We start from the raw sequence: 55,883 nt of genomic DNA on the forward strand, positions 1-55,883 counted from the left end.
GTTCAGCACCCAGCTCGGCATCTTCGAGGCGATGGTCCGGGTCACCACCGACGCCTCGCACGCGAGCAGCTCCAGGCTGCGGGCCCGGATCGAAGGCGACCCGCGGAAGTTCTACTACCCGTTCATGATCGTGCTGCTGGTGGTGATCTCGGTCATCATCCACCTGGCGCTGCCGGTCGGCCTGGTCCAGTGGTCGGCGAACATGTCGAACCTGGGCGCGCTGATCTACCCGTTCCTGCTGATGTACCTGAACAGCAAGCTGCCGGTGCCGGCCCGGCCGCGGCCGTGGCACTACCTGATCCTGCTGCTGAACTTCCTGTTCTTCGGATTCTTCTTCGTCAACTTCATCGCCGACTTCATCGGGGATCCGCTGGTCACGTTCTAGCTGCTGTAGTCCCGGAAGCCGCGGCCGGTCTTGCGGCCGAGGTAGCCGGCGGTGACGAGGTGTTCCAGCAGGGGGGCCGGGGCGAACCCCGGCTCGCGGAACTCCAGGTAGAGGGTGCGCTGGATGGCCAGCGAGACGTCCAGGCCGACCACGTCGAGGAGCTCGAACGGGCCCATCGGGAGCCGGCAGCCGAGCTTCATCGCGGCGTCGATGTCGTCGACGTTGGAGTAGTGCGCCTCGAGCATCCGGACCGCGTCGTTCAGGTACGGGAACAGCAGCGCGTTCACGATGAACCCGGCCCGGTCGCCGCACCGCACCGGGTGCTTGCCAGCGGCAACTGCCAGCGCCGCGACCGTGTCGGCCACCTCGGCGGATGTGCTGACCGTGCTGACGACCTCGACCAGCTTCATCACCGGCGCCGGGTTGAAGAAGTGCAGACCCACCACGTCACTCGGCCGCTTGGTCGCCATCGCCAGGTCGATCACCGGCAGGCTGCTGGTGGTGGTGGCCAGGATCGCGCCCGGCTTGCAGATCTCGTCGAGGGTCTCGAACAGCGCCTGCTTGACGCTCAGCTCCTCGACCACGGCCTCCACGACCAGGTCGACTGTCGCCAGGTCGTCGAGCTTCGCCGTGCCGACGATCCGGCGCAGCGCCGCGTCGCGCTCGTCGGAGGACAGCTTGCCGCGCTGGACTCCCTTCTCCAGCGAGCGTTCCAGGGCGGCCCGGACCCGGTCGACCTTCTCGGTGCCGCGGGCAACGTAGAGGACGTCGTACCCGGCCTTGGCGCAGACCTCGATGATGCCGACCGCCATCGTGCCGGAGCCGACCACGCCGACCTGCTTGACCGCACGGACGGCCGGTGCGCCGGCCGACGTCGACGGGGTGTGCTCGTCGTCGACCACGACCGGGGAGTCCGGCGACTCGTAGGTGTAGAAGCCGCGGCCGGTCTTGCGGCCGAGCAGGCCCGCGGTGACCATCTGCTTGAGGATCGGGGCAGGCGCGTGCAGCCGGTTGCGGCCCTGCTTGTACATCGTGTCGAGGATCTCGTACGCCGTGTCCAGGCCGATCAGGTCGAGCAGCGCCAGCGGGCCCATCGGGTAGCCGCAGCCGAGCCGCATCGCCGCGTCGACGTCCTCGCGGGTGGCGTAGCGCGACTCGACCATGGAGACCGCGTGGTTCAGGTAGCCGAACAGCAGGGCGTTGGCGATGAAGCCGGCCCGGTCGGCCGCGACTACCGGGACCTTGTGCAGCCGGCGAGCCAGTTCCTGCACGTCCTCGACCACGTCGGGCTCGGTGACGACGGTCTTGATCACCTCGACGAACTCCTGCACCGGGGCGGGGTTGAAGAAGTGCATGCCGACCACCCGGCGCGGGCGCTCGGTGGCGACCGAGATCTCGGTGACGGACAGGCTGGAGGTGTTGGTGGCCAGGATGGCGTCCTCGCGGACGATCTTGTCCAGCGCGGAGAACACCTCGCGCTTGAGCTCGAGCCGCTCGACCACGGCCTCGATCACCAGGTCGCACTCGGACAGCGCCTCCAGCGCGGTGGCGAAGGTGACCCGGTCGAACAGCGCCTGCTGGTCCTCGACCGACAGCTTGCCGCGCTTCACCGCCCGGTCGGTCGAGTGCTGGATGTGCCCGCGGCCGCGCTCGGCCGCCGCCTCGTCCCGCTCGACGCCGACCACGGTCAGCCCGTTGCGCGCGAACACCTCGGCGATCCCGGCGCCCATCGTGCCGAGACCGACCACACCCACCGTCTTCAGTTCCCGAGCCATGCCCCGAACTATGCCAGTCCGCCCAGTGGTCCGCCCATGAGCTGAGTCACCCCCGAGGCCAACCTCACACCTCCTCGAATACCACCGGCGACTCCAGCCACCCGTCCAGCAGCCACTGCGGATCCGGCGCGTGGTCCAGCGCCGCCGCGATCGGCTTCGGCTTCAGATCCCGTACGGCGAGCTCGCGCACGGGCAGCCAGACCGCCCTGTAACTCCCCCGCTCCGACTCCGGCGAGCTAGCCATCTCCGGCCCGTCACCGGTCCCGAACTCACCACCGATCTGCTCGGCGACGTAGTACTGCTGCGTGCTCTGCCCGAAGTGCACCACCGCGACCAGCCCGCGGACCTTCACCAGGAGCCCCAGCTCCTCGTACGCCTCCCGCCGGGCCGCCTCCGGTGGGCTCTCGCCGTCCTCGACCTGACCGCCGGGCAGCACGTGGTACGTCGTGCCGTCGCGGACCCGCTCGATCGCTGCCAGACCTTCGGACGTCAGCAGCACGATCCCGGCCCGGATCACGAGCGCCTGGCCAGCACGTAGAACCACCAGCCGTTCCGCGTCTCACCGCGGCTGAGCTGCTCGACCGTCCAGCCGGTGGCGGTGAGCAATTCGCGCAGCGGCTCCTCCTGCCACAGGACGAAGTGCCGTGGCAGGTCGAGGTTCCGGTTCGACCACTCCTCGCCCTTGCCTTCCCGCGTGGTGAAGGCGAGAACCGGTGCGGCGCGGGCGGCCTTCCGGAGCACTCCGGTGAGCTGCGCCCGGTCGAAGTGCATGAACAAGGCGTCGGCGAACACCGCGTCGTACGGTCCGCCGAAGTCGTCCGTGATCGCGTTCAGCCGCTCGGCGTCGTACCCGTCCGCGCGCATCATCTCGACGAACGCCGCGGCGGCGTCGGTTCGCCGTACGACGAGACCCCGCCGCTCCAGCTCGATCGCGTCGCGGCCGGTCCCGCTGCCCAGCTCGAGCACGCGTGCGCCGGGTGAGAGCGCTCCGTCGAGCAGGTCGATGAGCAGCGTGTTGGGCTCGGCCGGGATCGACTCCCGGAACTTCTCGGCCGCCTGCTCGTACGTCGCCAGCGTCACCTCGTTGTTGGTCGGCACCCGCGTCCACCCGTCGCCCGTGTGCTCGACGATCGCGGGCAAGTGCAGCCCGAGGTCCACCCCGAGCACCACCACGGTCTCGCCCCGATGCAGGTCCGCAATCGCCTGCAGCTCCTCGTCGGGCCGCCGCACCAACTCCGGTACGACGGTCAGCCGCACGCCGAGCCGCTCCGCCAGCCGGGCCCCACCCGCCGCCTCGAACGGCCCGGCATACACCTGAGCGATCCGCTCATCGACCACCGCCTCCGCGACATCCCCGGGCCACAACAGGATCCGCGCGGGGCACATGAGATTCACGGCTGACAGTCTCACGCACCTTCGGCACCGGTGGAATGCCCGGGGAACACCTTCGCTCCGGGTTCGATCAGGCCCGCGGCGTTGTTGACAGCGGTCGCGGCCTCGCCGAACGCGACCGAGATCAGCTTGACCTTGCCGTCGTAGTCGACGATGTCACCCGCCGCGAAGACACGCCGCAGGTTCGTCCGCATCGCCGAATCGACCAGGATATGCCGCTTGCGCTGGTCGAGGCTCCAGCGTGTGAAGGGCCCGAGGTCGGCGGTGAAACCCAGCGCGGCGACCACGGTGTCCACCGGCAGCGTCCGCCGCTCGCCGGTCAGGTTGTCGAAGATCTCCACCGATTCGACCCGGGCGTTGCCGTTGATGCGGGCTACCTCGTACGGCGTCAGCACCTCGACGCTGCTCGACAGCACGGCGGCAACAGTGGCCTGGTGGGCCCGGAACGCCGGACGCCGATGGATCAGCGTGACCGACTCGGCGATCGGCTCCAGGCTCACCGCCCAGTCGAACGCCGAGTCGCCGCCGCCGACGATCAGGACCTTCTGTCCAGCCAGGTCGGCCAGCCGCTTCACGAAGTAACGCAGGCCACGGTCGGCGAAGTCGTCGGCGTCCGGCAACGGCCGCGGCGTGAACGTCCCGATCCCGCCGGTGATCAGCACAGCCTTCGCCTCGATGACGGCGCCGAGGTGCGTGGTGACCGTGACAACCTCGTCCTCCACCACAAGCTCCTCGGCCCGATGGCCCAGCAGGTACTGCGGTTTCGCGGTCGCGGCCTGATCGACCAATGCGTCGACCAGGTCCTGCCCCTTGATCGCGACGAATCCGGCGACGTCGTAGATCACCTTCTCCGGGTACAGTGCCGACACCTGGCCGCCGAGCTCGGGCAACGAGTCGATCAGCGTGACGGAGTACCGCCGGAAACCGGCATAGTACGCCGCGTACAGTCCGGCAGGCCCCGCTCCGATGACCAGCAGATCGGTCTCGGTCCTGCTCATGCTTTCAGCGTAGGCCGATCCGCCCAGCTGTCACTCGCGGACGAACTCCATCGCCTGCTCCGCGTATCTGGTCCAGCTAGCCGAGTGCTCCAGCGGAATCAGCACCCACTCCTTCATCGGCCGCCCCATCCCGGGATCGAAGGGCTCGGCACCCGGCAACGCCAGCGCCTCCGCCCGCGGCTCGGGTGGCAACTTGAAGTTCATCGCATCACCCCACAACCCGGCCAGCGTCTTGCGGCCGATCTTCAGGCATGGCATCCCGAACATGCTGCCCGGCACGACGCCCGACGACTCCAGAGCGAAGGCGACAGCGTCGTACTCCGATCGCGCCCGCGGGCTGGTCTCCGGTCTCATACCCGGCAGCTTCGCACCAACACCGGCACGGCGCCATGGAGTCGCGGTGAGGAGTCGACTACGGTGCTTTCTCGTGCGCTTGGTGATTGCTACCTGTTCCGTGGACTACTCCGGCCGGCTGACCGCTCATCTGCCGATGGCTCCCCGGTTGCTGATGGTGAAGGCGGACGGCTCCGTGCTGATCCACGCCGACGGCGGCTCGTACAAGCCGCTGAACTGGATGTCTCCGCCGTGCAAGCTGACCGAGGAGGAGGAGGTCTGGAGCGTCACCAACAAAGCCGGTGAGGAGCTCCGGATCACGCTCGAGGAGGTGCACAGCGACACCGCCTACGAGCTGGGCACCGACCCCGGCCTGATCAAGGACGGCGTCGAGGCGCACCTGCAGGAACTGCTAGCCGAGCACGTCCACACCTTCGGCGACGGCTGGACCCTGGTACGGCGCGAGTACCCGACCGCGATCGGCCCGGTCGACCTGCTCTGCCGCGACGCCGACGGCAGGCACGTCGCGGTCGAGATCAAGCGCCGCGGCGAGATCGACGGCGTCGAGCAGCTCACCCGGTACGTCGAGCTCCTGAACCGGGACCCGCTGCTGGCCCCGGTCAGGGGCATCTTCGCCGCTCAGCTGATCAAGCCCCAGGCCAAGGTCCTCGCCACCGACCGAGGCCTGGAGTGCCTGACCGTCGACTACGACGCGCTACGCGGCATGGAGTCGGACGTACTGCGGTTGTTCTAGTTCAGCAGGCGACCACCGCATCCACGATGAAGCCCTGGGCGACCACGCTGCCGTCCGTGGTCAGGCGGACGGAGCCGGTCGGGGTGTCGATACACGGCGAGGTCGCGCCGCGCCGGAACAGACCTGTGTAGCTGATCAGCTCGTTGCCGTTCCCGTCCAGCACAGTGACGAAGTCGAAGTCCTTCTCCGTGTCGAGCAGGCTGAAGTGGAACGCGAACCCGGCGGTCCCGTTGTCGTAGGTCCAGGTGCAGTCGCCGTTGTTGCCGTACGGGTGCGGTGACTCGAACGGGATCTCCGCGTCCGGATCGCTGACGCACGGCGGTGGCGGCGGCACACCCGGCGTACAGCCGGCGTGGATGCCGACGGCGTCCCAGGCAGCCGCGGCCGAGGCTCCGCCGACCGCTGCGACGGCGTTGCGCGCGTCGCACATGTTGGCGAACTCCGGCAGGCTGGTGAACGCGTCGAAGAACACCGACCTGGCCGTCGCCAGCCCAAGCGCCGGCACAACCACGTTGCAGTCCAGCGTGTGCTGATGACCGCCGGAGCCGACCGTGTCACAGCCGGCGTTCCGGCCGCCGTTGACGGCCAGGTAGTAAGCGTGGTTCGGAATACCGCTGTTGGAGTGCACGCCGCCGTTGTCCGCCTCGGTGACGATGAACTCGCTGTAGTGGTCCGGGTCGGCGTCCTCCTGCGGGTCGCCCATGTTCCGGAAGCCAGGCGCGGCGTCGGGCGTCAGGATGACGTCCTCACCGATCAGCCAGTCCGGAGTGGCGGCCGGGTCGAGTCCCCGCTGGGCGGCGTAGAACTCGATCGTGTTGCCCATCATGTCGCTGAAGGCCTCGTTCAGCGCCCCGGACTCGTCCTCGTAGATGAGGTTCGAGGTGAACTCGGTGACGCCGTGGGTGAGCTCGTGCCCGACCACGTCGAGACCGCCGGACAGCGGCAGGCAGGTCTTCATGTCGCCGTCGCCGTACGTCATCTGCTCGCCGTTCCAGAAGGCGTTGCAGAACCGGTTGGCGAAATGCACGGTCGAGACGATCGTCATGCCCTCGTCGTCGATGCTGTCGCGCCCGAAGACGTCGGCGTAGAAGTCGTCGGTGACGTTCGCGTAGTAGTGCGCGTCCACACCGGGCGCCTGGCTGGGCGACCGGAGGTTCGGCAGATTGGAGATCCAGTGGTTGTCTGCGTCGGTCATGATCGTGCCGGGCAGCACTGCCTTGTTCCCCGCGTCATAGGTCTCCTGGCGCCGGTCCGGCGATCGCAGGAAGAAGGTGCTGCCGATCCGGAGCGTGAGCCCCTCCAGCGACTTGGTGTCGCCCTTCACGCCGGTGCCGTGATTGTGCGCGACCGCGTCGTACTGCTTCTTGACCGCGCCGGTGGTGGCGTCGACCCACTGCACCCAGCGGTTCTCGGTGCGTTGACTGACGACCTCATGGAACAGTCGTCCGTCCTTCGGATCGATTCGCAGCGACGAGGACCACTTGCCCGCGGTACCGACGCGCTTGGCCGCGACACCGCGGGCGGAGGCCGCAGACATGGTGGCGCTGTTCTTCGCCTTCAGGCCGGGGAAGTAGGCCCCGATCACGGCAGTCGTCCGGCCGGACTTGTTCTTCAGCACGGTCAGCTGGCCGCCGAGCACCTTGGCTGCACCGACCATCTGCTGGTATCGGGTCTGGGTAGCGCCGTCGGCGCGCTTGGCCGACCACAGTTCCACCATCCCCGGTGGTACGGCGAAGGCGCGGGCGTCGGCTCCGGACAGGGCGATGGACCCGCCCCGGAGTTGTGTGGTGGCCGTCGGTCCGGCGGTCGCGGTGGCGCCGCCGGCGATGACCAGTGCGAGGGCCGCGAGCGCGGCCACGGCACGGGATCTGTGCATGACAGGGACCTCCCCAGTCGAGCGGAATTTCGCCGGGTCGGCCGAACCCCAGCCCCGAGAGCCGGCCCGTCCAACGCCAGTCCTACGCCCGGCCCGGCGTACCGGCAAGATCACACGCGCCGGTGTGGGGATTTCCCTCACGGTTGCGGACAGGAGTAAGGTCCACGCCCGGGCCGGGGTCTGACCGGCGCCCGCCGAAACAGCGAAATCTGCCCGATTTCGGGCAGGAGCTTGGCTTTGACCCCGGAAACGCTGCACAGTTGACGGGTGATCAGTGAGGCAGCGGCGGGTCCGGTCGACGAACTCGCCGAACAGGTCAGCCGCACCACCGGCCTGCCGCCGGACGACGCGCGCCGGGTGGTCGCCGACGTCCTGGCCTACTTCACCGAGACGACCGAGGAGTACGTCCGGCGCCGGCACCGTGAGCTGCAGACCTACGGCGCCCGCAACGACGAGATCTTCGCCCGGCTCGGCTCCGAGCTCCGGCACTGGCCGGTCCGCTCACCCGAACTCTCCGCCCGGCAGCTGCGACGGATCGTCTACGGCTGACGGGTCTCACCTCAGACAGCGACAACCTCCGAAAGGCATGAACACATGTGCGGAATCGTCGGGTACGTCGGCACCAAGCCGGCTGCGCCCATCCTGGTGGACGGACTGGCGCGGCTGGAGTACCGCGGCTACGACTCGGCGGGTGTCGCCGTCCTGGGGTCGAGTGAGCTGAAGGTGCACAAGGACGCCGGCCGGGTCCGCGAGCTGGAGGCGTCGCTGCCCAAGCGGTTCGGCGGCAAGCTCGGCATCGGCCACACCCGGTGGGCGACCCACGGCGGCCCGAGCAAGGACAACGCGCACCCGCACGTCAGCGGCAACGAGCGGATCGCGGTCGTGCACAACGGCATCTTCGACAACGCCGGCGCCCTGCGCGCCCAGCTCGAGGACGCCGGCGTCAAGCTGCGCTCGGAGACCGACACCGAGGTGCTCGCGCACCTGATCGAGCAGTCCGAGGGCAGCACGCTCGAGGAGAAGGTGATGGCCGCCCTGCGCCGGATCGAGGGCACCTACGGCATCGCCGTGATCGACCTGGAGTTCCCGGACCGGATCGTGGTCGCCCGCAACGGCAGCCCGCTGATCCTCGGCATCGGCGACGGCGAGATGCACGTCGCCTCCGACGCGGCCGCGCTGATCCGCTACACCCGCCAGGTCGTCTACCTGGACGACGGCGAGCTGGCCACCGTCCGCGCCGACGGCTACCGCACCTTCACCCAGGACGCCGCACCGACCACCAAGACCGCCAAGACGGTCGAGTGGGAGGCCGACGAGTACGAGCGCGGCCTGCACGAGCACTTCATGATGAAGGAGATCCACGAGCAGCCGGACGCGGTCGGCCGGGCCATCCGCGGCCGCCTGGACGAGCGCTTCCACACGGTCCACCTGGGCGGCCTGAACATGGACGCGCGGGAGGCCCGGGAGATCAAGCGGGTCAAGATCCTCGGCTGCGGCTCGGCGTACTACGCCGGCCAGATGGGCGCCCAGTTCATCGAGGAGGTGGCCCGGATCCCCGCCGACGCCGAGCCGGCCTCGGAGTTCCGCTACCGCAACCCGGTGGTCGAGCGCGACACCCTGTACATCGCGGTGAGCCAGTCCGGCGAGACGCTGGACACCCTGGTCGCGGTCCAGGAGCTGAAGCGCAAGGGCGGCCGGGTGATCGGCCTGGTCAACGCGGTCGGCTCCAGCATCGCCCGTGAGGTCGACGGCGGGGTCTATCTGCACGCCGGCCCGGAGGTCTCGGTCGCGTCCACCAAGGCGCTGACCAACATGGCGGTCGGGTTCGCGATGCTCGGCATCCACCTCGGCCGGATCCGCGACGTCTCCCCCGCCGACGGCCGGCGGCTGATCGAGGGCCTGAAGAAGCTGCCCGGGCACATCGCCGAGATCGTCGCCCAGGAGGAGGAGCTGGCCAAGATCGCCGGCCGGCTGTCCCAGCACGAGAGCCTGTTCTTCGTCGGCCGGACCCGCGGCTACCCGGTCGCCCGCGAGGGTGCGCAGAAGCTGAAGGAGATCTCCTACCGGCACGCCGAGGCGTACCAGACCTCGGAGCTGAAGCACGGCCCGCTGGCGCTGATCTCGCCGGACGTGCCGAGTGTCGCGATCGTGCCGGACGACGAGCTGCTGGACCGCAACATCGGCGCGCTGCACGAGATCGGCGCCCGGTCCGGCCCGCTGTACGTCGTGACGCACCCGGGCGTGGACGTGCCGGACGGGGTGGCGGCGCAGATCGTCGTACCGAAGAACGAGCCGGAGCTCGACCCGATCCTGCTCACCATCCCGCTGCAGATCATCGCGTACTACGCGGCCGTTGCCCTCGGCCACGACGTCGACAAGCCGCGCAACCTGGCGAAGTCCGTCACCGTGGAGTGACCGCCCGCTGAACGCCGCAGCCCCCGCTCTCCTCGACGGGGGCTGCGGCGGTTTTCAGAGCGTCTGGCCCCACTGGTTGCGGCCGGCGCCGCCGGCGCGGTGGGCGCCCGGGGTGGTTCCCTGGACGGCTGCGCCCTCGCGTCCCGGCGTCGGCATGCCGCCGAGGGCCCGGCGCACGGTGTCGGCGATGGCGGCCTGCTGATCGGCCTGCCGGCTGCGTTCGGCGCCCAGCGCCTTGTACGGGTGCAGGCCGAACTCGTTCACCAGCCGGCGGCACACCTCGACGCCGCGCACCGAGTTGCCGGCCTCGTCCAGCCGCGGCGAGAACGTCACCACCGCGAGCCGCTTGTCCGGCACCACCATCATCACGTTCCCGGAGACCCCGCTCTTGGACGGCAGCCCGACCTGGTCGGCGAACTTGCCGGAGTCGTTGTACATCCCGCTGTGCCCCATCACCGACAGCACCCGGCCGGTGGTCTCCCGGGAGAACACCCGCTCACCGCTGTACGGCGCGACGCCGCCGTTCGCCAGCGTGGCACCGGCAGCCGCGAGGCGGGACGCGTCCACCTCGAGCGAGCAGACCTGGAAGTAGAACTCAGCGGCCCGCTCGGCGCCCTCCCGGCCGTTCGCTCCCTTGAGCATCTGCTCGGCGGCCATCAGGCTGGCCAGGCCGCGGTTCCCGTCGCCGGTGTCCCGCTCGGCCAGGAAGGTCTCGACGTCGGAGCCCGGCGGCCGGCCCATCATCGCCGTCCAGGTCTCCTTGACCGTGCGCATCCGCGCCGACTCGTCGCTGCCCGAGTCGACCAGCGCGAGGGTGCCGATCGCGCCGGCGTTGATCATCGGGTTGAGCGGCCTGCGATGGGCGTCCAGCGAGAGCCTGTAGTCGTTGAAGGTGCCGCCGCTCTGCTCCTGGCCGACCCACTGGTGCACCTCGTCCGCGCCGAGCTCCTCGAGCGCCATCGCGTAGCTGAACGGCTTCGAGGTCGACTGCACGCTGAACGGGAGCTGGGTGTCGCCGACCTCGAACACCTGCCCGTCGGCGGTGCAGATCGCGATCCCGAACCGCTCCGGATCCGCGTCCTTCAGGGTCGGGATGTACTGCGCGACCTCGCCGTCCCGGTTCGGTTCGACCTCGGCGTAGATCCGTTGCAGGCCGCGGGCGAGCTCCGCGAACTCGGCCGGCGAGACCGCCAGGTCACCTTGCAGGGCACGCTGGACGATGCCGTCGCCGTGCTGCGCGATCGCGACGAACTGCTGGTAGTCGATCTGCACCGGCTGGCTGTCGATCCCGAGCGGCTTGCCGTCCGGGTCGCGCAGGTCCGCGAGCGCCGCCCGGACCCGCGGGTCGCCCGGCTGGATCCCGGCGCGGCCCAAGGGGCTGAGCAGCTCCCAGGCCCAGACCCGGCCGTCGCCGTCCTTGTCGAGCGCGTCGAACAACCGGCGGTGCGTCAACTCCGACACATCCATCGCTGACCCCTTCCCCAGAAGATGAGCTGCAGCTAATCCGGGTTGTGTTTCAGGGCCGGATCCGCGGTGTTACGCGGCGGTCAAACGGTCGAGTCGTCGTACAGGTATGTCACTTGTATGATGACCGGATGCCGAGTGATCAGATCCGTCACGTCCGTCTCTCGTCCGTCGTCCTCCCGCTCGACCAGCCGATCAGCGACGCCAAGGTGCTGACCGGCCGGCAGCGGCCGATGACCGAGATCGTGTTCCTGTTCGCCGAGCTCGCGACCGCGCAGGACCAGCACGGGATCGGGTTCAGCTACTCGAAGCGGGCCGGCGGGCCGGCGCAGTACGCGCATGCCAAGGAGGTCGCGGCGAACCTGATCGGCGAGGATCCGTCGGACATCGGGAAGGTGTACGACAAGCTGCTCTGGGCCGGCGCGTCGGTCGGGCGGTCCGGCGTGGCGACGCAGGCGATCGCGGCGATCGACATCGCGCTGTGGGACCTGAAGGCGAAGCGGGCGGACCTGCCGCTGGCGAAGCTGCTCGGCGCGCACCGGGACTCGGTCCGGGCGTACAACACCTCCGGCGGGTTCCTGCACGCGCCGATCGAGGAGGTCAAGGAGCGGGCGTCGAAGTCGCTGGCGGACGGGATCGGCGGGATCAAGATCAAGGTCGGGCAGCCGGACACCCGGATCGACCTGGACCGGGTTCGCGCCGTGCGTGAGCACCTGGGCGACGACGTACCGCTGATGGTCGACGCCAACCAGCAATGGGACCGGCCGACCGCGCTGCGGTTCGGGCGGGTGCTGGAGGAGTTCGGCCTGGTCTGGATCGAGGAGCCGCTCGACGCGTACGACGCCGAGGGGCACGCGCAACTGGCGGCCGCGCTGGACACGCCGATCGCGACCGGCGAGATGCTGTCGAGCGTCGGCGAGCACGTCCGACTGATCGAGGCACGGGCCGCCGACATCATCCAGCCCGACGCCCCGCGCATCGGCGGGATCACGCCGTTCCTGCGGCTGGCGGCGCTTGCCGACCACAACGGTCTGCAGCTGGCTCCGCATTTCGCGATGGAGATTCACCTGCACCTGGCTGCGGCGTACCCACGCGAGCCGTGGGTGGAGCACTTCGAGTGGCTGAACCCGTTGTTCAACGAGCGGTTGGAGACCCTCGACGGCCGCATGCTCGTCCCCGACCGTCCCGGCCTCGGCTTCACCACCAGCGACCAGTGCGCGGCGTGGACCGTCGACGCCTGCGAGTTCGGCACGCGATGAGCAAGCGCGGGCTGGCCCACGACGTGGTCGAGGAGCTCAAGCGGCGAATCCTCAGCGCGGAGATCTCACCCGGCGACAAGCTGCCCGCGGAGAACAGCTTGGTCGAGGAGTTCGGGGTCAGCCGGACGGTGGTGCGGGAGGCGGTTTCGCGGTTGCAGGCGGCCGGTCTGGTGGAGACGTTCCAAGGGCGTGGGTCGTTCGTGCTGGCGGTTCCCGAGCGGGCGGCCGGGTTGCGGCAGGTGCGCTCGCACCGGGATGTGCTGGAGCTGCTGGACTTTCGGATCGGGGTGGAGAGTGAGGCGGCCGGGCTGGCAGCGGTACGGCGTACCGAGCACCAGCTGAAGGCGATCGAGCGGGCACTGGACGACTTCCGGCGGATCGGGGCCGACCCGGGCCGGTCGGTCGAGGCGGACTTCGCGTTCCACCTCAAGGTCGCGGCCGCGTCCGGGAACCGCTTCTACACCGACCTGATCGACTCGCTCGGCCCGATGATGATCATGCTGCCGCGGACCCGCCTCGACCCGGCCTACGAGATGTCCGACGCGACCCACCTCACCCGCGTCGTCCTCGAGCACGAGAACATCTACGCCGCAATCGCCCGCCAGGATCCCGACGCGGCCCGCGCGGCGGCCCGGGTGCACCTGTCGAACACCCGGCACCGCCTCACCAGCGAGCGGTATTCGGACTGAAGTCAGGCTGCACGGTCCGCATGTACGACGTGTCGTCGCGCTTGCGGATGCCACACGCCAGGTACTGCTCGTGCAGCCGGCCGAGCTCGTCCACGTCCAACTCGACACCGAGCCCGGGACCGGACGGCACTCGCACGCTGCCGTCGACGAACGACAGGACGCCCGGCTTGATCAGGTCTTCGGTTTTCCACGGGTAGTGCGTGTCGCAGGCGTAGGTGAGATTCGGCGTCGCCGCGGCCAGGTGCGTCATCGCGGCCAAGCTGATCCCGAGGTGCGAGTTGCTGTGCATCGACAACCCCATCCCGAACGCGTCGCAGATCCCGGCCAGCAACTGCGACCGCCGCAACCCACCCCAGTAGTGGTGGTCCGACAGCACTACTTGTACGGCGTCCGCGAGGACGGACGGCTTCAGATGGGCGAACGCGATCACACACATGTTGGTCGCCAGCGGGATCTCGGTCTGCGCGGCGACCTGCGCCATACCGGGGATCCCGGGCGTCGGATCCTCCAGGTACTCGATGACGCCCTCGAGCTCCTTGGCGACGCGCACCGAGGTCTCGACCGTCCACGCGCAGTTCGGGTCGATCCGCAGCTTGTGCTCGGGGAAGGCCGCCGCCAGCGCCTGCACCGCCTCGACCTCGACGGCCGGCTCGAACACACCGCCCTTCAGCTTGATCGCGGTGAATCCATACTGATCAACCATTGATCGTGCTTGATCAACGATTCCATCCGGGTCAAGAGCCGCACCCCAGCTGTCCGCGTCACCGCCCGGATGCGCCGCCCACTTGTAGAACAGGTACGCACTGAACGGCACGCTCTCCCGCACCGCACCGCCCAGCAGGTCGACCACCGGCCGGCCGAGCACCTTGCCCTGGATGTCCAGCAACGCAACCTCGAACGGCGACAGCACCACGTCGACCGGATCCTGCAGGTTCAACCTGCCCGCGACACTCGCCCGGCCCTCGGACGCGAGGACGTCGCTCACCCACCGACGAAGCCCGTTAAGGTCGAAGACCTCGAGGCCGGGCAGCACACTGGCGACCGCCCCCAGCCGAGCGAGGTGCTTGTCGTCGGCATACGTCTCGCCGAGGCCGACGAGCCCGTCGTCGGTCCACACCTGGACGATCGCACGCAGCGCGAACGGCTGGTGCACGCCCACGACGTTGAGCAACGGTGGATCGGCGAACGCGACCGGCGTGATCTCGACCCTGGAAACCTTGCTCACACCAACTCCTTCTCCCGCGACGACTTTCTTCCGAACGACGGATCGGACCGACGGCAGCGCGAGGACGGCCGATTGCGTGAGCGTAGGGACGGCCGATAATGCCTGTCCAAGGCCGATAAGGCATCGAGTGATACCTTTTGGGAATCATGTTCTCGCTCGACCAGCTGAGCGCCTTCGTCGCCGTCGCCGAGGAGCTGCACTTCGGCCGCGCCGCCGAGCGGCTGAACATGACGCAGCCCCCGTTGAGCCGCCAGGTGCAGAAGCTGGAGCGGGCCGTCGGCGTCCAGTTGCTCGAGCGGGACAACCGCCGGGTGGTGCTGACCGAGGCAGGCCGGGCCTTCCTCGGTGAGGCCCGCCGCGTGCTGGCGCTCGTCGAGACCGCCGGCGATCTGGCCCGCCGCGTCGACCAGGGCGCCGCGGGCACGCTCCGCCTGGGGTTCACGGCGACGTCGGCGATCCGGACGCTCGGCCCACTGCTGCGGCGGCTCTCGGAAGAGTTGCCAGGGGTGGACGTGATCCTGCACGAGCGGGTGACGTCTGCGCAGATCGACGGTCTGCTGCGGGGAGAACTGGATCTCGGGCTGGGCCGGCCGCCGTTCGACGCGCGGGTGCTCGGGTCCCGGATCGTGTCCCGGGAGCCGTTGTGTGCCGTTGTCCCGAGCAACCATCGGCTGGCTTCCCTCGGCCGGCCGTTGTCGCCGGAGGACTTCGGCGGTGAGCAGGTGATCAGCTACTCGCCGACGCAGGCGCGCTACTTCCACGAGCTGACGGTCCGGTTCCTGGCCGACGCCCATCCGCGGATCGAGCAGCGGGTGCAGCAGATCCTCACCGTCATCCTGCTGGTCGCGGCCGGTCGCGGCGTCGCACTGGTCCCCGCATCGGCACGCAACCTCGCCGTCGAAGGCGTCACCTTCTGCGACCTAGGCGTCCCCGGCGAACCAGTCGAACTCCACGCAATCTGGAACCAAGCCTCCACCAACCCGGTCCTCCACCGCGTGCTCACGATGCTCCACCCCACCACCCCGCCGTAGGCGGGTGCTTTTCAGTTTTTTGATGCTCTCAGAGCATCAAAGGATCCAAAGATGATCTTGGACAAGCATCGGAGAGCACTTCTACCGTGACGGCGTGACCCACTACTCCCCCGCCGAACTGGCCGCTCGACTCAAGACCGGACTGCTCTCGTTCCCGGTGACGCACTTCCACGCCGACCTCAGCTTCAACGAGCCCGGCTACCGCGAGCACCTGTCCTGGCTGAGCCAGTACGACGTGGCCGGCCTGTTCGCCGCCGGCGGGACCGGCGAGGGGTTCTCGCTCACCGCGGCCGAGATCGACACGGTCGTCCGGGCGGCGGTGTCCGAGGTCGACGGCAAGGTCCCGGTGATCGCCCCCGCCACCGGCGGTACGGCGTCCGCGATCGAGCAGGCCCGGGCCGCGGAGGCCGCCGGAGCCGATGGGATCCTGCTGCTGCCGCCGTACCTGACCGAGGCGGGGCAGCGTGGTTTGATCGAGCACGTGTCCGCCGTCTGCCGCAGTACGGCGCTCGGCGTCACCGTCTACAGCCGGGCGAACGCGATCCTCACCGACTTCTCGGTCGCGGAGCTCGCGGACCGCAACGCGAACCTGGTCGGCCTGAAGGACGGGGTCGGGAACATCGAGATGATGACCCGCACCTACGCGCGGGTCGGCGACCGGCTCACGTACATCGGCGGCCTGCCGACCGCGGAGACGTTCGCGCTCCCGCTGCTGCAGCTCGGCGTCAGCACCTACTCGTCGGCGATCTTCAACTTCGTCCCCGAGTTCGCCCTCGGCTTCTACGCCGACGTGCTGGCCCAGGACCGCGCGTCGGTCTACCGCAAGCTGAACGAGTTCGTCATCCCCTACCTCGACATCCGCGACCGCACCAAGGGGTACGCCGTCTCGATCGTCAAGGCCGGCGTCACCGCAATCGGCCGCTCCGCCGGCCCGGTCCGCCCACCCCTGCAGAACCTGGCCGACGACGAGCTCGCCCAACTCACCGACCTGATCGGAAAGATCAAGTGACTCCGGCCGTCGCGTCCGTCGAGGTCGTGCCCGTGGCCGGGTACGACAGCATGCTGCTGAACCTCAGCGGGGCGCACGGGCCGTTCTTCACCCGGAACGTGGTCGTCGTGACGGACAGCTCGGGGAACACCGGAGTCGGTGAGGTGCCGGGCGGCGAGAAGATCGCCGCGACGATCACGGACGCGGCGGAGTTCCTGCTGGGCAAGGAGATCTCGCGCTACCGGCAACTGCTGCGGACCATCTCGCAGACCTTCGCCGGTCGCGACGCCGGCGGGCGCGGGGTGCAGACCTTCGACCTGCGGACGACGGTTCATGCCGTGACCGGGCTCGAGTCGGCGCTGCTCGATCTGTTCGGGCAGCATCTCGGCGTACCGGTGGCTGAGCTGCTGGGTGACGGGCAGCAGCGCTCGTCGGTGCCGGTGCTCGGCTACCTGTTCTACGTTGGTGATCCGGCGCGGACCGATCTGCCCTACCTGACCGGTGACGGGTTCGGCGATCGGTGGTCGGCGTTGCGCCGGCAGCCGGCCCTGGATGCGGCTGCGGTGGTCGCGCTGGCCGAGGCGGCGCAGGAGCGGTACGGGTTCGCCGACTTCAAGCTGAAGGGTGGCGTGTTCGAGGGCGCCGCCGAGATCGAGGCGGTGACCGCGCTGGCGCGGCGGTTCCCGTCGGCGCGGATCACGGTCGATCCGAACGGCGCGTGGCCGGTGCACGAGGCGATCGCGTTGTGCTCGGGGCTGGACGACGTACTGGCGTACGTCGAGGATCCGTGTGGCGCGGAGGCAGGACTCTCCGGCCGGGAGACGATGGCGGAGTTCCGGCGGGCGACGGGCCTGCGGACGGCGACCAACATGATCGCCACGGACTGGCGCGAGCTCGCGCACGCGATCCGGATGGACGCGGTCGACATCCCGCTCGCGGATCCGCACTTCTGGACGATGGCCGGGTCGGTCCGGGTCGCCCAGCTGTGCAACGACTTCGGGCTGACCTGGGGATCGCACTCGAACAACCACTTCGACATCTCGCTGGCGATGTTCACCCACGTGGGTGCGGCGGCGCCGGGTGAGATCACCGCGCTCGACACGCACTGGATCTGGCAGGACGGGCAGGCGCTGACCAAGGAGCCACTGCGGATCGTCGACGGCGCGATCGCCGTACCGAGTGCGCCGGGGTTGGGCGTCGTACTGGATCGGGATGCGTTGCAGGCCGCGCATGAGCTCTACCTCGAACACGGTCTGGGAGCCCGGGACGACGCGGTGGCAATGCAGTACCTGGTGAAGGGCTGGGCCTTCGACCCGAAGCGGCCCTGTCTGGAGCGCTGATGTTCACCTGGTGTTGCCCGGGGTAGGTTTCGATCGGTCTGTCGTCCCGATCAAGGAGCCTTGAATGCGCTGGCAGAAGCCGCTCGCCGCTGCTGTTGTCCTGACTGCTCTCACCACCACCCTCACTGCTTCGGCACACCCCGCTGTGGGTGGTGCGTGCTCGCCGGACGCGCAGCTCCTGGGCTTCAGCGACGCGCTCGACAAGACCACGTTCGAGGGGCAGCCGGTGGCCGGGCTGTCCGCGCTGAACGTGACCGGCCACAACAGCGCGGTGACGCTGGTGGACAACGTGGGGACCACGCCGGCCCGGGTGTTCGACCTGAAGATCAGCAGCAAACCGACGGTCAGTGTGGACGGGATGACGATCCTGCGCCGGCCGGACGGGACGCCGTACACGGGCGCCGACTTCGACGGTGAAGGACTGGTCGTCGAGCACGGCGACCGGACCATCCTCGCGACGTCCGAGCGGGAGCCGTCGATCCGCCGGTTCCGGTTGTCGGACGGGGTGCAGATCGGCTCGCTGCCGGTGCCCGCGCGCTTCCAGGTCGCGCCCGCCGGTGAGGCGACGGCCAACGCGACCTTCGAGTCGCTCGCGGTCAGCAAGGACGGACTGTCGCTGTACGCCGGGATGGAAGGACCGCTCGCCCCCGACGGCCCCGGCCGCAACCGCATCATCCGGTACGCCGGGTGGCCGGGCCACGACTACCGTCCGGTCGCGCAGTACGCCTACAAGACCGACCCGGGCCTCTCGCTGGTCGAGCTGGCCGTGGTCGATCGGGACACGTTGGTGTCGATGGAGCGCACGTTCGTCGCGGGGGTAGGCAACACGATCCGTGTGTTCACGGTGCCGCTGCGGCGGGCTGAGGACGTGACTGCGCGCGCGTCGCTGGCGGACGCGCCGGACAAGGTGTTCCTGCAGAAGGAGCTGCTGTTCGACTTGGTGAACTGCCCGCCGTCGGGCGCGGTCGCCAAGCAGCCGCAGCCGAACCCGCTGCTGGACAACGTCGAGGCGCTCGCGCTCGGCGGTTACCTTCCCGGTGGCAAGCGGCAGCTGTACCTGCTGTCGGACGACAACAACGGCGCCACCCAGATCACCCGCTTCTACTCGCTGGCAGTCGACCTGCACTGACGTCACCCGACGTCACATGGCGTGGCAGCGCCGCTCGGGTAACAATGTGTGAATGCGCGTGATCGTTGTCGGTGCGGGCGTGATCGGGCTGAGCTGCGCCGTCCGGCTGGCCGAAGGTGGGTACGAGGTGGCCGTGCTCGCCCGCGACCTGCCGCTGGAGACCACCTCGGCGGTGGCGGCCGCGATCTGGTACCCGTACCTGTCCGCGCCCGAGGACCGCGTCGCGGCATGGTCCAGGGCGTCGTACGACGAGTTCGCCAAGCTGGCCGAGATCGAGCCGTCGGTGCGGATGCGGCACGGTCGGGAGTTCCTGGTGCACCGGATGCCGGATCCGCGCTGGGCCGACGTCCTGCCGGATCTGACCAGGGTGGCGTCCCCGCCGACCGGGTTCGAGGACGGGTGGGCGTTCACGGCGCCGGTGATGGACATGCCGGTCTACCTGCAGGCGCTGGTCAAGCGGCTCGAGCAGGCCGGCGGCACGCTGACGCGGGCTGCGCTGTCGGCGCTGCCGACGACTGCGGACGTGGTCGTCAACTGCACCGGGCTCGGCGCACGCCTGACCGCGTCCGACCCGACGGTCACGCCGGTGCGCGGTCAGGTGATGACGGTCGAGCAGTGCGGGCTGACCGACTGGCTGATCGCCGATCGCGCGCCCAACGACCTCACGTACGTCATCCCGCGGGAGAAGGATGTCGTTGTCGGCGGCACCAGTCAGCCCGGCGACTGGAACCTGGCGGTCGACCCGGCGACGGCCTCCGAGATCCTCGACCGGGCTGCCGAGTTGGTTCCGCAGCTTCGGAAGGCGAAGGTGATCCGGCATCGCGTCGGCCTCCGCCCGGCGCGGCCGACCATCCGCTGCGAGCTCGTCCGGACGACCAGCGGCGAGCCCGTCATCCACTGCTACGGCCACGGCGGCTCCGGCGTGACGCTGTCCTGGGGCTGCGCCAACGAGGTCTTCGAGCTCATCCATGACATCTGACCGGCCCGTCATTCTCGACGGCGGGATGTCGAACGCGCTCGAGGACCGCGGCCACGACCTCTCCGACGCGTTGTGGTCCGCCCGGCTGCTCCGGGACGCACCGACGGAGATCGCTGCCGTGCACCGCGCGTACTACGAAGCCGGCGCGATGGTCGCGACCACAGCCAGCTACCAGGCCAGCGTCCCTGGCTTCGAACGTTTCGGCGTCGCCCGGTTCGAGGCCGAGCGCCTGATCGGCGACAGCGTCCGCATCGCCCGCGAGGTCCGCGACTCCCTCCCCGGCGAACGACGCCTGGTGGCTGCCTCCGTCGGACCGTACGGCGCCGTGCTCGCCGACGGCTCGGAGTACCGCGGCCGGTACGGCGTGACTGCCGCCGCCCTCCGCGACTTCCACGGCCCCCGCCTGGAGCTCCTGATCGAAGCCGGTCCCGACCTGCTCGCCGTCGAGACGATACCCGACCTCGACGAGGCCGAGGTCCTGGTGCAACTCCTGGCGGAGCTCGACTTCCCGGCGTGGCTCTCCTACTCCGTCGCAGGCTCACAGACTCGAGCCGGTCAACCCCTGACGGATGCCTTCAAGCTGGGCACGCTCGACCAGGTGGTTGCGGTAGGCATCAACTGCTGCGCCCCGGAAGACGTGCAGCACGCCGTCGAGACAGCCGTAGCCGTCACGGGCAAGCCGGCGATCGCCTACCCCAACAGCGGCGAGTCCTGGGACGCCGGCGGCCGCCGCTGGACGGGAGAAGCGGCGGACGCGACCTCCCTCGCGGCGGGTTGGCTCGACGCCGGAGCGACGTACATCGGCGGCTGCTGCCGAGTCGGCCCCGACGACATCCGCGCTCTGGCGGCTCAGTTCTCCGCGTAGACGATCAGCTTGTTGCCGTCGGGGTCGGTGAAGTGAAAGACGCTGACGCTACCGATGTCCTCGATCGGTCCAACATCCTCGGCGTGCCCGACGGCGAAAGCATGCGCGGCGTGGATGTCGTCCGCATGCAGCATCAGCAGCGGTCCGCCGGGTTGAAACGCTCCCCGCGCGTGCGCGTGACCGTCGAGCGTCAGACGGGTCGGCCCGTCCATCGGCACGTCGTAGATCAGGCCCTCGTGGCTGGTGTTCTGCTGCGGCACGCCGAGGAGGGTGCTGTACCAGGCGATGGCGCGCTGCATGTCGGTGACGTGGATGAAGACGGCGCCGATCCGGTTGTTGATGGGTGAGGGCATGTCAGACGCCTAGCACTTGGCAGAGGAGGTCGAGCGCGCCTTGGTAGGCGTGGTCGGGTGGGGTGCCGTAGCCGACGATGACTGCTTGGCGGGTGGCCGGCGTCGGGTTGAAGTGGTAGTTGGTGAGCGTGTTGAGGCCCAGGCCCTGGCGGGCGGCTCGGGCGACGATGTCCTCGGCGTCGCCAGGGACATCGAGGAGGACGTGCAGGCCCGCGGAGATGCCGGCGACCTGGACCTCCGGCGCACGTTGCGCCAGCAACTCGACCAGGCGGTCGCGGCGGCGCCGGTAGTGCAGGCGGGATCGCCGTACCTGGCGGTCGTAGTGGCCTGAGGCAATGAACTCGGCGAGGGTCAGCTGGTCGAGGGTCGCGGTCTGGTAGTCGGCAGTGCGCTTGGCCTCGACCACCGGCTCGAGCAGGTGCTGCGGCAGCACCATCCAGCCGAGCCGGACCCCCGGCGTGAGGCTCTTGCTCGCGGTGCCGGTGTAGACGACCCGCTCGGGGTCCAACGCCTGCAACGCCCCCACGGCCTGCCGGTCGTACCGGAATTCCCCGTCGTAGTCGTCCTCGATCAGCACCGCACCGGCTTCCCGCGCCCACTCGACAGCCGCCGTACGGCGCTCAGGCGCAAGCGGCACGCCCGTCGGCATCTGGTGCGCCGGCGTGAGCAATGCGCCGTGACCCGACAACCCGGAGACACAGGCACCCAGCTCGTCCACCCGGACCGGCACCGGCTCGATCCCGCGCGACCGGATCACGTCCAGGTGCAGCGAGTACCCGAACTCCTCGACCGACAGCGTGGTCCCACCGTGCGACCTCAGCACCTCACTCAGCAGGCTCAGCGCCTGCACGAACCCCGAGCAGATCAGGATCCGCTCCGGATCGGCCCGGACCCCGCGCGCCCGGGCGAGGTAGTCCGCGAGCATCCGCCGCAACTCGATCCGGCCGCGCGGATCGCCGTACCCGAACGCCTCGTTGGGCGCCGAGGGCAACGCCTTGCGCGCGGCGGCCAGCCACTCGCTGCGCGGGAAGGTGGCCAGGTCCGGCGAGCCCGGCCTCAGGTTGTAGCGGAAGCTCTTTGCCTCCGACAACGACGGCGACAGCGGCGGTACGGCGGCCGGCGGCGGGCCGGTCCGGTTGGCGACGACCGTGCCGGACCCCTGGCGGGCAGTCAGCCAGCCCTCGGCGACGAGTTGCCCGTACGCGTCGGCGACCGTGTTCCGGGCGATCCCGAGATCCTTCGCCAGTGACCGGGACGACGGCAGCCGGGTCCCGGCCGGCAGCCGCCCGCTCCGGATCGAGTCGTGCAGCGCGCCGACCAGGTCGTTGCGCCCGCGCGCCGCCGTCAGATCCAGGTGCAGATCCGCTCCCGAGTCCTCCATGTGCAGGACTCTATGCCGTGCCGCTCAGATGGTGATGGCGATCTTGCCCCGCACCTTGCCGGCGTCGAGCTGGCGCATCGCCTCCGGTGCCTGCTCGAGCGGATAGGACCGGTCGATGCTCGGCGTCACCTTCCCGGCCTCGATCAGCTCGGTGAGCCGCTCGAGCTCGCTGCCGCGTTCCTTGTTGATGAAGCTGGTCAGCCGCTGGCCGACGAACAGCGACAGGATCCTGGCGCCCAACTGCCGGTGCATCCCGCCGGTCAGGCTGCCGCCGCCCTCGCCGCCGGTCATCACCACCGTCCCGGTCGGCGTGAGCGCACGCCGCAGCCGGGCGAACGTCGGGTTGCCGGCGATGTCGATGATCAGGTCGTAGCGGGTCCCGGTCGCGGCGAAGTCCTCGCGGGTGTAGTCGAGCACGTGGTCTGCGCCAAGGGACTGGATCAGGTCGAGCTTGGCGGTGCTCGCCGTACCGGTGACCTCCGCGCCGAAGGCTTTGGCGAGTTGTACGGCGTAGCTGCCGACTCCCCCGGATGCCCCGGTGATCAGCACGTGCTGACCCGACTTGATCCGGCCGACGGTCAGCGCGTCCAAGGCGGTCAGCGCGGAGATCGGGACGACCGCAGCCTGCTCGAACGAGAGGTTGGCCGGCTTGCGGGCGAGCTTGGCCTCGCGGGTCAGGGCGAACTCGGCGAACGAGCCGGGCGCGACGCCGTACACCTCGTCGCCGACCGCGAACTTGCGCACCGCCGAGCCCACCGCCTCGACCGTGCCGGCGGCGTCCCGGCCCAGCACAGGGTTCCGTGGGCGGCGGAGACCGAAGGCGAGGCGGATCGCGTACGGCGTACCGGTCATCAGGTGCCAGGTGCCGCGGTCGAGGCCGGCTGCCTGCACCCGGAGCAGGACGTCGTGGTCGCCGAGCCGGGTGGCCTCGGGCCGGGCGATCCGGTCGGAGCGCAGGACGTCGACCGCGCCGTACCCGTCCTGGACGATCGCTCGCATCGTGGTGGTGGTCATCGTCATCGTGCGCACCTTTCGTACTTAGTACGGCCACGGTAACGTACTTTGTACGAAACTGCTATGGTCCGGGGATGGAAACATCCGGGCCCACTCGTCGGGAGCGCCCCAAGCTCAGCCGTGACCGGGTGCTGGAAGCCGCCGTCGCGGTCGCCGACGCAGGCGGGATCGGCGGACTGACGATCCGGTCCCTCGCCCAGGAGCTCGGGGTCAAGCCGATGTCGGTCTACTACCACGTGGCCAACAAGGAGGAGATCCTCGACGGGATCGTCGACTACGTGTTCAGCCAGATCGACCTGCCGTCGGCCGACGGCGACTGGCGGACCGAGCTGCGCAAGCGCGCGGAGTCGGCCCGCCGGGTGCTGCGCCAGCACAGCTGGGCGATCGGCCTGATGGAGTCGCGGACCTCGCCGGGTCCGGCGACCCTGCGCCACCACAACGCGGTCCTCGGGACCTTGCGGGCGGCGGGGTTCTCGGTGGAGATGACCGCGCACGCCTACGCGCTGCTCGACAGCTACATCTACGGGTTCGCCATCCAGGAGGCCTCGCTGCCGTTCGAGGGTCCCGACAGCGTGGCCCAGGTCTCGGAGGCGATCATGGCGCGGTTCGCGAGCGGCGAGTACCCGCACATGGTCGAGATGGCGACCGAGTACACCAACCAGGGCGGGTACGACTTCGGCAACGAGTTCGAGTTCGGCCTCACGCTGATCCTCGACGGTCTCTCGCCGGCTTGACCCTCCGGCGACCGGAGGCTCCATCGTCGGTGACACGACATCGCCGAACGAGGAGAACAGCCGTGATCACCAGCATCTTTCCGGTCATCTGCGCCGACGACGTGGCCGCCACTCGGGACTTCTACGCCGGCCGCCTGGGCTTCAAGGTCATCTTCGACAGCGGTTGGTACGTCCAGCTCGAGGCGCCCAGCGGCAACCGGCCGCAGCTCGGGATCGTCGAGCGGGAGCACGAGAGCGTCCCGGAGCGCTTCCGGCAGCAGCCGGCCGGCGTCCTGGTGTCGATCGAGGTGGACGACGTGGACGCCGTGCACGAGACGATCAGCGCGGCGGGTCACGAGATCGGGCTGAGCCTGCGCAGTGAGGACTTCGGCCAGCGGCACTTCATGACCGTCGACCCGAGCGGCACGCTGGTCGACGTGATCACCCCGATCCCGCCGTCGCCGGAGTTCGCCGCCGCGTACGCCCAGTCCGCGGCGGACTGATTGGCCCCTGGAATCACCCGGAAAGTGGACCACGAGTCTGGGCCGATCTCCGCCTAGCGTGGAGGTATGAGCACAACGACGCGGCGGGTCAAGCTCGCCAACCTGGCCCCCGACTTCTACCAGGCGATGATCGCGCTGGACGCGGTCTCCGACACCGGGATCGACCCCAAGCTCGCGCACCTGGTCCGGATCCGCGCATCCCAGCTGAACGGCTGCGCCTACTGCACCGACATGCACTCCCTCGACCTGCTGCAGCTCGGCGACGACCAGCAGCAGCGGATCTCCCTGCTGCCGGTCTGGCGGGAGTCGCGCAAGTTCTACTCCGAGCAGGAGCAGGCGGCGCTGGAGCTGACCGAGGCGATCACCCTGATCAGCGTCGACCACGTCCCCGACGAGGTGTACGACGTCGCGGCCACGGCCTTCGACGAGAAGGACCTGGCCCGGCTGATCGCGCTGATCATCACGATCAACGCATGGACCCGGATCGGCGTGACCGGGCGGATGGAGCCCGGCCACTACAAGCCGAGCTGACCGGCATGCCATCCACAGCGGAACTCTTCCGCGCGATGCATCACGGCAGTACGCCGTTGGTGCTGCCGAACGCCTGGGATCCGGTCAGCGCCCGGATCGTGGCCGAGGCCGGCTTCCCGGCCGTCGCGACCAGCAGTGGCGCGATGGCCCGGGTCCTCGGGTACGACGACGGCCAGCTGACACCGCCGGCCGAGATGTTCTCGGCGGTGGCGCGGATCGCTCGCGCGGTCGACGTACCGGTGACGGCCGACCTGGAAGCGGGGTATGGCCTGCCGGCCAAGGAGTTCGCCGAGCGGCTGCTCGAGACCGGAGCCGTCGGCTGCAACCTGGAGGACTCGGTCGACGACGTGCTGACCGATCCGGCCCAGCAGGCGGACTATCTGGCCGAGGTCCGCGCGACCGCGGGGGCGGACCTGGTCATCAACGCCCGGATCGACAGTTTCATCGCCGGCGCATCCCGGGACGTCGCCGAGGCGGTCCGGCGGGGCCGCGAGTACCGACGGGCCGGGGCGGACTGCACGTATCCGATCTTCGCGCCGGTCGACGTACTGCCCGAGGTGGTCGCGGGGATCGGCGGGCCGATCAACGCGCACGCAGCCCCCGGCGGGCCGACGCCGGCCGAGTTGGCCGCCGCCGGTGCGGTGCGGATCTCGTACGGCACCAGCGTGCACAAGCATCTGATGGACGGGCTGCGCCAACTGCTGCCGTCGCTGAGCTGAGGTGGGTGGGTGGGGAAGGCTATCAAGGGTTCGCGGGGCAGGTAGTTATCCTTCGTGGACTGCTGGTGGAATTTCAGTCCAGGACAACTGCCAGGTCCACCGGTACGACGACCCCGGTGCCAACGTGATGGACTCGTCGGTGCTGACGAGGGCGTTCTCGTCGGGGCGGAACGGCGTACCTTCGAGCATCTGGACGGCCAGACCAGGGTTGGCCGAGTCGCGGTACGGCGTGCTGACCGCGAGCGACGCGATCTCGACGGCCTCGGTGCTCGTGTTGCGGATCTCGTATGTCTCGGTCCATTGCTCTCCGAACCGGCGGCCGATGCGGACCTCGAGCGCGCCGAGTTGATGCAGCAGGTCGATCCCGCTCTGCCGCCACCGCACCAGCACCGGATCGTCGAAGCGCTGGCTGTCCTGACCGGTGAGTACGACGCCTTTGCCCCACGCTTCGTGGTCCTGCAGCAACTGTCGGCCGTCCGGATCGATCACCTGCACGACCGCGCCGTCGTCGGCGACGTGCGCCGTACCCGCGCCGAATCCGAAGATCTCCACAAGTGGTCAACCTACCGATGTCGAGAACCGGGTACCGGGTTCGTCCCCTGGTGAGTAGCCGCTCACCGAAAGGATGCGAACCATGAACAAGCAGGAGATCGCCGAGATCCTCGCCAAGCCGTACGCCCAGCAACTCCTGACCGGCCCCGAACCGGCCCGCTTCGCCTACACCGCCCTCGACGGCGACCCGCGCGTGGTCCCGATCGGCTTCTGGGTCGACGGCGACCGCCTCCAGATCGCCACCGCGCCGAAGGCCGCCAAGGTCGCCGCCCTCCGCAAGAACCCCAAGGTCGCGATCACCATCGACAAGGGCGCCTTCCCACCCAAGGTCCTCCTGCTCCGCGGCGCCGCCGAGGTCGAACTGGTCCAGGGCATCCCGCAGGGCTACCTGGAAGCCGGCCACAAGGTGATGACCGACGACCAGTACCCGGACTGGAAGGCCGGCGTGGAAGGCCTGTACACCGAGATGGCCGTCATCACCGTCACCCTCACCTGGGCCAAACTCCTCGACTTCGAAACCACCATCCCCAAGGCGGTCGAAGACCTCATCAAAGAAAAGTCCGCCAGCTGACGCGGTCGACCCACGCGTGCTACCGCTCGCCGGCGGGCTCGCCGCCGGCGTTCGCGGGCTGGTTGTTGCGACCTGGGGGGTGGCTAGGATCGCGCCGTGATGAGGTGGGGTTGGGTGGCTGGGGTCGTCGTTGTTGTGCTGGCGGCGGTTGGGGTTGTCGTCGTGCGGGAGGTTGCCGGCGGTGAGAGTCGGCCGACGGCTGGGACTGTGGTGACACCGTCCCCGACGCCAACGCCCACACCGACGCCGACGCCGACGCCGACGGTTGAGCGCAGTACGCCGCGGAGTACGCCGAGCGTGCGTACGAGCGCCGAGGTTCTCGCGCCGCAGAATCGGGCTGTTATGCAGAACCCGTTGTACCGCGTGGGTCGGCTGCCGGCGTCGCGGTGCAAGGAACCTGCTGCCCGGCCGACCACGGTTGCGAACGTGCGGAAGTACTACACGGAGTTCGTCCGCTGCCTCGACAAGGTGTGGGCGCCGGTGGTCCGCAGGGCCGGCTTCACCTTCCAGGCGCCGCGGGTCGAGATCGTCACCAGCGGGTCGCGCACCCAGTGCACCGTCACCGACTCAGCCGCGTACTGCGGCGGCGTCATCTCCATGAACGCGACCTACGACCTGAAGAACTACCGCAACGACAACCCGTTGTGGGCACGCACCACGATGGCCCACCTCGTCGCCCACGAGTACGGCCACCACATCCAGCGGCTGACCGGGATCAGCGGCGCTTCCGCAGCGCGTTCGCAGTACCTGTCCGGGGACGCCGCGCTCGCCGAGAGCCGGCGCATCGAACTTCAGGCATCCTGCCTCAGCGGCGTCTACCTCGGCGCGGATCGGCGCTACTTCCCCGCCACCGGCGCCTGGCTGCAGCGCTACCTGTGGACGATCCGCAATCGCGGCGACGAATGGAACCCGACGCGAAGCCACGGCAAGAGCACCAGCCACAGTCGATGGACCCGCCGCGGCTTCGACGCAGCCAACCCGTCCGCCTGCAACACCTTCACAGCCTCCGCCGCCAGCATCGCCTGACCGACACCCGCCTGCGTGGGTTGGTCAGGACCACCACTTGTCGGAGCGGGACAGGGCGTCGGGGGTTTGGTTGGTGGTGTCGAGGGCGTCCAAGGCGGAGATCGCGTCGGCGTCGAGTTCGAAGTCGGTGACGGCGAAGTTCTCCTGGATGCGTTCGGGATGGGTGGACTTCGGGATGACCGAGAGGCCCTTCTGAACCGCCCAGCGGATCAGGACCTGGGCGGGAGTATGTCCGACGGCGGAGGCGATCCGGCCGACGACGGGGTTGTCGAGGTGGCGGCCGGTTCCGAGTGGGCTGTATGCCTGGGCGATCACGCCGGCGTCCTCGCAGGCGTCGACCAGGGCTCGGCGGTACTCGAACGGGCTGAACTGGATCTGGTTGACCGCCGGCGGGATCTGGCTCACCTTCAGGAGCTCCTGGAGCTCCGCGGCGCTGAAGTTCGAGATCCCGATGCCCTTGGCCAGGCCGGCCTCGCTGGCCTTCTCCATGCCTGACCACGCCCAAGTCGGCCCACCCTGCGGCCAGTGGATCAGGTACAGGTCGACGTACTCCGTCCCTAGCCGCTCGACACTCCGCTCCGCCTCGGCCAGCGGGTCGCGACTGCCCGGGTAGAACTTCGTCGTCAGGAAGATCTCCTCCCGCGGCACACCGCTGCTCCGGATCGCCCGGCCGACACTCGCCTCGTTCCGGTACGCCTGCGCGGTGTCGATCAGCCGATACCCGTTCTCGAGCGCCGCCGCGACGGCCCGCTCACACTCCCGCCCGTCCCGAACCTGCCAGACCCCGAGCCCCAGCACCGGAATCTCAGCACCGTTCAACAACCTCCGCACCACCTGATCAGCCATGCCCCCCTTCTACCACCCCACCCCACACCACAGCCTCAGAGCTTGTTGGCGTGGCGGATTACGTCTACTACGTCGGACATCATGCCGGTGAGGTCGTAGTCCTTGGGGGTGTAGACGGCGGCTACGCCGGCGGCCAGGAGGGCTCGGGCGTCGGTGTCGGGGACGATGCCGCCGACGACGACGGGAACGTCTTCGAGGCCGGCTTCGCGGAGGCCGGCAACTACCTGGGGGACGAGTTCCATGTGGGAACCGGACAGGATCGAGAGGCCGACGCAGTGGACGTCCTCGGCGACGGCGGCGGCGACGATCTGCTCGGGGGTCAGCCGGATGCCCTGGTAGATCACCTCGAAGCCAACGTCCCGGGCGCGTACGGCGACTTGTTCGGCACCGTTGCTGTGGCCGTCGAGCCCCGGCTTGCCGACCAGGAACCGCAACCGCCCGCCCAGCTCCTCAGCGGTCACCGACACCTTCTCCCGTACGGCGGCGATCGCCTCACCGCCGGCCGAGACGCCAACGGACCCCGAGACCCCGGTCGGTGCGCGGTACTCGCCGAACATCTCCCGCAGCACCCCCGCCCACTCCCCCGTCGTGACGCCCGCCCGGGCGCACTCGAGGGTGACCGGCATCAGGTTGTCGGTGCCCTTCGCGGCCTCGCGCAGCTTGCCGAGTGCAGTGTCGACCGCCTTGCCGTCCCGCTCGGCGCGCCAGGTCCGCAGCGACTCGAGCGCGGCGGCCTCCGCGGCCGGGTCGACGGTCTGGATCGCGGTGTCGAGGTCGGCGGTCAGCGGCGACGGCTCGGTGTTCTCGAACTTGTTCACCCCGACGACGATCTGCTCACCGGACTCGATCCGCTGCCGGCGTTCGGCGTGCGATGCAACCAGTGCCTGCTTCAAGTAACCGCTCTCAACGGCCGCGACAGCACCGCCCATCGCCTGCACACGATCGATCTCCTCGCGCGCCCCGGCGACCAACGAGTCGACCTTCGCCTCGATCACGTGCGAGCCGTCGAAGATGTCGTCGTACTCGAGCAGGTCCGACTCGTACGCCAGGATCTGCTGCATGCGCAGCGACCACTGCTGGTCCCACGGCCGCGGCAGGCCGAGTGCCTCGTTCCACGCCGGCAGCTGGACCGCGCGGGCGCGAGCGTTCTTCGACAGGGTCACGCCGAGCATCTCGAGCACGATCCGCTGGACGTTGTTCTCCGGCTGGGCCTCGGTCAACCCCAATGAGTTGACCTGTACGCCGTACCGCAGCCGACGGGCCTTCGCGTCGGTCACGCCGTACCGCTGCAGTGTCAGCTCGTCCCACAACCGCACGAACGCGCGCATCTTGCAGGTCTCCTCGATGAACCGCACCCCGGCGTTCACGAAGAACGAGATCCGCTGTACGACGTCGCCGAAGCGCTCCTGCGGGACCTGGCCGGCGTCCCGAACTCGATCCAGTACGGCGATCGCCGTCGACAGCGCGAACGCGAGCTCCTGGACCGGGGTCGCACCGGCCTCCTGGAGGTGGTAGCTGCAGATGTTGATCGGGTTCCACTTCGGCACGTTCGCGACCGTGTAGGCGATCAGGTCGGTGGTCAGCCGCAGCGACGCGTCCGGCGGGAACGCGTACGTGCCGCGGGACAGGTACTCCTTGACGATGTCGTTCTGCGTGGTGCCGGTGAGCTCGTCGGGCAGCGCGCCCTGCTCCTGCGCGGCGACCTGGTAGAGCGCGAGCAACCACATCGCGGTCGCGTTGATGGTCATCGAGGTGTTCATCTGAGCGAGCGGGATTTGGTCGAACAGTGCCCGCACATCACCCAGGTGCGCGATCGGCACCCCGACCTTCCCGACCTCGCCCTTGGCCAGCGCGTGGTCGGCGTCGTACCCGGTCTGGGTCGGCAGGTCGAACGCGACCGACAGCCCGGTCTGGCCCTTGGCCAGGTTCCGCCGGAACAACGCGTTCGACTCCGCCGCGGACGAGTGGCCCGCGTACGTCCGCATCACCCACGGTCGATCCTTCTCGGTCGCCATGTACCCGAGAGTAGGACTGTGTTCCTTTGTGCGTCCCCTGCTCGTGACCGGTGTCACCAGGGGTCTGGATCACACAGGCACGGCTTCAAGCGCTGATCGGCAGGGGGGTGCGTTCGACGTTGAGGATGCGGTGCAGGCGGGTGACAGCGAGGATGCGGATCACCGAGGGCATCGGGTGCCAGAGCACGAGTTGACGGCCGAGCAACTGGGTCCGGCGGTGCGTGGCGACCAGCAGGCCGAGCCCGGTCGCGTCCACGGCGTCGACCGACTCCAGGTTGACGATCACGTCGCCGTCGGAGCTGTCGATCACCTGGTTGAGCGTTTGACGGACGTCACCCACCGAACGGACGTCCAGGATTCCGGTCAGATGTACGACGTTGGGTGTGGTCGGGTGTGCAGTTGTGTTGTCTTGGGTCGGTGCGAGCATGTCCGTGCCCTCCGCTCTCCCCTGGCGGCCCCCGAGTCATCGGCCGCACTGCAGCGTGTGGAGATAAAGACTCCATGGAGACCCGGAAGGTTGCCAAGACTTCGCGACGATTTATTTCGCGAGACAATAGCTGCGTGTTCGCCGAGCAGTACTTCTTGTTTCCACTCGTGTCCATCGCACTGGCCGGGCTGATGGTACTGCTGTGCCGCTGGGCTTTCTCGAAGGCGAAGGGCGGCTCGCTGGTACGGCGTGTCGACCTGCGGCCGGCCGACCGGGACTCCTTCGGACTGCTGGTCGCCATCCTGACGATGCCCACCTACAACGAGGTCCGGGTCAAGGTGTCGATGCTGAAGGACTTCGGCATCAAGGCGACCGCGGCCCGGACCAAGGACGGCTGGACCGTCTACGTCTGGCCGCAGGACGAGACCGCGGCCCGCGGCCTGCTCGACGCCTCCTGACGGTTTCTTCCACCTGGCTGTCCTCCCGAGAGCGCTCTCGCGCGTCCACCTCCCGGTAGCTCACCGACGTGAGAAGGGGCTGGGGGACATCGGACAAGAAGAGGGTGAGTCGACCGGTACATCAGACGTGGGGAGCTCCATGACGCCCGACCTGGCCTTGGCGACGCTCGCGTTCCCGGGCCGGCTGCCGGCAGCCGCCGTACCTGCGGAGGCCGACGAGGACGGCCGGGCGCTGGAGGCATCGGTCCGGGAGCCGGACCGGTTCACGCTGATCTTCGACCGGTACTTCGGCCAGGTGCACGCGTACGTCGCCCGCCGGCTGGGGACCGACATCGCTGACGACCTGGCGGCGGAGACGTTCCTGATCGCGTTCCGGCAGCGAGACCGCTTCGACCGGCGGCACGGAGTGGTTCGGGCCTGGCTGTACGGCATCGCGACCAACCTGATCCGGCGGCACCGGCGCGACGAGGTGCGCGCCTGGCGGGCGATCGCGAAACTCCCGCCGCCGGTGGAGTCCGTCGACGACGAGGAGCGGATCGCCGCCCAGGTCACCGCGCAAGGTGTAGGCCGTGAACTGGCGGCCGCGCTGGCGAAGGTGTCGGCCAAGGACCGCGAGGTGCTGCTCCTGGTGGCGCTCGGGCAGCTCACGTACGACGAGGTGGCCGCGGCACTCGGGATCGCGTACGGCACCGTCTGCTCCCGGCTCTCGAGAGCCCGCCGCATCCTCCGCGACACGCTGGAGCCGCTGTGAACGAACTGGAGAGAATCCGCAAGGCGTTCCCCGAAGCCGAGGCGCCGTCCGCGCAGGCGACCGCCGCAGCCCGGCGTCAGGTGGAGGCGTTGATCCGAGAGGCCGACGCTGACGGCGGTGGAAGGGTGTACGCCTTCCGCAGTATCGCTCGGACGGGATGGGTGGGGACTGCGTTGACTGCAGTTACTGCTGTGGTGACTGTGGTCGGTTTGGGAGTGCCGCTTCTCGACGGTGTGGATGGGACGGTTGAGGCGGCGCCGGCGACGATTACGCCGAGCGCGCCGCGGTTGGCGAGTGCCAGTCAGGTGTTGATCGCGGTTGCGCAACTGCAGGAGACGGACGAGAAGGTCTCCGGGAGGTTCTTCCGGGTGCGGAGTCTGCAGGTGAACGGGACTCGCCGGGTGATCACGGAGAGCTGGATGCCGATGAAGCCCGGCGTGCAGTCCTGGTTCGGCTGGGTGGACCTGAAGTCACCCATCGAGCCGGTGGTGAACAAGATGGGCTTCGACCAGGTCCCGCCCGGCTACTACCTGACCGGAGACAAACCCCTGACCGCACAGCAGATCGCAGCCCTCCCCACCGACCCGGTCAAGCTCCGCGCAGTCCTGTCGGCCGACGTCGACCCCGACGCGACGGCGAGCGAGCGCGAGTACGTCGTCTTCGCCGCGGCCGGCCGCCTGCTGTTCGAGATGCCGTCCCCGCCGAAGCTCCGCGGCGCCGCCCTCCGCGTGCTCGCCACCCTGCCCGACACCCAGGTCCGGACCGGCGTGCAGGACCCGATCGGCCGGTCCGGGACCGAGATCATCTTCACGCCGGACCCGTCGATGCCCAGCGCCGGCAAGACCTTCATGCACCGCGGCGGCGCCCGCTACATCATCGACCCGGTCACCGGCCGCCTGCTGAGCTCGTCGTACCGCGGCCTGAAACCCGGCGCCACCGTCGTCCTAGAGTCCGGCTGGACCGACGAGAAACCCCGGCCGCCCTCCCGCACCGTCCGCTGAGCTGGCACCGCCGGTCGACGCCCCGCTCGGCGCTGCCGGGCGGGGCAGTTCTTTTGCGCACCGTCTAGGGTCGGGGTATGGGGATTCTGCTGGAGCTGGATCTGACCAGGGGTGTGCTGGAGACGCCACCCGCCTCGCCCGTGGCTGCGTTTCGCGCGCGGCACCTGCCGACTCTGCGGGAGCTGGTGGGAGCGCTGCGGAAAGGGGCGCGGGACGACAATGTCGTCGGCCTGGTCGCCCACATCGGTGGTCACCGGCTGTCGCTCTCCCAGGTGCAGGACCTGCGCGAGGCCGTCGCGGACTTCCGTACGTCGGGCAAGGCGGCCGTCGCGTGGACGGAGTCGTTCGGCGAGACCGGCCAAGGGACCGTGCCGTACTACCTGGCGACTGCGTTCGACGAGATCTGGCTGCAGCCGTCCGGTGACCTCGCGATCACCGGGATCTCGGTGCAGGCCGTCTTCGTCCGTGGCGCGCTGGACAAGGCCGGGGTGATCCCGCAGTTCGGCAAGCGCCGGGAGTACAAGACCGCGGCGGACACCTTCACCGAGAAGGAGATGACCGAGCCGGCCCGCGAGATGGCGTCGCGGCTGGCCGAGTCGGCGTACGAGCAGATCGTCGAGGGCATCGCCGTACGGCGCAGACTCGACACCGCGCGGGTGCGGGAGCTCGTGAACACCGCGCCGCTGCCTGCCCAGACCGGGATCGAAGTTGGGCTCGTCGACCGGCTCGGCTACCGCTCCGACGTGTACGACGAGCTGCGCAAGGGGCTCGGCGAGACGACCAGGCTCCTGGCCGAGCGGTACATCCGCCGCGGGCCGCGGACCCTGGAGGACCTGCGAAAGCAGCTGCCGTGGCCGCAGAAGCCGCTGGTGGCCGTCGTGCGGATCTCGGGCGCGATCACTGTGGGCCGCAACTCCAACAGCCCGCTCGGTGGACCGGGCTCCGGCTCCGACACCATCGGCGCGGCGCTGCGGGCGGTCGCGGACAACGAGAAGGTGAAGGCCGTCGTACTGCGGGTGGACAGCCCAGGCGGCTCGTACGTCGCCTCGGACGCGATCCGGAACGAGATCCTCCGGCTGCGGTCCACCGGGCGTCCGGTGATCGCGTCGATGGGCACGGTGGCAGCGTCCGGCGGGTACTTCGTCTCGATGCCGGCCGACGTGATCGTCGCGCAGCCGGGCACCATCACCGGGTCGATCGGTGTGCTCTCCGGCAAGGGCGTCGTACGGGACGCGCTCGGGCGGATCGGGATCTCGCAGGAGGCCGTGTCGGAGGGCGAGAACGCGCGGATGTACTCGGCGCAGGAGGAGTTCACCGACGAGCAGTGGGCGCGGCTGGAGGAGACGCTCGACCGCATCTACAAGGACTTCGTCGCCAAGGCGGCGCAGGACCGCGGGCTGCCCGAGCAGCAACTGGAGGGACTCGCGCGCGGCCGGGTCTGGACCGGCGCGGACGCCCACAGCCGCAAGCTCGTGGACGAGCTCGGCGGCTTCCAGCACGCGCTGACGGTCGCCTGCAACCGGGCCGGCCTGGACCGCGACAACATCGGGCTGGCCACGGTCCCGCACCGCAACCTGCTGGACCACCTGCGCGCTCCCACGACCACCGACGACCTGGCCGTTCGTGCTCAGGCGCTGACTCTCGACGGCCTGGCAACCGGTATCTACAGCGCGCTGGGCCTGCCGCCCGAGGGCCTGCTGCGGATGCCGCTCAACTGGCAGCTGGCGTGATCGACTGCGGGAAGGCGAAGAAGCCGTCCGGGTCGTAGGCCTGCTTGACCTTGCGCAGCCGGTCGAGGTTCTCGCCGTGGTACGCCGTCAACGCGTCGGGCAGCGTGGGGTCGGGGAAGTTCGGGTAGACCCGGCCGGAGCTGAACTGCTCGAGCGGCCGGAACAGCCCGGCCAGCGCGGACCGCAACTCGGCCTCGGTCGTGCGCAGCGCCTCCTCGCCGGAAGGTAGCGGCGCCCCGGTGACGAGCTCGACGAGGAAGGCCTGGTCGCGGTGCGCGAAGGCGCTCCAGTCGACGTCGTGCCGGTTGTACTCGCCGCCCATCGGCGTCAGGTTCAGCTCGGCATCGCCGAGACTGGCGAGCAGCTCCCGCCAGGTCCCGCCGGGAACGCTGCCCGCAAAGAAGGCCGACTTGCTGACGTCCAGCCGCGGTTGCGCACGCTCCACGTCGCCGAGGCCGACCACCGAGCGCTTGAGCTCGCGATACGGCATCCGCGCGATCGCGGTCGTCGCCGGCTCGCTGCCGACCGCGACCACGAGCCGGTCGACCTGATCCAGGTCGTCGACGACGAGTCCGAACACATGAACACCCTCAGTCGTCACCTTCACCGCAACGTTGACCTCGTCAGGCGCGTACGGCGCCCAGCGCTGCCACGCATCGACGACGGCGACTGCATGGTCGCGCGGCCAGGTCAGATGCAGCCGATGCGCACTCGGCGACGGCACCCCGGTGAACCACAGCTTGGTGACCACGCCGAACTGCCCGCCACCCGCACCACGGATCGCCCAGAACAGATCGGCGTGCTCGTCCGGGGCGCACCGTACGACGCGGCCGTCGGCGAGCACGAGCTCGGCCGCGATCAGCTTGTCCGAGGTCAGCCCGTGCATCCGGCCCAGCAGACCGATTCCGCCGCCCAGCACCAGGCCCGCGATCCCGACCGTCTCGCCGCACCCGGCCGGAAGGGTCAGGCCGACTTCGTCGAGGGCGTCGTACACCTCCGGCAACCGGACGCCCGCGCCGACGCGGACCATCCTGTCGGTGACGTCGATCGACGCCATCGGCGAGACGTCGAGGACGATGCCGGTCGTGGTCGACCGGCCGGCGAAGCAGTGCCCGCCGCTGCGGGGCACGACCGGCTGCCCGGTACGGCGTGCCTCCGCCAAAACGTCGGCCACCTCGGCGGGGGTGGCGCACTGGGCGATCGCGGCCGGGTGCACCTCGCCGTACCGGGGCATGGCCGGCCGGCGGGCCGCCTCGTACTCTGCGGAACCCGGCCGGAGCCAGCGGACCGTCACGAGGTGCGTTCGCCGCCCGGGACCCAGAGGACGTCGCCGCCGGACGACAGGTTCGCGACCCGGCCGAGGATGAACAGCAGGTCGGACAGCCGGTTGAGGTAGGTCAGGGCGAGCAGGTTGATCGACGGGCCGTGCGCCTCGACGGCGGCCCAGCCGGCCCGCTCGGCCCGCCGGACCACGGTGCGGGCGACGTTCAGGTACGCGGCGCCCTCGGTGCCGCCGGGCAGGATGAACGAGCGGAGCTTGGTGAGCCGGCTGTTGTAGTCGTCGCACCAGGCCTCGAGGCGGTCGACGTACTCCTGGGTGATCCGCAGCGGCGGGTACTGCGGATTCGGCGTGATCGGGTTGCACAGGTCGGCGCCGACGTCGAACAGGTCGTTCTGGATCCGGTTCAGCAAGACGACCAGGGTGCTGTTCAGGTGCCCGGCGGCGATGGCCACTCCGATCGCGGAGTTCGCCTCGTCCACCTCGCCGTACGCGGCCAGCCGCGGATCCGTCTTCGAAGTCGTCGAGTTGTCGCCCAGGCGGGTCTCGCCGGCGTCACCGGTCCGGGTGTAGATCCGCGTCAAGTTCACAGCCATGGCAAGGACTCTACGCAAAGGCCGGATCCCTCCGCCTCGACCCGTGGACCCGGCCGCGCTGCGCGGCACTCGGCGGGCACATCGCCGCGTTGGAGAGCGAGGCACGGAGAACCCCACTCCGAGCCTCGCTCTCCGCCTTGCGCTGCACTCCGCCGAGCACCTGCTCGCGGCTGGCCGGGTCCACGGGTCGAGGCGCAGAACGCTACAGTCGGCTGGTGGAACGGTTTCGGATCGCGGGTGAGGCACGGCTCGAAGGAGCCGTGGAAGTTGCTGGTGCGAAGAACAGCGTGCTGAAGCTGATGGCGGCGGCGCTGCTGGCGGAAGGTACGACGCTGCTGCGGCAGGTACCGAGCATCCTCGACGTCACCTTCATGGCCCAACTGCTGGACACGCTCGGTTGCCAGGTGACCGTCGACGCGGACGAGCGGACCGCGACGATCGCCGTACCGGGTGAGGTCGGGCACCAGTGCGACTACGAGCTGGTCCGCAAGCTGCGGGCGTCGATCTCGGTGCTCGGGCCGCTGCTGGCCCGCTGCGGACAGGCGGAGGTAGCCCTGCCGGGCGGTGACAACATCGGCTCCCGCGGGCTGAACATGCACGTCGCCGGCCTGGAGGCGATGGGCGCGAAGGTGCACATCGAGCACGGTTTCGTGATCGCCGAGGCGCCGCAGGGGCTGCACGGCGCCGAGGTGTGGCTGGACTTCCCGAGCGTCGGCGCGACCGAGACGATCATGATGGCGGCCGTGCTGGCGCGCGGTACGACGGTGATCGAGAACGCGGCCCGCGAGCCGGAGATCCAGGACATCGCCGCGATGCTGGTTGAGATGGGCGCGCAGATCGACGGCGCCGGGACGCCGCGGATCGAGATCACCGGCGTGACCGGGCCACTGCGGCCGGCCGACCACGTCGTCGTACCGGACCGGATCGTGTCCGGGAGCTGGGCGTTTGCGGCGGCGATCACCAAGGGCGACGTGACGGTCACGAACGGCCACGCCGAGCACCTCGAGCTGCCGCTCGACAAGCTGCACAAGGCGGGCGCGGAGATCACCGTGCTGGAGTCCGGGTTCCGGGTCCGGATGCACGACCGGCCGAAGCCGGTGGACGTGGTCACGCTGCCGTACCCCGGGTTCGCGACCGACCTGCAGGCCTTCGTGATCGCGCTGAACGCGGTGAGCGACGGCGCGGCGATGGTGACGGAGAACCTGTTCGAGGGACGGTTCACCTTTGCACAGGAGCTGACCCGGCTCGGCGCCCAGATCCAGACCGATGGTCACCACGCCGTTGTCCGCGGTGTCCCGCGGCTCTCGGGGGCGCCGGTCGTGGCGTCGGACATCCGGGCCGGCGCGGCCCTGGTCCTCGCCGGCCTCGCCGCCGAGGGCGAGACGCTGGTGTCGGCCGCCCACCACGTCCACCGCGGCTACACCGACTTCGCGGGCAACCTCCGCCGCCTGGGGGCCGACGTCACAGTCGAACCGGATGACGCGGAGATGTACTGGAACTAGTTGCCGGTTTAGGGTCTTGCGCATGACTGAGCGCGTGATCAAGCCCCTCGGCCGTGGTTTTCTCTTCCTGGACTCGCACCCGGCCGGGTGTGCCCGGCTGGTCCGTGACGCGGCCGCGCAGGTCGAGCGGCGAGCGCCGGAACGCCGTACGGCGCTGGTGATCGGGTCGAGCTCCGGCTACGGGCTGGCCGCGACGATCGCGGGGCTGGCGCGCTACGGGATCGACGGTGTCGGGGTGTCCTTCGAGAAGGCGCCGACAGCTCGCCGTACGGCGACCGCGGGGTGGTACCGCACGGCCGAGACGGCTGCGCTGGCCGCCGAGCTCGGGCGCGACTTCCGGTTCGTCAACGCGGACGCGTTCGCGGACACCACGAAGACCGAGGTGCTCGACCCTATCGCCGAGCGGTGGGGCAGGATCGACCACCTGATCTACAGCGTCGCCGCGCCGCGCCGGGTCGACCCGCGCAACGGCGAGACGTACCAGTCGGCACTCAAGGCGATCGGCGCCGCGCACACCACCAAGAGCCTCGCCTTCGAGGACGGGCAGCCGGTGCTGCAGGAGGTCGGGATCGACATCGCGACCGAGGACGAGATCGCGCAGACGATCAAGGTGATGGGCGGCGAGGACTGGGGTCGGTGGATCGCTGCCCTGTCCGAGCGGGGTCTGCTGAAGCCGGGCTTCAACACGGTCGCGCTCACCTACATCGGCTCCGAGCTCACCGGGCCGATCTACCGGCAGGGCTCGATCGGCGCCGCCAAGGCCGACCTGGAGCAGACCGCGCTGACGCTGAGCAAGGACGGCGGAGTGCAGGCGATGACGTCGGTGAACGGTGCCGCCGTCACCCAGGCGTCGTCCGCGATCCCAGGCATCGGCCTCTACGTCAGCCTGCTGCACAAGGTCCTCGGCGACGGGTTGCAGACCCCGATCCAGCAGTCGATCGCGTTGTGGGACCAGTTGACCGGCGAGGCCCCGCTGGACCTCGACGAGGAGGGCCGCATCCGCCTCGATCGGTGGGAGCTGACCGACGACGTCCAGGCCGCCGTACGGGCCGCTTGGGAGTCCGCGACTCAAGACACCATCGCGGACGTGGCCGACACCGCGTGGTTCCTCGCCGAGGTACGACGGCTCTACGGCTTCGACGTACCGGGGGTCGACTACGAGGCGCCGACCGAGGTGGACGTCAGCTGGCCTTAGTTCCGGGCGCGGTATTGCCGCATCTTGTTGCGGGAGCCGCAGAGGGACATCGTGCACCAGCGACTGCGGCCGGCCGGGCTGCGGTCGTAGTACACCCATCGGCAGCTGTCGGACGCGCATGCCTTGAGGCGCTGCCAGTTGCCGACGGCAACTGATGCGGTGATGTCCGCGGCCAGCTGGGCGACCAGCCCCGGCGCGCCCACGAGCCCGTCCGCCGGACGAACTGTCGCGCCTCCGTCGGCCGACAGCTCGAGCCGGAGCGGCGCCTCGGCGAGGATCCGGTCGAGCACCGCAAGCGACTCCCCCGGTACGTCGACACCGGCATGGGCCAGGCAGACATCGCGGATCGCCTCGCGGAGCGCCAGCACGTCGGCGAGGTCGGCCCAGTCGAACCGCAGCTCCGGTAGTCCGTGGTCGGCACAGAAGGTCCGCAGATCGGCGGGCTTGCCGAGCTCGTCGCGCGCCAGCTCCAGGTCGACGGTGTTCACCAGGTCCTGGACAAGCACCAGCGGCTCAGGGGCTGGGTTGCGCTCGCCGGGCTGAATCACGCTTGCCACGTTACCGCTGTTGGGGCATGATCCGGTAACGGTTACTAGATGAGGCGGAGGTACTGGTAACGGTGGACAGCGACTTCAAGCGGTTCTGGGCCGGGCAGACGGTCTCGGCGGTCGGCACCCAACTCACGGCGGTCGCCCTGCCGTTGACTGCTGCGCTCACCCTCGACGCGGGCGCCGCAGGCGTCAGCGCGATCGCGACGGCGACCTATCTGCCGAGCGCTGCGCTGCCGCTGCTCGCCGGGCACTGGCTCGAAGGGCGGCGAAAGCGCGGTGTCATGATCGCCGCCGACGTGATCCGGGCCGCCGCGGTGGCCGCGATCCCGGCCGCCTGGGCGTTCGGTCACCTCACCCTGCCCTTGCTGGTCGCCGTGGCCTTCCTGGTCGGCGCCGCGAGCGTGATCTTCGACATCGCGTCGTTCGCCTACCTCCCGGACTTCGTGCCGGAAGCGGAGCTGCCGTCGGCGAACCGAGCTCTCCAAGGGTCGAGCACGGCCGCGCAGGTCGGCGGCCCAGGCTTGGCGGGTTTGCTCGTCCAGCTACTCGGGCCGGCCGTCGCACTCCTGGTGGACGCGCTCTCCTATCTCACCAGCGCACTCGGCATCAGGTCGGCACGGCGGCCGGAGGCGGCGCCGCACGCCACCGACGACCGGCCTGGCCTGTGGGAAGGCGTCCGGCAGATCAAAGTCAGCCCGTTCCTGCGCTCGCTGACCGCCCACGCGGCGCTGTTCAACGCGTCCGCACAGATCATGGTCGTCAACCTCGTCGTCCTCGCGGTGAAGGAGCGCGGCCTGTCCGCCGGGGGTTACGGCATCGCGCTGAGCGCGGGCGGCGCCGGCGCGTTCGCGGGAGCGATGATCGGCCTGCGGCTCGCCAAGCGGCTGGGGTACGGCCGGGCGTTCCTCGCCTCGATGGTGCTGTCCACCGGCGTGCCGCTCCTGACCGCGCTCCTCCCCGGTCGCGGAGTCAGGTACGGCGTCCTCCTCGGGCTCGTCCAGTTCGCGGGCGGTATCGGGCTGGGCAGTGCGAATGTGCTGTCGGTGACGATCCGCCAGCTGCTCATCCCCCGCGCATCCCTTGCCCGGAGCAACGGCGCCTACCGCACGTTCACGTACGGCGTGCTGCCGATCGGCGCTGCGCTGGGCGGAGTACTGGGCAGTGCGTTCGGCACGACCGCCGCGGTCGCGATCGGCACCATCGGTATGGCGCTGTCCGCACTGCCCATGTTCGTCCGGGAGGTGCGCACGCTCGAGACGCCGGTGACTACAGCGGCTTGAACGACGCCATTTCCAGGACGAGATCGCCGGCTTCGTCGGAGGCCGCGAGGTCGACGGACGCGGTGATGCGCCAGTCGTGGTTGCCCTCGGGGTCGTCGATGATCTGCTGGACCTCCCAGTAGCCGGGCTGCTCCTCGACCATGAACAGCGCCGGGCCGCGGGCCGCCGGGCCGGTGTTCAGGGTGGAGTGCTCGGCGTAGTACGCCGTACCGGCCTCGGCCCAGCGAGCGGCGTCCCAGCCCGCCTCGGTGTCGAGCTGGCCCAGCTCCGCCCAGCGGTGCAGGGAGATCAGCTCGACCCGGCGGAACATCGCATTGCGGACCAGGACCCGGAAAGCCCTGCTGTTCAAGGTGATCCGGCGCGGCCCGGCCGGGGTCGCGACCTCCGCCACCTCTTCGGGCACCGGGTTGGTCAGCTCCTCCCACTCGTCGAGCAGGCTGGAGTCGGTCTGCCGGACCACCTCGCCGAGCCACTCGACGATGTCGGTGAGGTCGTCGTTCACCTTGTCCGGTGGAACCGTCTGGCGGAGCGCCTTGTAGGCGTCGCTGAGGTAGCGCAGCACGATCCCCTCGGACCGCGCGAGCCCGTAGTACCCGATGAACTCGCCGAACGTCATCGCCCGCTCGAACATGTCCCGGACCACCGACTTCGGCGACAGCCCGGTGTCGGCGATCCACGGGTGCGTCTGCCGGTACATCTCGAACGTTGCCTCGAGCAACTCGTTCAGCGGCTTCGGCCAGCTGACGTCCTCGAGCAGCTCCATCCGCTCCTCGTACTCGATCCCCTCGGCCTTCATCGCGTTCACCGCTTCGCCCCTGGCGTGGTGCTCCTGCGCCCACAGCACCGCGCGCGGGTCCTCCAGGGTCGCCTCGATGATCGAGACCACGTCCAGCGCGTACTCCGGGCTCTCGGGGTCGAGCAGGTCGAGTGCGGCCAGCGCGAACGTCGACAACGGCTGGTTGAGGCTGAAGTCCTTCTGCAGGTCGACGGTCAGCCGCAGCGTCCGGCCGTACTCGTCCGGTTCGTCGAGCCGCTCGACCACGCCCGCGGTCAGCAGGGTCCGGTAGATCTGGATCGCCCGGCGGATCAGCCGGACCTGGGTCCGGGCGTCCTCGTGGTTGTCGCGGAGCAGCCGCCGCATGCTCGCGAACGCGTCGCCGTCGCGGGCGATCACGTTCAGCAGCATCGCGTGGCTGACCCGCATCCTCGACTGCAGCGCCTCCGGCTCGGCCGCGACCAGCCTGTCGAAGGTGTCCTCGCCCCAGGTGACGAACCCCTCCGGCGGCTTCTTCCGCTGCACCTTGCGCTGCTTCTTCGGGTCGTCGCCGGCCTTCGCCAGGGCCTTCACGTTCTCGACCACGTGATCGGGCGCCTGAACGACGACCGTCCCCGACGTGTCGTACCCGGCCCGTCCCGCCCGGCCCGCGATCTGGTGGAACTCCCGCGCCTTCAGGATCCGCTGCCGGCGTCCGTCGTACTTGCTGAGGGCTGTGAGCACGACGGTCCGGATCGGGACGTTGATGCCGACGCCGAGGGTGTCCGTGCCGCAGATGACCTTGAGGAGGCCGGCCTGCGCGAGCTGCTCGACCAGCCGGCGGTACTTCGGCAGCATGCCGGCGTGGTGGACGCCGATCCCGTGCTTCACCAGCCGCTGCAGGGTCCGGCCGAAGCCCTTGCTGAACCGGAAGTTGCCGATCAGCTCGTTGATCTTCTCCTTCTCCTCCTTCGAGGAGACGTTGATGCTGGTCAGCGCCTGGGCGCGTTCGAGGGCGGCTGCCTGGGTGAAGTGGACGACGTACACCGGCGCCTGGTGGGTGGTGAGCAGCTCCTCGAGCGTCTCGTGCAGGGCGGTGGTGACGTACTTGTAGATCAGCGGCACCGGGCGCTCGGCACTGGACACAATCGCGGTCGGGCGGCCGGTCCGCCGGGACAGGTCGATCTTGAACCGCTCGACGTCGCCGAGAGTCGCCGACATCAGGACGAACTGCGCGTTCGGCAGCTCGAGCAGCGGCACCTGCCAGGCCCAGCCGCGGTCGGGCTCGGAGTAGAAGTGGAACTCGTCCATCACGACCTGGCCGACGTCGGCGTCGGCGCCCTCGCGCAGCGCGACGTTGGCGAGCACCTCGGCGGTGCAGCAGATGATCGGCGCTCCGGCGTTCACCGACGCGTCACCGGTCAGCATGCCGACCTTGTCCGCCCCGAACACGTCGCACAGCGCGAAGAACTTCTCCGACACCAGCGCCTTGATCGGCGCGGTGTAGAAGGTCCGCCGCCCGTTCGCCAGCGCGGCGAAGTGCGCCCCGGTGGCGACCAGGCTCTTCCCCGACCCGGTCGGCGTCGACAGGATCACGTTCGACCCCGTCATCACCTCGATCAGCGCCTCCTCCTGCGCCGGGTACAACGAGATCCCCTGCTCCCCCACCCACCCGGCGAAGGCGTCGTACAGGGCATCGGCGTCGGTCGTCCCCGGAACATTCTCAGTCAGCGTCATCGCAACCCATTGTCCCTTACGGACTAGAACAGCGCGGCGACCAGGTCACCCGCCTCCCGCGACGCGGGCCAATCACTCACCTGGCCATCCCCAAGCTCGACGACCCGCCACACCCCGTCGGCCCGCCGGACCAGGTCAACAGTCACGAACGGCAGCGCGAGCCCGGCAACCAGCGGCTCGACCTCGACCAGATCCACCCCCGCGGGCAAATCGCCCGGGCTGTCCGGATGCGGCGTGACCAGCACACACCGCCCGCCGACCCACCACGTCCGCACCTCCGCCCCGGCGAACTCCTCGAACCGCCGTAGCACGAACCCACCCGTGAATGCATCCTCCCGCAACTCCAGGAACCTGCGGGCCACCCGCTCTACGGCGGCCGGCTCGGGCACGTAGGCAGCCTCGTCCCAGTAGTGCTTCATCGACTTCACGTAGTCCCGCAGTACGGCGGGGCCGTTTCCCAGCTGCTGAGCCGCGATTGTCAGCTCGTCCACGTTGTCACCCGTGGTCCAGACGGACTCCGGTGTGACCGACTTCATCGCGTCGTACCAGCCAGGGAACTCGTGCGCAGTCCGGTAGGCCTCGGCTGACGTCCGCAGTGTCACTCCACGATCCGCGAGCGCCTTCGCGAATCCGTCGTACTCGCTCGTCGACATCATCCATCCGCGATACACGGCATGGTCCGCAGCCGGCACTCCCTGGACGGCGCGCTCCGGATCGCCGAGCGCGTCGTGGTCGATGCGCGCGACGGCGATCCCCCGCTCGCGGGCGGCGGCGGCCTGTCCGGCGAAGTGTGGGTCGACCCGGCGCGGGTTCAGTGGGTCCTGCGGTACGAGCAGCATGCGGCTGATTGTCCCGAAGGCGGGTGTCGTGGCGCTCACGGTTTTCGAGCGACCGCTGGGCTCGGGGAAGGGGCCGTTCGGCGCTGCAACAACTGCAACGCGTTGAGGTTATATCTATTCAGGGATGACTTGGCAGAATGAATACTTCCTCGTGGCGCCGTGTGGGCGCGAGTTTGCTGGTGATGGCGGTGGGGGTGGCGGGCCTGGTGGACCCGGCGGCTCCGGATGGTGGGGACGATGCTGGTGGCACCCAACTGGTGACGACCTGGGGCGCCAGTGACGACATCGCGGGCGGGACGTTGAGCGACATGACGGTGCGGAACATCGTGCGCACCAGCGTCGGCGGGTCGGACCTGCGGATCCGGCTGACGAACGCGTACGGCGACCAGCCGCTGGTGACCGATTCTGTGTACGTCGGGCGACATCAGGACGGCGCGAGCGTCGTACCGGGAACGAGCCGGCGACTGACGTTCGGCGGGAAGACGTCGGTGCGGATCCCGCCGGGTGGGCTGGCGATCAGTGATCCGCTGCCTGGTCCGGTACCGGCGCAGACCAGCCTGACCGTGAGCTTGCACGTGGTCGGGCAGACCGGTGTGATCACGGCGCACAACCGCGCGATGCAGCACAGCTACAAGTCGGTCTCCGGTGACCACGCGGCCGACGAGTCGGCGACGCCGTACCAGACCGAGTCGTCGGCGTGGTTCTTCGTCAACGCCGCGATCGTCTCGGCGCCGCGGCAGGTCGACACGGTCGCCACGCTGGGCGACTCGATCACCTCGTCGGTCGGTACGACGATCGACACCAACCGGAGGTGGCCGGACGTGCTCGCCGACCGGTACGCGCAGTTGCCCGAGCATCGGCGGCTCGCGATCTCCAACGAGGGGATCTCCGGGAACCGGGTGCTGAACGGTGTGGCGAAGGCGGGTAGTGCGGGGCCGAACGCGCTGGCCCGGCTCGACCGGGATGTGCTGACGAAGCCCGGCGTACAGACTGTTCTTGTGCTGGAGGGGATCAACGACATCTATGCCGGGGCGACTGCGGACGAACTGATCGACGGGTATCGGCAGTTGATCGCACGGGCGCACGCGACCGGGCGCTGCATCGTCGGTGGGACGATCACGCCGGTCGGTGGGTCGTTCGTGTACACGCCGGAGAAGGAGGCGGCTCGGCAGGCCGTCAACACGTTCATCCGCACCAGCGGGGAGTTCGACGGCGTCGTCGACTTCGACGCCGCCACCCGCGACCCCGCCGACCCCACCCGCCTCCAGTCCGCGTACGACGGCGGCGACGGCCTCCACCCCAACGACGCCGGCAACCACGCCATGGGCCAGGCCGCCAACCTAGAAACCCTCCGCTGCAACTAAAAACCACCGCGCGCACCGCCCGGGGGGCGGTGCGCGCGGCGGGTCCGCGACTGGTTGTTACTTGCGGCCTTGGATTGACATGGCTTGTTCGTATTCGGCGCGGATGGCGTCGCCGCCGGATTTTCGCCATTCGGTGACGGCTTCGTCCCAGGCGGAGAGTTTGGCCCGGCCCAGCTGGATGTCCTTGGTCAGGGCGTCGAAGCGGGTCGTGAAGACCTTGCCCTTGGTGGACTCGGTCGGTGAGTAGAGCCCGTAGACCGGCGGCAGGACAGCCGTGGGCAGGACCGCCTTGAGGTGGCCGTACGCGACGTCGACCGCCTCGGGACGCCCCGGGAAGTAGACCGGGTAGCCGCCGTCGGCCAGGTACTGGATCGGGAACTCGCCCAGGCAGACCTCGCTCTGACCGGCCTCGGTCAGCACCGGGTCGGTGCCCTTCAGCGTGTAGTGGCGATCGGGCAGCCCGAACTTGCGGAACAGGTACTCCTCGGTCCCGAACGGCGCGGCCATCCAGTTCAGCACCCGCAGCAGCATCTTGGTCCGCTCCGGCGAGCTGGGTTTGATCGCGGCGATCGAGTTGTTCGGCTTGCCGAGCAGCACCCGGCCGACCTTCCCGGACTGATCACGCACGACCGGGATCCCGATGGCGAAGCTCTTCACCACGCTGCGCCGGTAGAAGCTCTGGAGCGACGAGTACGTGTCCTGCGTCAGCACCGCCGACCCCTGGCTGAACCAGACCTTCTGGTTCGGCTTGGCCACACCGTCGGGATGGATCAGGCCGTCGACCACCATCTGCCGGGTGATCGTCAGCATCTCCTTGTGTTCCGGGAGCTCCCAGCTGTGCACCAGCCGGCCGTCGCGAACCTCCCAGTCCCTCGGCAACCCGAGCATCGCGCACAGCGCCCACTTAGGCGGTACGGCGAAAGCCCACCGCTTCTTCTTCTCGTCAGTCACCGCCTTGCCGACCTTGATCAACTCGTCGAGGTTCGGCGACTCGAGCTCGACACCCAGCTGGTCGAGGATGTCCTGCCGCGCCAGCAGCAGATCGGTCGACATCACTCCGCGCTGGATCGGGACAGCCCGGATTCCCCCGGAGTACACGCACCCGCGCCACGACTCGGTGGACAGGTTGGCCAGGAACGGGTACTCCAGGATCGCGTCGCCGGACAGGTACTCGGTCAGGTCCTGCGCCCGCGCCTCCAGGAACTGCGGCAGGTAGGAGAACCCACCCTCGACGTTGAACAGGTCGCCGAGGGTGTCACCGGCCACGGAGGTCGCGAACTTGTCGTCGTAGTCGGCGGCCGCCGTGATCGTCAGCGCCAGCGGGGAGCCGAGCCGGTTGTTCAGCTCCTGCCAGTACGCGTTCCGGTCGGCTGTCGGTGGGATCGGGTTCGACGTCGGCGCACTTCCGGACACGTCGCTGCCGTCCCCCGGTACGCCGTCGGTCACCCGACCGGGCTGCTCCGGGAACCGGTAGAAGCAGTCCGGCATCAACGGATGCGACCGCGGCAGGTCCGGCTTCGGGCCGTCGAAGCGCCGGTACGTCGGCAGCTGCACCGGCTTGTTCAGCGCCGCGATGTCGGTCGACCTGGTCACCGTGGCGCAGCCGCTCAATCCGCCGGCGACCGCCGTGGCGGCCAGTGAACCGCCGAGGAACCTCCTTCTGCTGAGCGTCATCCCTTCACCGCCCCGGTCAGCATTCCCTTGGCGAAGTGCCGCTGCAGGAACGGGTAGACGATCAGGATCGGCACCAGCGAGATCACCAGGATCGCCATCTGGATGGACTCCTGCGGTGGCAACTGGTCGGCCGCCGCGCCACCGAGGTCACCACTGCTGAGCTCGGTGTTGTTGATGACGTACGTCCGCAGCACCAGCTGCAGCGGCCACTTCGCCGTGTCGCTGATGTAGAGCATCGCGCTGAAGAACGCGTTCCAGTAACCGACCGCGTAGAACAGGCCGATCACCGCGAGCACCGCCCGGGACAGCGGCAGCACGATCGACCAGAAGATCCGGAAGTCGCCGGCGCCGTCGACGCGCGCCGAGTCGACCACCGAGTCCGGGATGCTCATGAAGAACGCCCGCAGGATGATCACGTTGAAGCCGCTGATCGCGGTCGGCAGGATCAGCGCGAACAGCGAGTCGAGCAGGCCGAACTGCTTGACCACCAGGTAGTTCGGGATCAGCCCGGGGCTGAACAGCAGGCTGAACAGCACGATCATCAGGATCGGCCGCTGCCCGACCGAACCGGGCCGGCTGAGCGCGTACGCCAGCATGGTGGACCCGGCCAGGCTGATGAACGTGCCGCCGATCGTGATCAGGAAGCTGACCGACAGCGCCTGCAGTACGACGCCGCCGTTGAAGATCGTGCGGTACGAGTCGAGGTTGATGCCGTCCGGCCAGAGCACGAAGCCACCGGAGTTGGTGACGTGGGCCTGGCTCGCGATGCTGGTCGAGATCACGCCGATGAACGGAACGATCACGACCAGGCAGCAGAGCACCAGCACGATGCCCTTGATCACCCGGACCGGAATCCCAGGTGCGTCGATGAGCTCCGGTTTGCGAGTGGAGCGCAAGAGATTCGTTGATGTGCTCATGCTTTCCTGTACACCCCCGCCTCGCCGAGGACGTGTGCGATCTTGTTGGCGCCGATCACCAGGGCGACGCCGACCAGACCCTTGACCAGGCCCACTGCGGCCGAGACTCCCCATTGGCCGGCCAGGACGCCGTTGTTGTAGACGTAGGTGTCCAGCACCTCACTGGCCGGTCTGCCGACCCAGCTCTGCTGCAGGATGATCTGCTCGAACCCGACGGTCAGCGAGTCGCCGAGCCGCAGGATCAGCAGCAGGATGATCAGCCCGCGGATCCCCGGCAGCGTGACGTGCACCAACTGCCGCAGGCGGGAGGCTCCGTCGACCCGGGCGGCCTCGTAGAGCCCGGTGTCGATCTGGGTCAGCGCGGCCAGGAACAGGATCGTTCCCCAGCCGGTGTCCTTCCAGATCACCTGGCTGGTGAGCAGCGCGATGAAGCTGTCCGGGTTGCCGAGGAAGTCGATCGTGTCGATGCCGCGGGACCGCAGCATGTTGTTGATCATGCCGCTGCCGCCGAGGATCTGCTGGAAGATCGCGATCACGATCACCCAGGACAGGAAGTGCGGCAGGTAGAGCACCGACTGGACGACGCGCTTGATCCGCTCCGACAGCAGGCTGTTCAGCAGCAGCGCCAGCGCGATCGGCGCCGGGAACACGAAGACCACCTGGACCAGCGTGATCAGCAGCGTGTTCTTCAGCGCGTTCAGGAACTCCGCGTCCCCGTTGAAGATGACCGCGAAGTTGTCCAGGCCGACCCAGGCGCTGCGTCCCATCGGGACGAACGGCAGGTACTCCTGGAACGCGATCAGGTTGCCGAGCAACGGCAGGTAGTGGAAGGCGAGCATCAGGCCCAGACCGGGCACCGCCATCAGCAGCAGCACCTTGTCCCGGCGGACGCGTCCCCACCAGGTCAGCTGCCCGCCGCGCCTCGGTGGGGCGGATCCCCCGAGGGCGGCGCCCGGGGGTCCGGAGCCGGTCACACCGGCTCGGTCGATGGTTGTGGACTGGTCGATCTGCGGGCTGAGGACTCCGTCTGTTCGAGCCACGCGACACTCCCTGCGTCGTTGCCGGACGCCGCCCTCCGCCGTTGGAGAGCGCTTACCATTACAACGTTGATATCGTGTCTCGGCGTGTCGCGCTAGGTCATGCGGTGGGTCTTTTCGGTTAACTGAGGTGCCACCGAGGCTCGGCGAGGCGCTCACGGGCCAGGAGTTCGAGGTGGGCCCGGGCCATCTGGACGGTCTGCAGGCAGAGCCCTCCGAAGTCACCCAACTGGGTACCGATCTCACCCGCAAGCTCACGGACCGTGAGCGATCCACGCGTTCGGAGGAGCTGCCGGGTGAAGCTGTCGACGTCGCTCACCCACTCGACACTCTCGGTGATCCGAGCGCGTCCGGCGGCCGCGTCGAGCGGGTCGCCGTGCGAGGGCACGAGAGCGTCGAAATCCAACTCGAGCAGGCGGTTGAGGCCGTCGACGTACTGGCTGACGTTGGTGTAGAGCGGCGCCAGCCAGGTCTCGCTGTCCAGGAACGGCCGGCCCCGGCCCTGCACGTCGTCGAAGGTGAACAGCGTCCGGCTGGGCTCGTCGAGTACGGCGATATGTCCGGGGCTGTGCCCGCTGGTCGTGACTACCTGTAAACGCCGATCGGCCGGAAGATGGTCGCCGTCACGCAGCAGGATGTCCACCCGGACCCGGTCGTCGAGCATGCCGAGAATCTCGGTCCGCTCGCCCTCCGACAGGTCGAGCGCGGCGGTATCGGTTCCCCACAACTCGGTCAGCAGTTTCTCGTTGTCCTCCAGCCAGCCGGCCTCCAGCGCAGGCGCGGCGAACCGCGCGCCACTGTGCTTCTTCAGTACGGCGTTCCCGCCCATGTGGTCCGGATGCGCGTGACTGTTGACCACGAGCGTGAGGTCACCCAGCCCGAGTCCGAGCGCCGCCAACTCCGGAGCAGTTGCGGCCTCGGGGGTGGAAGCGATCCCAGCGTCCAGCAGCACCAACTCCGAGCCGGCGTCGATCACGTGCAACCACAACGGCAGTCCGCAGACGTGCGGGTAGTCGGTCGCCAACTGGTGGATCCCTGGGGCGATCTGGGTCGGCATCGCTCACCGTCCTTCGAAGGTTCCGGTACGACGTTCCGCGAAGGCCGCCCGGCCTTCGGCAGCGTCGCGGGTCCCGAGAGCCACCGCCTGCAGCTCCCGCTCGTACTGGATGGCTGGTTCGAGGCCCATCGAGAGGGCTGCCCGGAGGTTGGCCTTGGCCGCTTGGGCCGCGACCGGCGGCCGCTGGGCGATCCGGTGCGCCAACTCGGTGGCCGCGGGCAACAACTCGTCGGCGGGGAGCACCCCGCTGATCAGTCCGATCCGCAACGCCTCCGCGGCGTCGATGGGGTCGCCGGTCAGCAGCATCATCGCCACGTCGCTCGCCGCCACACTCGCGGCGAGCAGCGCGGTCACTCCCCCACCGCCGATCCACCCCAGCTTGATCTCCGCGGCGGCAAAGCTCGCGTGCGCAGCCGCGAGCCGGATGTCGCACGACAACGCGAGCTCGAGCCCACCGCCGTACGCGTAGCCGTTGATCGCGGCGATCATCGGCGTCCGCAGGCTGCGGAGGGCGTCGCAGTAGTCGCGGCGGTTGCGGAAATGCCACGGACCGTCGTACCGGTCGAGCTCGCCGATGTCGCTGCCGACCGAGAAGGCCCGGTCGCCGGCGCCGGTCACCACGACCGCGCGGATGGACGGGTCGTCGTCGATGCGTGGGATGAGTTCGAGCAACTCGGTGCTCATCGCGCGGGTCGCCGCGTTCAGCTTGGCCGGGCGGTCGAGGGTCAGCAGCCCGACCCCGCCGTCGGTGTCGAAGCGGATCCGGCCGTCATCCATGGCTCGCCCTCCGATAGTCGTCCTCGATCCGGTCGACCGCCGTCGCGGCATCGGCGGCGTTCCCCAGCAATTCCCGCACCCGCGAGGACAGCTCGTCCTGAAAGGCGATCCAGCCGTCGAACCGCGGCCGCACGTACGACGTCCTGAGCGTGCCGAGCGTGGCCGAGTAGTGCCCGTTCCACGCCTTGTCCACCACGTCCGACGCCCACACCGCAGCAGTCGCCGACTGCCCACCCACCGTCGACACGGTGTCCAGCTGTACGCCGACATCCAGCAAGCCACGCACGTACTTCGTCACGGCCAGCACGCGCGTGTAGGCGCGAGGTGTCACCGCCAGACCAGTACCGCCCAGCGTGCCGTTGCCCAATTGGTCCGCCGACCGCAACCGCGGAGCCGCCGACCAGGCCACCGGCACGCGGTCTGCCGAGTCAGCACCGTAGTACGCGTAGCTGTAAACCAGCGGGCAGCAGACCAGCTCATTGCTAGTGGCAAGCAGCTCATGGATGCCGATCGGGTCGAGCCCGGCAGCACTCTGGTCCGACCGTCGCCACACAGCCCGCAGCAACTCCATCGCCTCGACCGCACGAGTTCGATCGAGCAGACCGGCGCCAGTCCGATCACCGGCGAGACCGAGCAGCATCAACCCGGCGTGTGGACCGGCGATGCACAGCACGACGCCAGACAGGTCCAGCACGTCGGACCAGGAAGCAGGAGGCACCTCGAGCAGGTCCGAACGGTAGAGACAGGTCTGCGTAGCGGCATCCAACGGCAGGGCCCAGCCGTGCCCGTGCAGCCGATAGCTGTCCCACGTCGGCTCCACTGCGCGGTCCCGCCAGACCTTGAGATCACGCGCGGCGAACACGTCCTCCACGGGCAGGATCGCCCCGGCCTCGATCGCAGCGCCGAGACCGGGGTGATCCACGACCAGCAAGTCGTAGCGCTCGGCCAACTCCGACAGCGGGGTCGACTCGAAGCCGGACAGCGGCTGCCGGTCCCACACCACCTCGACGCCGGGCGTCTCGAACGCCTCCAGCGGTCGATATCCCCGCGGATGGTCCCACGTCAGCCCGCGCAGCTGGACTGTCACCGCGACACCACCACGCCACGCCGTACCAGCTCTTCGCGGCGTTCGGCGGAGACACCGAGCTCGCCCAGCAGCTCGTCGCTGTGTTCACCGGTCAACGGCGCGGGTCGCCGTACCGCTGCCGGTGTCGCGCTGAAGCGGTACGGGAAGCCAGGGGTCGTGACCGTGCCCTCGGTCGGGTGCTCGTAGGTCACGAACGACTCGTTGTGCAGCACCTGCGGATCGGTCTGGAGGTCGGCGTAGGAGTAGACCGGGCCGCACCAGATGCCGCGTTCGCGCAGCTTCGTCAGCCAGTGATCGGTGGATTCGGTGCGCAGCGCGGCAGAGACCACCGCCGAGATCTCATCCCGGCGGACGAACCCGTCGCGCTCCGCGTCCAGCTCGCCCAGCGACGGCACGTCCAGTACGTCGGCCAGCACCGACAACTCGGCAAAGGCCAGCGAGATGTAGCCGTCTGCCGTGCTGAAGATGCCGTACGGCGCACGAATGTAGCTGTGGGCGTGCACCTCCTGAGACCGCGTCTGCGGGACGCCGCCGACCGTGTGGACGGACAGCTCCTGCATCTGCATTGCGATCACCGCGTCCAGCATGTTCACCTGGACGAGCTGGCCTTCCCCCGTCCGTTCACGATGCAGCAGCGCCGCGAGCACACCTTCGAACGAGCTGTAGGCCGTGACCGCGTCAGCCAGGAAGTACGGCGCGGCCACCGGCGGCTCACCTGGTCGCCCGGCGCTGAACAACGCACCGCTCATCGCCTGCACGAGCAGGTCCTGCCCGGGCCACAACGCGTACGGACCGGTCTCGCCGTACCCGGACACTGAGGCATAGACCAGGTCGGGCTTCAGTGCGCGCAGCGTCTCGTAGTCGACGCCGAGCCGGGCCGCGACGCCCGGCCGGTAGTTCTGCAGGAAGACGTCGGACGTGCGCACGAGGTCGTACAGCAGCTCACGGCCCTCGTCGGACTTGAGGTCGACGGCCAGGCTGCGCTTGTTCCGATTGAGGGACAGGAACGACGCGTTCACCTCGTTGCCGACGGCACCGCCGGCAGCCGTGTGCCGCTGCCACTCTCCGGTGACCGGCTCGACCTTGACCACGTCGGCGCCGAGGTCACCCAGCCGCATCGCGGCCAGCGGACCGGCCATCGCCACCGAGAGGTCGAGCACGCGGTAGCCGGACAGGATGCTCATTGGGCGGTCCACCCGGCGTCGACCGGCAGTACGGCGCCAGTGATGAACGACGCGTCGTCGCTGGCGAGGAACGCGATTGCGGCAGCCACCTCGGCCGGCTGCCCGATCCGGCCGAGGGCGTGGTGCCGGTCGACCATCGCCTGCATCGCGCCCGGGTCGTCCTCGCCGCCGACCTTGCCGTTGCGGATCAGCGGGGTGTCGATGAGGCCCGGTGCGACACAGTTCGCCCGGACACCGTCGCGGCCGTGGTCGAGGGCCATCGCGCGGGTCAGGTTCTCCACGCCGGCCTTCGCCGCACAGTACGCCGACCGGTTGCGCTCGCCGACCGTGCCGATCGCCGAGGAGATCGTCACGACCGCGCCGTTGCCCTGAGCAATGAAGCGGGGAAGCACCGCGCGGCAGGAGTTGTAGACGCCGGTCAGGTCGACGTCGAGGATGGTCCGCCACTCGTCCGGGCTGGTGTTCGGCACGGTGTCGCACACGTCGACGCCGGCCGCGCTGACCAGCACGTGGACGGCGTCCAGCGCTGCGACCACTTCCAGCGTGCGTTCCAGATCGGTGACGTCCAGCTCGACGCCGGTGCCGCCGAGCGACTTGCCCAGCTCGGCGGCCGCCGTACCGTCGCGGTCGGCGACCACGACCGTGCCGCCCTCGGCGGCGATCCGGTGGGCCGTGGCCGCGCCGATCCCGGAGGCTCCTCCGGTGATCAGCGCGACCTTGCCCGCAAAACGTTGCGTGTCCATATCTACTTCGGGACCTCAGGGCTTCTCGTAGGGGAAGGAGGGCAGCACGCCGATCCGGTCGTACTGCATCCGGGAGTCGTCGAAGCCGTCCGCCCAGCTGACGTTCTCGAAGGTGTCGCACGGACCCGCGGACGGCCCGTGGTACGGGTCGCTCTCGGTGTTCGTCACCTTCACGTCGGAGAACGCGAACCCACAGCCGCCGAAGTCCATGTGCACGCCGTACGGCTTGCTGTCCGGCATCGACGGGTCGGCGTTGGCGTCGTCGATGATCAGCTGCGACACCGCCGCGTCCGGGGTGTACGGCGGCTGGTTGCGGACGCCGTACGCGTAGAACGGACCGGTGTCGCCGCTGTCCTTGGCCAGGTGCGACAGCCGCACGTGGTGGACGGTGTTGCCGCTGGTGTAGTTGTCCTCGTTCGGGATCTCGGGTCGCGACTCGATGCTGATGCCGTACCGGGCGCCGTGCTCGACGACGGTGTGGCTGATCTCGTTGCGGCCGCTGTTCATGATCTCGACGCCGGCCGAGTCGCCCGGGACGAGCTCGCCGATGTGGTGGATGTAATTGTTCGTGAACGTGTTGTCGTGGGCGAGGTCGCCTTCACCAGGCCAACCGCCTTCGACCTTGATGCCGTCGTTGCCGAGGTGCTCGAGCAGACTGTCGGACACGGTCGTCTGCTCGTTGGCGAACAGCAACTCGATCGCGGTGAACCCGGTCCGCTGCAGGTGCAGGCGGGTCAGCTTGACGCCGCGGGTGTTGGTCAGCGTGATCGCGCCCCACCGGTTGCGGGGCAACTCGATCTGCGTGTCGTACTTCGGGTACTT

At 69.3% G+C, this 55,883-nt stretch carries 55 protein-coding genes (2 of these 55 only partly in view); 26 read left to right on the plus strand and 29 right to left on the minus strand.

Translation table 11 applies throughout. The features are described 5' to 3' along the window. On the plus strand, positions 1-385 hold the end of the coding sequence (locus ACIBGM_RS30280) for an Nramp family divalent metal transporter (protein ID WP_360533082.1). It extends 1,121 nt beyond the left edge of the window; only the last 385 of its 1,506 coding nucleotides appear in the window; its start codon lies off the left edge, out of view; the stop codon is at positions 383-385. Here the strand turns inward: ACIBGM_RS30280 and ACIBGM_RS30285 are convergent. The 5 genes from ACIBGM_RS30285 to ACIBGM_RS30305 all read right to left on the minus strand — a co-directional run bounded on the left by ACIBGM_RS30285 (position 382) and on the right by ACIBGM_RS30305 (position 4,904). Then, the gene (locus tag ACIBGM_RS30285; protein WP_396387447.1) at positions 382-2,160 is read right to left on the minus strand and encodes a 3-hydroxyacyl-CoA dehydrogenase family protein; all 1,779 of its coding nucleotides are present in this window, start codon (positions 2,158-2,160) and stop codon (positions 382-384) included. The genes ACIBGM_RS30280 and ACIBGM_RS30285 overlap by 4 nt on opposite strands. 64 nt (positions 2,161-2,224) lie before the next feature. Continuing rightward, positions 2,225-2,704, minus strand: coding sequence for an NUDIX domain-containing protein (locus ACIBGM_RS30290; RefSeq protein ID WP_360533076.1), 480 nt, complete (start codon positions 2,702-2,704; stop codon positions 2,225-2,227). Then, on the minus strand, positions 2,674-3,546 hold the full coding sequence (locus ACIBGM_RS30295) for a class I SAM-dependent methyltransferase (RefSeq protein ID WP_396387586.1): 873 nt from the start codon (positions 3,544-3,546) through the stop codon (positions 2,674-2,676). Before ACIBGM_RS30295 ends, ACIBGM_RS30290 begins: the two co-directional genes overlap by 31 nt. A gap of 20 nt (positions 3,547-3,566) precedes the next feature. Beyond that, a complete protein-coding gene (locus ACIBGM_RS30300) occupies positions 3,567-4,550 on the minus strand; it encodes an NAD(P)/FAD-dependent oxidoreductase (RefSeq protein ID WP_360533073.1) in 984 nt (327 codons plus the stop codon). 30 nt (positions 4,551-4,580) lie between these two features. Beyond that, positions 4,581-4,904, minus strand: coding sequence for a hypothetical protein (locus ACIBGM_RS30305; protein ID WP_360533070.1), 324 nt, complete (start codon positions 4,902-4,904; stop codon positions 4,581-4,583). A gap of 73 nt (positions 4,905-4,977) precedes the next feature. Here ACIBGM_RS30305 and nucS point away from each other — a divergent pair, with 73 nt between their 5' ends. Continuing rightward, a complete protein-coding gene (gene nucS, locus ACIBGM_RS30310) occupies positions 4,978-5,637 on the plus strand; it encodes an endonuclease NucS (RefSeq protein WP_396387448.1) in 660 nt (219 codons plus the stop codon). A gap of 1 nt (position 5,638) precedes the next feature. Here the strand turns inward: nucS and ACIBGM_RS30315 are convergent, their stop codons facing one another. Then, positions 5,639-7,513, minus strand: coding sequence for a M4 family metallopeptidase (locus ACIBGM_RS30315; protein ID WP_396387449.1), 1,875 nt, complete (start codon positions 7,511-7,513; stop codon positions 5,639-5,641). A gap of 267 nt (positions 7,514-7,780) precedes the next feature. On the opposite strand from ACIBGM_RS30315, the gene ACIBGM_RS30320 reads away from it, so the two are divergent. Both ACIBGM_RS30320 and glmS read left to right on the plus strand, forming a co-directional pair. Further along, positions 7,781-8,062, plus strand: a complete 282-nt coding sequence (locus tag ACIBGM_RS30320; RefSeq protein ID WP_396387450.1) for a hypothetical protein — start codon at positions 7,781-7,783, stop codon at positions 8,060-8,062. A 45-nt stretch (positions 8,063-8,107) separates the two neighbouring features. Beyond that, positions 8,108-9,928 carry a glutamine--fructose-6-phosphate transaminase (isomerizing) gene (gene glmS / locus ACIBGM_RS30325; protein WP_360533061.1) on the plus strand — a complete coding sequence of 607 codons (1,821 nt, stop codon included), beginning with the start codon at positions 8,108-8,110 and terminating at the stop codon, positions 9,926-9,928. 54 nt (positions 9,929-9,982) lie between these two features. Here the strand turns inward: glmS and glsA are convergent, their stop codons facing one another. After that, entirely contained in the window at positions 9,983-11,395 is a 1,413-nt protein-coding gene (gene glsA / locus ACIBGM_RS30330) for a glutaminase A (protein WP_396387451.1), read from the minus strand. A gap of 128 nt (positions 11,396-11,523) precedes the next feature. Here glsA and ACIBGM_RS30335 point away from each other — a divergent pair, with 128 nt between their 5' ends. Then, entirely contained in the window at positions 11,524-12,651 is a 1,128-nt protein-coding gene (locus ACIBGM_RS30335; RefSeq protein ID WP_360533055.1) for a mandelate racemase/muconate lactonizing enzyme family protein, read from the plus strand. Beyond that, positions 12,648-13,340 (plus strand): FadR/GntR family transcriptional regulator, encoded by a 693-nt coding sequence (locus ACIBGM_RS30340; RefSeq protein WP_360533052.1) that lies wholly within the window; start codon positions 12,648-12,650, stop codon positions 13,338-13,340. The genes ACIBGM_RS30335 and ACIBGM_RS30340 overlap by 4 nt, the downstream gene beginning before the upstream one ends. Here ACIBGM_RS30340 and ACIBGM_RS30345 read toward each other — a convergent pair. Next, the gene (locus ACIBGM_RS30345) at positions 13,315-14,565 is read right to left on the minus strand and encodes a glucarate dehydratase family protein (protein WP_360533049.1); all 1,251 of its coding nucleotides are present in this window, start codon (positions 14,563-14,565) and stop codon (positions 13,315-13,317) included. The two genes, ACIBGM_RS30340 and ACIBGM_RS30345, sit on opposite strands and share 26 nt — an antisense overlap. A 146-nt stretch (positions 14,566-14,711) precedes the next feature. On the opposite strand from ACIBGM_RS30345, the gene ACIBGM_RS30350 reads away from it, so the two are divergent. From ACIBGM_RS30350 to mmuM, 6 genes are all read left to right on the plus strand, one after another. Then, positions 14,712-15,596: a LysR family transcriptional regulator gene (locus ACIBGM_RS30350; RefSeq protein WP_360533046.1), complete on the plus strand. Its 885-nt coding sequence runs from the start codon at positions 14,712-14,714 to the stop codon at positions 15,594-15,596. A 94-nt stretch (positions 15,597-15,690) separates the two neighbouring features. After that, entirely contained in the window at positions 15,691-16,605 is a 915-nt protein-coding gene (gene kdgD, locus ACIBGM_RS30355; protein WP_360533043.1) for a 5-dehydro-4-deoxyglucarate dehydratase, read from the plus strand. Beyond that, on the plus strand, positions 16,602-17,924 hold the full coding sequence (locus ACIBGM_RS30360) for an enolase C-terminal domain-like protein (protein ID WP_396387452.1): 1,323 nt from the start codon (positions 16,602-16,604) through the stop codon (positions 17,922-17,924). The genes kdgD and ACIBGM_RS30360 overlap by 4 nt, the downstream gene beginning before the upstream one ends. 64 nt (positions 17,925-17,988) lie before the next feature. Continuing rightward, entirely contained in the window at positions 17,989-19,053 is a 1,065-nt protein-coding gene (locus tag ACIBGM_RS30365) for an esterase-like activity of phytase family protein (RefSeq protein ID WP_396387453.1), read from the plus strand. A 52-nt stretch (positions 19,054-19,105) separates the two neighbouring features. Further along, positions 19,106-20,032 carry an FAD-dependent oxidoreductase gene (locus ACIBGM_RS30370; protein ID WP_396387454.1) on the plus strand — a complete coding sequence of 309 codons (927 nt, stop codon included), beginning with the start codon at positions 19,106-19,108 and terminating at the stop codon, positions 20,030-20,032. Further along, positions 20,022-20,897 carry a homocysteine S-methyltransferase gene (mmuM, locus tag ACIBGM_RS30375; protein WP_396387455.1) on the plus strand — a complete coding sequence of 292 codons (876 nt, stop codon included), beginning with the start codon at positions 20,022-20,024 and terminating at the stop codon, positions 20,895-20,897. Before ACIBGM_RS30370 ends, mmuM begins: the two co-directional genes overlap by 11 nt. Here the strand turns inward: mmuM and ACIBGM_RS30380 are convergent. The 3 genes from ACIBGM_RS30380 to ACIBGM_RS30390 are packed head-to-tail and all read right to left on the minus strand — an operon-like array spanning position 20,882 to position 23,651. Further along, positions 20,882-21,250 carry a VOC family protein gene (locus ACIBGM_RS30380; protein WP_396387456.1) on the minus strand — a complete coding sequence of 123 codons (369 nt, stop codon included), beginning with the start codon at positions 21,248-21,250 and terminating at the stop codon, positions 20,882-20,884. The two genes, mmuM and ACIBGM_RS30380, sit on opposite strands and share 16 nt — an antisense overlap. 1 nt (position 21,251) lies before the next feature. Next, positions 21,252-22,631 (minus strand): PLP-dependent aminotransferase family protein, encoded by a 1,380-nt coding sequence (locus tag ACIBGM_RS30385; protein ID WP_396387457.1) that lies wholly within the window; start codon positions 22,629-22,631, stop codon positions 21,252-21,254. A 24-nt stretch (positions 22,632-22,655) separates the two neighbouring features. Then, positions 22,656-23,651, minus strand: a complete 996-nt coding sequence (locus ACIBGM_RS30390) for an NAD(P)-dependent alcohol dehydrogenase (protein ID WP_396387458.1) — start codon at positions 23,649-23,651, stop codon at positions 22,656-22,658. Positions 23,652-23,719: 68 nt separating this feature from the next. On the opposite strand from ACIBGM_RS30390, the gene ACIBGM_RS30395 reads away from it, so the two are divergent. The 4 genes from ACIBGM_RS30395 to ACIBGM_RS30410 all read left to right on the plus strand — a co-directional run bounded on the left by ACIBGM_RS30395 (position 23,720) and on the right by ACIBGM_RS30410 (position 26,111). After that, positions 23,720-24,379, plus strand: a complete 660-nt coding sequence (locus tag ACIBGM_RS30395; protein ID WP_396387459.1) for a TetR/AcrR family transcriptional regulator — start codon at positions 23,720-23,722, stop codon at positions 24,377-24,379. Positions 24,380-24,441: 62 nt separating this feature from the next. Next, on the plus strand, positions 24,442-24,861 hold the full coding sequence (locus tag ACIBGM_RS30400) for a VOC family protein (protein ID WP_396387460.1): 420 nt from the start codon (positions 24,442-24,444) through the stop codon (positions 24,859-24,861). Between the two features lie 66 nt (positions 24,862-24,927). Beyond that, the gene (locus tag ACIBGM_RS30405; RefSeq protein WP_360533013.1) at positions 24,928-25,392 is read left to right on the plus strand and encodes a carboxymuconolactone decarboxylase family protein; all 465 of its coding nucleotides are present in this window, start codon (positions 24,928-24,930) and stop codon (positions 25,390-25,392) included. Positions 25,393-25,397: 5 nt separating this feature from the next. Next, positions 25,398-26,111, plus strand: coding sequence for an isocitrate lyase/phosphoenolpyruvate mutase family protein (locus tag ACIBGM_RS30410; RefSeq protein WP_360533010.1), 714 nt, complete (start codon positions 25,398-25,400; stop codon positions 26,109-26,111). A gap of 45 nt (positions 26,112-26,156) precedes the next feature. Here the strand turns inward: ACIBGM_RS30410 and ACIBGM_RS30415 are convergent, their stop codons facing one another. After that, positions 26,157-26,663, minus strand: coding sequence for a hypothetical protein (locus ACIBGM_RS30415; RefSeq protein ID WP_396387461.1), 507 nt, complete (start codon positions 26,661-26,663; stop codon positions 26,157-26,159). Positions 26,664-26,745: 82 nt separating this feature from the next. Here ACIBGM_RS30415 and ACIBGM_RS30420 point away from each other — a divergent pair, with 82 nt between their 5' ends. Then, positions 26,746-27,234, plus strand: coding sequence for a pyridoxamine 5'-phosphate oxidase family protein (locus tag ACIBGM_RS30420; protein WP_396387462.1), 489 nt, complete (start codon positions 26,746-26,748; stop codon positions 27,232-27,234). Positions 27,235-27,576: 342 nt separating this feature from the next. After that, on the plus strand, positions 27,577-28,260 hold the full coding sequence (locus ACIBGM_RS30425; RefSeq protein ID WP_396387463.1) for a neutral zinc metallopeptidase: 684 nt from the start codon (positions 27,577-27,579) through the stop codon (positions 28,258-28,260). Between the two features lie 24 nt (positions 28,261-28,284). Here the strand turns inward: ACIBGM_RS30425 and ACIBGM_RS30430 are convergent, their stop codons facing one another. The 3 genes from ACIBGM_RS30430 to ACIBGM_RS30440 form a co-directional block, all read right to left on the minus strand. Further along, positions 28,285-29,106, minus strand: coding sequence for an aldo/keto reductase (locus ACIBGM_RS30430; RefSeq protein ID WP_396387464.1), 822 nt, complete (start codon positions 29,104-29,106; stop codon positions 28,285-28,287). Between the two features lie 35 nt (positions 29,107-29,141). Beyond that, positions 29,142-31,121 (minus strand): methylmalonyl-CoA mutase family protein, encoded by a 1,980-nt coding sequence (locus tag ACIBGM_RS30435; RefSeq protein ID WP_396387465.1) that lies wholly within the window; start codon positions 31,119-31,121, stop codon positions 29,142-29,144. Positions 31,122-31,206: 85 nt separating this feature from the next. After that, positions 31,207-31,548, minus strand: coding sequence for an STAS domain-containing protein (locus ACIBGM_RS30440; RefSeq protein WP_360532995.1), 342 nt, complete (start codon positions 31,546-31,548; stop codon positions 31,207-31,209). A 134-nt stretch (positions 31,549-31,682) separates the two neighbouring features. Here ACIBGM_RS30440 and ACIBGM_RS30445 point away from each other — a divergent pair, with 134 nt between their 5' ends. From ACIBGM_RS30445 to sppA, 4 genes are all read left to right on the plus strand, one after another. Then, positions 31,683-32,006, plus strand: coding sequence for a hypothetical protein (locus ACIBGM_RS30445; RefSeq protein ID WP_396387466.1), 324 nt, complete (start codon positions 31,683-31,685; stop codon positions 32,004-32,006). Positions 32,007-32,145: 139 nt separating this feature from the next. Continuing rightward, complete coding sequence (locus ACIBGM_RS30450) at positions 32,146-32,757, plus strand: RNA polymerase sigma factor (protein WP_360532989.1); 612 nt, start codon at positions 32,146-32,148, stop codon at positions 32,755-32,757. After that, complete coding sequence (locus ACIBGM_RS30455; protein WP_396387467.1) at positions 32,754-33,758, plus strand: CU044_5270 family protein; 1,005 nt, start codon at positions 32,754-32,756, stop codon at positions 33,756-33,758. Before ACIBGM_RS30450 ends, ACIBGM_RS30455 begins: the two co-directional genes overlap by 4 nt. Before the next feature lie 77 nt (positions 33,759-33,835). Then, complete coding sequence (sppA, locus tag ACIBGM_RS30460; RefSeq protein WP_396387468.1) at positions 33,836-35,488, plus strand: signal peptide peptidase SppA; 1,653 nt, start codon at positions 33,836-33,838, stop codon at positions 35,486-35,488. Here sppA and ACIBGM_RS30465 read toward each other — a convergent pair. Together ACIBGM_RS30465 and ACIBGM_RS30470 are read right to left on the minus strand one after the other, a co-directional pair. After that, complete coding sequence (locus ACIBGM_RS30465; protein WP_396387469.1) at positions 35,469-36,782, minus strand: FAD-binding oxidoreductase; 1,314 nt, start codon at positions 36,780-36,782, stop codon at positions 35,469-35,471. The two genes, sppA and ACIBGM_RS30465, sit on opposite strands and share 20 nt — an antisense overlap. Continuing rightward, positions 36,779-37,363 carry a cob(I)yrinic acid a,c-diamide adenosyltransferase gene (locus tag ACIBGM_RS30470; RefSeq protein WP_360532977.1) on the minus strand — a complete coding sequence of 195 codons (585 nt, stop codon included), beginning with the start codon at positions 37,361-37,363 and terminating at the stop codon, positions 36,779-36,781. Before ACIBGM_RS30470 ends, ACIBGM_RS30465 begins: the two co-directional genes overlap by 4 nt. Positions 37,364-37,578: 215 nt before the next feature. On the opposite strand from ACIBGM_RS30470, the gene murA reads away from it, so the two are divergent. After that, complete coding sequence (murA, locus tag ACIBGM_RS30475; protein ID WP_360532974.1) at positions 37,579-38,865, plus strand: UDP-N-acetylglucosamine 1-carboxyvinyltransferase; 1,287 nt, start codon at positions 37,579-37,581, stop codon at positions 38,863-38,865. Positions 38,866-38,887: 22 nt separating this feature from the next. Then, entirely contained in the window at positions 38,888-40,060 is a 1,173-nt protein-coding gene (gene fabV / locus ACIBGM_RS30480) for an enoyl-[acyl-carrier-protein] reductase FabV (protein ID WP_396387470.1), read from the plus strand. Here fabV and ACIBGM_RS30485 read toward each other — a convergent pair. Beyond that, positions 40,057-40,608, minus strand: a complete 552-nt coding sequence (locus ACIBGM_RS30485) for a CGNR zinc finger domain-containing protein (protein ID WP_360532968.1) — start codon at positions 40,606-40,608, stop codon at positions 40,057-40,059. The two genes, fabV and ACIBGM_RS30485, sit on opposite strands and share 4 nt — an antisense overlap. 71 nt (positions 40,609-40,679) lie before the next feature. Here ACIBGM_RS30485 and ACIBGM_RS30490 point away from each other — a divergent pair, with 71 nt between their 5' ends. Further along, positions 40,680-41,891: an MFS transporter gene (locus tag ACIBGM_RS30490; protein WP_396387471.1), complete on the plus strand. Its 1,212-nt coding sequence runs from the start codon at positions 40,680-40,682 to the stop codon at positions 41,889-41,891. On the opposite strand, the gene ACIBGM_RS30495 is transcribed toward ACIBGM_RS30490, so the two are convergent. Both ACIBGM_RS30495 and ACIBGM_RS30500 read right to left on the minus strand, forming a co-directional pair. Further along, on the minus strand, positions 41,878-44,382 hold the full coding sequence (locus tag ACIBGM_RS30495) for a DEAD/DEAH box helicase (RefSeq protein WP_396387472.1): 2,505 nt from the start codon (positions 44,380-44,382) through the stop codon (positions 41,878-41,880). The genes ACIBGM_RS30490 and ACIBGM_RS30495 overlap by 14 nt on opposite strands. 23 nt (positions 44,383-44,405) lie before the next feature. Further along, positions 44,406-45,221 (minus strand): ATP-grasp domain-containing protein, encoded by an 816-nt coding sequence (locus ACIBGM_RS30500; protein WP_396387473.1) that lies wholly within the window; start codon positions 45,219-45,221, stop codon positions 44,406-44,408. Between the two features lie 137 nt (positions 45,222-45,358). On the opposite strand from ACIBGM_RS30500, the gene ACIBGM_RS30505 reads away from it, so the two are divergent. Then, positions 45,359-46,585, plus strand: coding sequence for an SGNH/GDSL hydrolase family protein (locus ACIBGM_RS30505; protein WP_396387474.1), 1,227 nt, complete (start codon positions 45,359-45,361; stop codon positions 46,583-46,585). Positions 46,586-46,642: 57 nt separating this feature from the next. Here the strand turns inward: ACIBGM_RS30505 and ACIBGM_RS30510 are convergent, their stop codons facing one another. The 9 genes from ACIBGM_RS30510 to ACIBGM_RS30550 form a co-directional block, all read right to left on the minus strand. Next, positions 46,643-48,259, minus strand: coding sequence for a substrate-binding domain-containing protein (locus ACIBGM_RS30510; RefSeq protein WP_396387475.1), 1,617 nt, complete (start codon positions 48,257-48,259; stop codon positions 46,643-46,645). Beyond that, positions 48,256-49,176 carry a carbohydrate ABC transporter permease gene (locus ACIBGM_RS30515; protein ID WP_360532950.1) on the minus strand — a complete coding sequence of 307 codons (921 nt, stop codon included), beginning with the start codon at positions 49,174-49,176 and terminating at the stop codon, positions 48,256-48,258. Before ACIBGM_RS30515 ends, ACIBGM_RS30510 begins: the two co-directional genes overlap by 4 nt. Continuing rightward, on the minus strand, positions 49,173-50,216 hold the full coding sequence (locus ACIBGM_RS30520) for an ABC transporter permease (RefSeq protein ID WP_396387476.1): 1,044 nt from the start codon (positions 50,214-50,216) through the stop codon (positions 49,173-49,175). Before ACIBGM_RS30520 ends, ACIBGM_RS30515 begins: the two co-directional genes overlap by 4 nt. Positions 50,217-50,334: 118 nt before the next feature. Beyond that, the gene (locus ACIBGM_RS30525; RefSeq protein ID WP_396387477.1) at positions 50,335-51,270 is read right to left on the minus strand and encodes an MBL fold metallo-hydrolase; all 936 of its coding nucleotides are present in this window, start codon (positions 51,268-51,270) and stop codon (positions 50,335-50,337) included. A 3-nt stretch (positions 51,271-51,273) separates the two neighbouring features. Then, positions 51,274-52,047 carry an enoyl-CoA hydratase/isomerase family protein gene (locus tag ACIBGM_RS30530; RefSeq protein WP_396387478.1) on the minus strand — a complete coding sequence of 258 codons (774 nt, stop codon included), beginning with the start codon at positions 52,045-52,047 and terminating at the stop codon, positions 51,274-51,276. Beyond that, complete coding sequence (locus tag ACIBGM_RS30535) at positions 52,040-53,134, minus strand: hypothetical protein (RefSeq protein ID WP_396387480.1); 1,095 nt, start codon at positions 53,132-53,134, stop codon at positions 52,040-52,042. Before ACIBGM_RS30535 ends, ACIBGM_RS30530 begins: the two co-directional genes overlap by 8 nt. Beyond that, positions 53,131-54,318, minus strand: a complete 1,188-nt coding sequence (locus ACIBGM_RS30540; protein ID WP_396387481.1) for a CaiB/BaiF CoA transferase family protein — start codon at positions 54,316-54,318, stop codon at positions 53,131-53,133. Before ACIBGM_RS30540 ends, ACIBGM_RS30535 begins: the two co-directional genes overlap by 4 nt. Further along, positions 54,315-55,061: an SDR family oxidoreductase gene (locus tag ACIBGM_RS30545; RefSeq protein ID WP_360532932.1), complete on the minus strand. Its 747-nt coding sequence runs from the start codon at positions 55,059-55,061 to the stop codon at positions 54,315-54,317. Before ACIBGM_RS30545 ends, ACIBGM_RS30540 begins: the two co-directional genes overlap by 4 nt. A 15-nt stretch (positions 55,062-55,076) precedes the next feature. Further along, on the minus strand, positions 55,077-55,883 hold the 3' portion of the coding sequence (locus ACIBGM_RS30550) for a right-handed parallel beta-helix repeat-containing protein (RefSeq protein WP_360532929.1). Its footprint extends 1,011 nt past the window's final position; 807 of the gene's 1,818 nt are visible here — the last part of the coding sequence; its start codon lies off the right edge, out of view; its stop codon occupies positions 55,077-55,079.

The organism is Kribbella sp. NPDC050470, from assembly GCF_044458365.1.
Taxonomy (GTDB): domain Bacteria; phylum Actinomycetota; class Actinomycetes; order Propionibacteriales; family Kribbellaceae; genus Kribbella.

Excerpts from the sequence above, each read along its gene's own strand:
- sppA (WP_396387468.1), top strand. The coding sequence starts at position 33,836 with ATGGGGATTCTGCTGGAGCTGGATCTGACCAGGGGTGTGCTGGAGACG.
- ACIBGM_RS30405 (WP_360533013.1), top strand. The coding sequence starts at position 24,928 with ATGAGCACAACGACGCGGCGGGTCAAGCTCGCCAACCTGGCCCCCGAC.
- ACIBGM_RS30295 (WP_396387586.1), bottom strand. The coding sequence starts at position 3,546 with ATGTGCCCCGCGCGGATCCTGTTGTGGCCCGGGGATGTCGCGGAGGCG.
- ACIBGM_RS30515 (WP_360532950.1), bottom strand. The coding sequence starts at position 49,176 with ATGAGCACATCAACGAATCTCTTGCGCTCCACTCGCAAACCGGAGCTC.
- ACIBGM_RS30410 (WP_360533010.1), top strand. The coding sequence starts at position 25,398 with ATGCCATCCACAGCGGAACTCTTCCGCGCGATGCATCACGGCAGTACG.
- glmS (WP_360533061.1), top strand. The coding sequence starts at position 8,108 with ATGTGCGGAATCGTCGGGTACGTCGGCACCAAGCCGGCTGCGCCCATC.
- mmuM (WP_396387455.1), top strand. The coding sequence starts at position 20,022 with ATGACATCTGACCGGCCCGTCATTCTCGACGGCGGGATGTCGAACGCG.
- ACIBGM_RS30425 (WP_396387463.1), top strand. The coding sequence starts at position 27,577 with ATGCAGAACCCGTTGTACCGCGTGGGTCGGCTGCCGGCGTCGCGGTGC.
- ACIBGM_RS30365 (WP_396387453.1), top strand. The coding sequence starts at position 17,989 with ATGCGCTGGCAGAAGCCGCTCGCCGCTGCTGTTGTCCTGACTGCTCTC.
- ACIBGM_RS30545 (WP_360532932.1), bottom strand. The coding sequence starts at position 55,061 with ATGGACACGCAACGTTTTGCGGGCAAGGTCGCGCTGATCACCGGAGGA.
- ACIBGM_RS30380 (WP_396387456.1), bottom strand. The coding sequence starts at position 21,250 with ATGCCCTCACCCATCAACAACCGGATCGGCGCCGTCTTCATCCACGTC.
- ACIBGM_RS30305 (WP_360533070.1), bottom strand. The coding sequence starts at position 4,904 with ATGAGACCGGAGACCAGCCCGCGGGCGCGATCGGAGTACGACGCTGTC.
- ACIBGM_RS30510 (WP_396387475.1), bottom strand. The coding sequence starts at position 48,259 with ATGACGCTCAGCAGAAGGAGGTTCCTCGGCGGTTCACTGGCCGCCACG.
- ACIBGM_RS30340 (WP_360533052.1), top strand. The coding sequence starts at position 12,648 with ATGAGCAAGCGCGGGCTGGCCCACGACGTGGTCGAGGAGCTCAAGCGG.
- ACIBGM_RS30540 (WP_396387481.1), bottom strand. The coding sequence starts at position 54,318 with ATGAGCATCCTGTCCGGCTACCGCGTGCTCGACCTCTCGGTGGCGATG.
- glsA (WP_396387451.1), bottom strand. The coding sequence starts at position 11,395 with ATGGATGTGTCGGAGTTGACGCACCGCCGGTTGTTCGACGCGCTCGAC.
- ACIBGM_RS30420 (WP_396387462.1), top strand. The coding sequence starts at position 26,746 with ATGAACAAGCAGGAGATCGCCGAGATCCTCGCCAAGCCGTACGCCCAG.
- ACIBGM_RS30350 (WP_360533046.1), top strand. The coding sequence starts at position 14,712 with ATGTTCTCGCTCGACCAGCTGAGCGCCTTCGTCGCCGTCGCCGAGGAG.
- ACIBGM_RS30440 (WP_360532995.1), bottom strand. The coding sequence starts at position 31,548 with ATGCTCGCACCGACCCAAGACAACACAACTGCACACCCGACCACACCC.
- ACIBGM_RS30370 (WP_396387454.1), top strand. The coding sequence starts at position 19,106 with ATGCGCGTGATCGTTGTCGGTGCGGGCGTGATCGGGCTGAGCTGCGCC.
- ACIBGM_RS30530 (WP_396387478.1), bottom strand. The coding sequence starts at position 52,047 with ATGGATGACGGCCGGATCCGCTTCGACACCGACGGCGGGGTCGGGCTG.
- ACIBGM_RS30495 (WP_396387472.1), bottom strand. The coding sequence starts at position 44,382 with ATGACGCTGACTGAGAATGTTCCGGGGACGACCGACGCCGATGCCCTG.
- ACIBGM_RS30500 (WP_396387473.1), bottom strand. The coding sequence starts at position 45,221 with ATGCTGCTCGTACCGCAGGACCCACTGAACCCGCGCCGGGTCGACCCA.
- ACIBGM_RS30470 (WP_360532977.1), bottom strand. The coding sequence starts at position 37,363 with ATGGCTGTGAACTTGACGCGGATCTACACCCGGACCGGTGACGCCGGC.
- ACIBGM_RS30525 (WP_396387477.1), bottom strand. The coding sequence starts at position 51,270 with ATGCCGACCCAGATCGCCCCAGGGATCCACCAGTTGGCGACCGACTAC.
- ACIBGM_RS30300 (WP_360533073.1), bottom strand. The coding sequence starts at position 4,550 with ATGAGCAGGACCGAGACCGATCTGCTGGTCATCGGAGCGGGGCCTGCC.
- ACIBGM_RS30385 (WP_396387457.1), bottom strand. The coding sequence starts at position 22,631 with ATGGAGGACTCGGGAGCGGATCTGCACCTGGATCTGACGGCGGCGCGC.
- ACIBGM_RS30390 (WP_396387458.1), bottom strand. The coding sequence starts at position 23,651 with ATGACGATGACCACCACCACGATGCGAGCGATCGTCCAGGACGGGTAC.
- ACIBGM_RS30505 (WP_396387474.1), top strand. The coding sequence starts at position 45,359 with ATGAATACTTCCTCGTGGCGCCGTGTGGGCGCGAGTTTGCTGGTGATG.
- ACIBGM_RS30435 (WP_396387465.1), bottom strand. The coding sequence starts at position 31,121 with ATGGCGACCGAGAAGGATCGACCGTGGGTGATGCGGACGTACGCGGGC.
- fabV (WP_396387470.1), top strand. The coding sequence starts at position 38,888 with ATGACTGAGCGCGTGATCAAGCCCCTCGGCCGTGGTTTTCTCTTCCTG.
- ACIBGM_RS30335 (WP_360533055.1), top strand. The coding sequence starts at position 11,524 with ATGCCGAGTGATCAGATCCGTCACGTCCGTCTCTCGTCCGTCGTCCTC.
- ACIBGM_RS30315 (WP_396387449.1), bottom strand. The coding sequence starts at position 7,513 with ATGCACAGATCCCGTGCCGTGGCCGCGCTCGCGGCCCTCGCACTGGTC.
- ACIBGM_RS30285 (WP_396387447.1), bottom strand. The coding sequence starts at position 2,160 with ATGGCTCGGGAACTGAAGACGGTGGGTGTGGTCGGTCTCGGCACGATG.
- ACIBGM_RS30430 (WP_396387464.1), bottom strand. The coding sequence starts at position 29,106 with ATGGCTGATCAGGTGGTGCGGAGGTTGTTGAACGGTGCTGAGATTCCG.
- ACIBGM_RS30395 (WP_396387459.1), top strand. The coding sequence starts at position 23,720 with ATGGAAACATCCGGGCCCACTCGTCGGGAGCGCCCCAAGCTCAGCCGT.
- ACIBGM_RS30450 (WP_360532989.1), top strand. The coding sequence starts at position 32,146 with ATGACGCCCGACCTGGCCTTGGCGACGCTCGCGTTCCCGGGCCGGCTG.